Genomic DNA, 55511 nt, shown 5'->3' on the forward strand with positions numbered 1-55511 from the left:
GCGTGCTGAGTGACTGGATCCAGTTCTACAACTTCCGGCGCCCACATCAGGCGCTGGGCATGAAGACACCCGCTGAGGCTTATGCTTTAGCGACCTGACCTGTGCAGAAACCGCTGGGTCATTACAGGCCAGCCCACCAAGTGGAACAGTAGGTCACGCAAACGACCGTTTGAATCGTGCACGCGAACTCCATATCAATCGTGAGCGGGCCATCCGCATGATCGATAGGAGTTTCCCCCATGACCAAGAACAACCTGATTGCCACTTCCATCCTTGCCGCAGCCCTTGGCGCGCTGTCCTTCAACGCCCAGGCGGCCGAGCCGACCGGCTGGTATGCCGGCGCAGGCGTCGGCCAGTCGATGGTGGACGAGTGGTTCGTGGATGACGAAGACGTCGGCTTCCAGGTGTTTGGCGGCTACCAGTTCACGCCCTACTTCGGGCTGGAAGCGGCCTATACCAACTTCGGCGAGGTCGATGTGATCGGCGGTGTCGGCGAGCTTGATGCGGAGGCCTTCTCCCTGGTCGCCATAGGCACGATCCCCTTCACCGACCGGTTCTCCGGCTATGCCAAGGCAGGCTTCAGCCGCTGGGATGCCGATTTGGGCGCGCCGGGTATTGGCCGTGCCAGCGACGATGGCACTGATCCCACCTACGGCTTGGGCTTGCAGTACCGCTTCACCGATACCGTTGCCCTGCGCGGCGAATACAGCCGCTTTGAGATGGACGACGTTGATGTGGACCTGGCGCAGGTGCAGGTACGCTTCGACTTCTGACACTTCACCTGAAGCGACATACGAACGGGGCCGGCATTGCTGGCCCCGTTTGCGTTACAGGACGGCGCAGCAGGTCGTCGGGACATGATGTTTACGACCCCGGCTGGACTATCGCTGGTCGGGCATCGGCTCGTTGAGGAGAAGACATGAGTGACAGCAATCGCATCGTAATCATCGGCGGACACGGCAAGGTGGCGCTGCTTGCCGCGCCAAAGTTGAGCGCCGCGGGATACCGCGTGGATTCCATCATCCGCAACCCTGACCACACCGACAGCGTCCGCGCAGCGGGCGGCCACCCGGTGGTGCTCGATATCGAATCGGCCGATGTGGACGCAATGGCCGATGTATTCGAAGGCGCTTTGGCGATCGTGTTCTCCGCGGGCGCAGGCGGCGGCAATCCGCAGCGCACCCGCGCCGTCGACTATGAAGCGGCAACGCGCGCCATGCAGGCGGCCGAACAGGCCGGAGTGAAGCGGTTCGTGATGGTGTCCTATGCAGGCGCCGGCAAGGCCGTGCACCAGCTGGATCCGACGGATTCGTTCTACCCGTATGCAAAGGCCAAGCACGACGCGGACGCCAAGCTGCGCGAGAGCGCGCTGGACTGGACAATCCTGGGCCCTGCGCTGCTGACGCTGGAGCCGGCAACCGGCAAGATCCAGCGCGCTGATACAGCGGGCGCCGACTGGTCCGAGGACAAGCAGGTCACCTCACGCGACAACGTGGCCGAGGTGATCACCCATGTCATCAGCACCGGTGTTGCGAGCCGCCAGACGGTGGACTTCTACGACGGCGACACGCCGATCGCCGAAGCTATTACCTGAACCCCGCCCGTAGCGCCCGTAGGAGCACGCCGCGCGCGCGAAGCCGCGTGAATCACGGCGGCGCCGGGCAGCTTCGGTCACGTCGCCGGTACCGACGCCTTGTTCGACGCTATGTGTCACGCGGCTTCGCGCGTATGACGCGCTCCTACAATGGGGTCAGGCGGCGCGGCGGCTGCGTTCCAGGTGGACGAGGAGCAACGACACGGCCGCAGGCGTGATGCCGGAGATGCGCCGCGCCTGGCCGATGGTTTCCGGGCGCACGCGCTCCAGCTTCTGCTGCACTTCAGCCGACAGGCCGCGCACCTGGGCGTAGTCGAAGCTGGCCGGAATCGGGGTGGTTTCATGACGCTGCTGGCGCGCGATCTCGTCGCGCTGTCGCTGCAGGTAGCCGGCGTATTTGGTTTCAATCTCGACCTGCTCGGCGACATCGTCAGCCACCGCGGCATCTGCGGCAAAGGCCGGCAGCGACACCAGCTTCGCGTAATCCAGCTCCGGGCGGCGCAGCAGGTCCAGCGCGCTGTTCTCGCGGGTCAGCTCAATACCAAGCGTCTGCGCAGCCTCCCGGCCGGCTGCATTGTTGGGCGACGCCCACAGCCCACCCAGCCGTCCGGTCTCGCGCTCGACCGCCTCGCGCTTGGTTTCAAAGCGCGCCCAGCGCGCGTCATCCACCAGCCCGAGCTCGCGGCCAATGGCCGTCAGGCGCAGATCGGCGTTGTCCTCGCGCAGCTGCAGGCGGTATTCGGCCCGACTGGTGAACATGCGGTAGGGCTCGTTGGTGCCGTGGGTGATCAGGTCATCCACCAGCACGCCGATATAGGCCTGGTCACGACGCGGCGACCACGCCGCTTCATCGCGCACCAGGCGCACGGCATTCACACCGGCAAGCAGACCCTGCGCGGCCGCCTCTTCATAACCGGTGGTGCCGTTGATCTGGCCGGCGAAAAACAGCCCCGCGACGGCCTTGGTCTCAAGGGAAGCCTTCAGCCCGCGCGGGTCGAAATAGTCGTACTCGATCGCGTAGCCGGGACGGGTGATATGCGCGTTCTCGAACCCGATCACGCTGCGCACCAGCTCAAGCTGCACGTCGAACGGCAGCGAGGTGGAAATGCCGTTGGGATAGATCTCGGCCACGTCCAGGCCTTCCGGCTCCACGAACACCTGGTGGCTGTCCTTTTCCGCGAAGCGCACCACCTTGTCTTCGATCGACGGGCAGTAGCGCGGGCCGATGCCTTCGATCTGCCCCGAGTACATCGGCGAGCGGTGCAGCGCGCCGCGGATGATTTCGTGGGTCCGTTCGGTGGTCTGGGTGATCCAGCACTCCACCTGGCGCGGCTGGTCGGCGTGGCTGCCCAGGAATGAGAACACTGGGCGCGGAACGTCCCCGGGCTGCGCGGTCATGCGCGAATAGTCCAGGCTGCGCCCATCCAGACGCGGCGGCGTGCCGGTCTTGAGCCGGTCAACCGCGAACGGCCGCTCGCGCAGGCGCTGGGCCAGGGTGGTGGCCGGCGGATCACCGGCACGCCCGGCCGAATACTGCGCCTCACCCACGTGCACGCGACCGGCGAGGAACGTGCCGACGGTCAGCACCACGGCGGGCGCATTGAAGCGCTGCCCGCCCTGGGTGATCACCCCGCGCACGGCATCACCTTCGATGACCAGATCGTCAACGGCCGACTGGAACACCGTCAGCCCGGGCTGGCTCTCCACCGCCTGACGGATGAAAGCCCGGTACAGGGAGCGGTCTGCCTGGCAGCGGGTGGCGCGCACCGCAGGGCCTTTCGAGGCGTTCAAACGCCGCCACTGGATGCCGGCCGCGTCGGCAGCCTTCGCCATCACGCCACCCAGCGCATCGATCTCCTTGACCAGATGCCCCTTGCCGATCCCGCCGATAGCCGGGTTGCAGCTCATCGCGCCAATGGTTTCGATGCTGTGGGTCAGCAGCAGGGTGCGGGCGCCCGCACGCGCAGCCGCCAGCGCGGCCTCGGTGCCCGCATGGCCCCCGCCGACCACGATCACGTCATGGCTGAAAAAATCGGTACCCATCTGCTTGTCTGTCTGTGTCAAAGCGCGGTCGGATGCCGGCGTCGGGACATTATCGCCGCTCGCCCCCATTCATGCAGTTAAGGGGGATTGGCACGCATTCTGCGTACGTATCCACTGCACCCGGGGCGGCAAGCGCCCAGGAGGCGCGGCTGGACTGAACAGGGGCTGGCCAAGCGCAACCCGGGGAAGCGAAGGGGCCGGATGTCGGGGGACATCCGGCCCCGTTTTTTTTGCGGATCGGCCTTGTGGCCTCTTGATTGGGTTGCCAACACCCGGCGGGAGCGGAACAGGGGGGATCCGGAAGTCTCCCGCCGGGGGTCGGCATAGACGGCTTGCTTGCGTCGCAATACGACGCTGGCTGTCACATGGCGCTAGCTTGCGCCCTCGTACAGCCCAGCGCAAGAGGCTCTAACGCTCCTGAATGGGACTGCGGTCACCATCTCGCGATCGCGGAGCCGGCGCTGGACGTCGCACCGGCCGTGGGGACGGATTCTGACGTGCCGGAGTCACAGACTGACGCGTAGCGGCAGGCGTGGGCCGAGTGCGGCTTGGCTGCGAACTGCGCTGCTGGGACGGACCTGCCCGCCACGGCGAGCTGCTGCTCGACTGGCCGATGGATGGCCGGGTGGAAGGATTGGACTCCTGGATGCGCTCGCGGCGCTGGCTCTGCGGACGCGGCCCGGTGTTATTGCTGCCGTTGATGCGCTGCGCGCGCTCACGGTGCTCAACCCGGGTGACCCCTTGCAGGTCGCGCCAGGGGGAATTGGGACGGCTCTCGCGGGGCGGCCGGTTGTTGTCAGGACGCGGACGCACGACGATCGGGCGACCGTAGTAGGGCCGCGAGTAGTAGCCATAGCCCGGATAGCCATAGGACCTGGGCGCGTAGCGCGGACCGTAGTAGCTGGAATAGCCCGGGTAGCCGTAGCCCACGCTGCCGTAGACCCCGTAGTGGCTGCCGTACCCCACGCTGCCATACGGCGCGCCGTAGTAGCCGGTGGAAGAGCGGTCGTAATAGTAATCACCGCTGCCGGCACTGCCGCCACGGTAGCCGTAGGTAGCGCAGCCGCCAAGCAGCAACGCGGCAAGCCCGACGGTGACGAGATAGCGGATTTTCATTGGATCGCCCCTCTGTGACTGGAGTCCAGCATCGGCCCAAGCCATTGAATCATCGCTTAATTCAGCTGAATCTGCGTTGTGATAGCTGAACGGACCCGGCTTCGGCTACGCTTTGGCCGATGGCAATTCCGCTCCCTGCCCCCGGCTTTCTGCCCCACCCCCATGCCGATGTCGCGTAACCGGCGGCCTGGAATGTTCCGACGGGTGCTGGGCGGCCTGTTCAAGCTGGGCGTGCTGGCCCTGCTGTGGCTGGGCGGGGTGGCGGCGTACATCGCCTGGGTTGGCGCCCGCGACCAGGCGGCGCCAGCCGACGCGATCATCGTGCTGGGCGCCGCGGCCTATGACGCCCGGCCTTCGCCGGTGTTCGAGCAGCGCATCGCCCACGGCATCAACCTGCACGAAGAAGGGCTGGCCGAATGGCTCATCTTCACCGGCGGCTTCGGCGGCGAAGGCGCGCGCTTCGCCGAATCGGAAGTGGCCAGGCGCTATGCGATCGAGCACGGCGTGCCGGAAGAGCGGATCCTGATCGAAACGGTGTCGCGCACCACCCGGCAGAATCTGGAACAGGCGGCGCTGCTGATGCACGAGCGCGACATGCGCAACGCCATCGTGGTCAGTGACCCGCTGCACATGGCGCGGGCGCTGCGGCTGGCCCGGGGGCAGCAGATCGAAGCGCTGGGGTCAGCCACCCCGACGACGCGCTTTCGCAGCCTGGAATCGCGCTGGCAGTTCCTGCTGCGCGAGGTGTACTTCTTCCACCGCGACCGCTGGATGGAGCTGACCAGCGACCGCTGAGCGGCTACGGCTGGGCGGCTAGAGCTCGCGGCCGTAGCGGGTCATGCCTTCCAGCAGAAGGTAGCGGGTGGCCGCGGCGCGTTCGGCCAGCTCGAAATCCTGCAGCACGCCCACCAGCTGGCGGAATGAGCGACAGCGGGCTTCGCGGCTGCGCTGGTCATCACCGGTGGCCACCATGCCCGCGGTGAACCCGTCATGCACCAGCATGGCCGTCGCGCCCGCGCGCCTGAGCACCTGGCTGGCATGGTCCTGATCGTAGGACTGCAGCGGGTTCTGCATGCCCGCCACGGCAATGGCAACCGCCGCGTCGGCAAAACGAATCCTGCTTTCCGGGCCCAGCCCATTGGCCACGCGCTGCAGCCCGACCAGGCTGCGATCGGCCGAGGGTTCGAAAAGCGTACACAGCAGCTGCGCCTCCTCCTCGGAGCCGGCCGCATGCAGCACGGCCTGGTAAACACCGTCCATGTCGCGATCCGATGCGCGGAGCATCACGTCTTCGGCACCGGCCAGCACCATGGCCGCATCGACCCCGGACAGGTCGATCTCATAGGTGCGCTGCTGCGCGGCGGCAGACAGCGACAGGCAGCTCAGGGACAGGGCAAGCAGCAGTGCGCGCATGGCGGGAACAGTTGGGGAAACGACGCCGCCGAGTGTAGGCAGCGGCGCCTGAATCGCTCCGGTGTGGCCGCCGCGACCGGGCTATTTGCGCCGCCGGACCGGGATGCGGTTGGCGGGAAAAGTGATCACCTCTTCACCGCCCAGACGGATCGGCGCGCCCGGCTCCGGGGCCCAGGCCATGCCGGTGATCACCTCCCAGCTGGCCGGCAGCTTGCCGTTTCCGCGCAGCGGCTCGTAGGCTTCCGCGGCGCGGGCGAAGCGGGCGCGCCCGGTCAGGGTACGGCGCCGGCTGGCGAGCGCATTGGTCGCCCCCATTGCCCGCAGCTCGCGCATCAGAGCAGGCAGATCGTCATAGCCGCGCACCATCATTTCACGGTCGATCACCGGGTCGCGGAAGCCCGACTGCATCAGCGCATCGCCGAAATCGCTGATGGTCACGAACGGACTGACGTGCGGCGCCTCGTCGGCGGCTGCAAATGCCCCGCGCAGTTCGTGCAGGGTGTCGTGGCCGAAGGTGGACAGCAGCAGCAATCCGCCCGGCCGCAGCACCCGGCGGAATCCCGCCAGCGCGGCCGGCAGGTCTTCCACCCACTGCAGGCACAGATTGGAAAACAGCACATCCACGCTGCCATCGGCCAGCGGCAGGGCCGCGGCGTCGGCGCAGACCCGGTCGATGCCCCGGCGCAGGCCCAGGCCTGCCGCCAGCCCGCCACCGGCGCGGCGATCGATCTGCTGCAGCATCGGCAACGCAAGGTCCATCGCCACGACGCGCGCCTTGGGCCAGCGCTTGCGCATGGCGAGCGAGGCGTTGCCCGGCCCGGCACCCAGGTCCAGCACCGTCGCCGGCAGGGTGTCTTCCAGATACATCAGCGATTCGAGCAGCCAGCTCTCGACTTCGGCCTGCAGCCCGGCGGCGGCGGAATAGCCATCGGCGGCGCGGCCGAAAGCGTGGCGGATATGGCGGGAATCAAACATCTACGGATCCAGTGAGGCTTCAAACCGGCGCAGCGCATCGGCGACCACATCGGCGTGGGTGAGAAAAGGTGCGTGGCCCGCGTGCTCGACCTGCGCGAACTGCGATCGCGGAGCCAACGCCGCGGCTTCACGCATGGCGCGCGGATCAACCACGCGGTCGCGGCGTCCGGCCAGCCACAGACTGGGCACCGGCAAGCCCGGCAGTGCCGGGCGCAGATCGGTTTCCTGCAGCAGGCGCAGGCCATCGGCGAGCACTCCTGCCGCCGGCTCGCCGCGCGCAAACAATCCGTCGCGCAGCGTGCGCAGTTCTTCCTTCGCATGGTCGGAGCCGAACGCCTCCAGCGCAATGAACCGCTCCAGCGTGCCGCGCCAGTCCTGGCGCAGGCCGGCGGCAAAATCCTGGAAGATCTCCGCCGACATGCCGTAGCGCCAGTTACCCTCCCCAGCGGCATCACGCACGAAGCGCGGGCTGGAACACAGCAGCGCCACCCCGCGCACGGCCTGCGTGCGGGTCAATGCTGCCTGCAGGGCAAACAGCCCGCCGAGCGACCAGCCCAGCCACAGCGCGCGCGGCAGCCGCGCCACCAGCTCGTCCACCACTGGCCCCGGCGCCAGCGGCAGCGCGGCCGCGGCGCTGTGCCCGTGCCCGGGCAGGTCCACCAGATGCAGGGTGTAATCCGCCGCCAGGCGCTCGAGCAGCGGCGCGAAGACGCCCCCGTGCATCGCCCAGCCGTGCAGCAGCACCACATCCGGACCGCTGCCGCTGGTCTCCACATGCAAGGTGTCCATCAGCCGATCATCCTCCCTTGTCCGTACGCAGCGCCTGCACGGCCCTGGCGCGACCGGCTGCGGGCCGCGCCGCCACCCATGCAAACACCACGATCCCGGCGATCACCACCAGCGCGCCGGTGGTGGACAGCAGCCCCGGCCACGACTCACCCAGCAGCAGGACGCCGAGCAGCATCGCAAACAGCACTTCCGAAGCCTGCATGGCCTCCACGCCACCCAGCGCCAACGGCTGGTTGCGCACCATGCCCGTGGCCTGGAAGAACAGGATGGTGGCGATCACCCCGGAAGCCAGGGCCACGGCTGCGGCCATCCAGACCTGCGAAACCGGCGGCGCGCCCGAGCGCAGACCGGCATACACGGCCAGCAGGATCCACAGCGGCTGGCTGGCCAGGGTCATGCCGAACACCCGCTGGGTAGCGTTGAAATCCTCGCCGGTGCGCTCCAGGTGCAACAGCAACAGGCGGTTTCCGAGTGGAAACGCGAACGCGGCCACCAGCACGCAGGCCAGCGCCAGCCAGGCGGCACCGTCCAGCGGCCAGCTGGCATAGCCGACCTGCATCAGCAGCACGCCGAACAGGATCACCACCGCCACCACCAGCCCGGCGCGCGGGATCCGGCGGCGCTCGTCGGTGTAGAGAAACGGCGCGCACAGCATGCCGGTCACCACGGCCACCAGGAAAGTGCCGGCCACCAGCCAGGCCGGGCCGCTGGCCGCGGCAAAGCACAGCATGCTGTAGAACAGCACGAAGCCGATCGCCCCACAGCGGATCCACGCCCAGGGATGCGCGGCAATCGCCCGCAGCACCGGCCGCGCGCCGCCCTGCCACCACACCAGCGGCAGCATCAGCGGCAGCGTGATCAGATAGCGCAGCGAGGCCATCCACGCCCAGTACCCGCCGTCCAGCGCGTTGGCGCGGTTGAGCACGTAGGTCAGGCTGAAAAACAGCGAGCCCAACAGGGACACGCCGATGGCAACCAGGGCAATGCGCCCCGGCGATGTCTCCACGCCCATTGCCCCGGAATTCATTACGGCGCGTCCGTCTCGAGCCCGTCGCGCGCCCGCGCCAGAGCCTCCACCAGGCCGTCCACATGGGCTTCCTCGTGGGCCGCCGACAGGGTGATGCGCAGCCGGGCGCGGCCTTCCGGCACGGTGGGCGGGCGGATCGCCGCCACCCAGTAGCCCTGTTCCTCCAAAGCCCGCGAGAGCCCCAGCGCGTGGGCATCCGCGCCGCACAGCAGCGGCTGGATGGCGGTGTCGGAAGGCATCAGTTCGAAGCCGTGCGCCCCGAGGCCACGCCGCAGCCGGTGCACCAGCGCGGCAAGCTTGCCGCGCCGCCAGTGCTCGTTGCGGGCCAGTTTCACTGCCGCCAGCGAGGCCGTGGCCAGCGCCGGCGGCAGGGCGGTGGTGTAGATGTAGGGCCGCGCGGTCCCGGCCAGGTGTTCGATCAGGTCCGCCTCGCCCACCACCGCCGCGCCATAGCCGCCGAGCGCCTTGCCCAGGGTGACCAGCTGCAGCGGCACCTGCTCCACGCCCAGGCGTGCGGCGGCAACGCTGCCGCGCCCTTCCGGACCCAGCACGCCGACACCGTGGGCGTCATCCACATACATCAGCGCCTGCTGAGAATCGGCCGCCACAGCCAGTTCGCGCAGCGGGGCCACATCGCCATCCATGCTGAACACCCCATCGGTAGCCAGCATGGCCGCGCCGCCGGGCGTGGCCCGCAGCTGGCGCAGGGCGCCGCCGGCATCGCCGTGCGGATAGCGGCGCAGGTGGCAGCCGGACAGCAGCGCGGCGTCGATCAGGCTGGCGTGGTTGAGCCGGTCCTGCACGCACACATCGCCCTCGCCCAGCAGCGTTTGCAGTACGGCCAGGTTGGCCATGTAGCCGTTGCCCAGCAGCAGCGCGCGCGGCGCCTGCAGCCAGTCGGCCAGCTCGCGCTCAAGCAGTTCATGTTCCTGCGAATGGCCGCAGACCAGGTGCGACGCCGCGCCGCCCGCGCCGGTGCGCATGGCGCCGTCGGCCAGCGCATTGGCCACCGCGAACTGCTGGGCCAGGCCCAGGTAATCGTTGCCGCAGAAATTCACCAGCCAGCGGCTGCCGCCTTCCGCCGCCAGCTCGCAGCGCACGCCATCGCGACGCAGCACGGTGCGGCGAACGCGCAGCCGGTCATGGGCAATGCGCCCGGCCCGCTGCCCCGCGATGCGCGCCCGCAGGTCTTCGCGCTCAGACAAGCTGGCGCACCCACACCGCGATTGCGCCCATGGCGATCGCCGGCAGCGTGGCCAGCCCACCCAGCGCGGTGGTCAGGCGTTCAGCGGCAGGAATCGGCGATTCGCGCATCTGCTGCGCCTGGGCCATGGAATGCTGCGCCAGCACCAGCGCCGACAGCAGCAGCGCACCCATGAACAGCAGGCCCGCGCCTGCGCCCCGATAGAACAGCACCACGCCCAGCATCACCACGGCCATGGCCGCCACCCAGCCCAGCGCCGCGGCCAGCCGCTTGCCGGCGCGCAGGCGCGCACGGAACCCGGCCAGCCCGATCCACGCCAGCAATACCAGGTACGCCCAGGCGTACCAGGGCATCACGCCGCGCAGGTCCGCGCGCCGGCCACGATATCCGCGTGCACGGTGCCGCCGTGGTCATGATCGGCGGCATCCACCTCCACGTGCATTGGGCGCAGGCCCAGGCGTTCGAACAGGGCCAGGTCGCGCTCGGTGTCCGGGTTGCCGGTGGTCAGCAGTTTCTCGCCGTAGAAGATCGAGTTGGCCCCGGCGAGGAAGCACAGCGCCTGCAGCTCGTCGCTCATTTCCTCGCGCCCTGCCGACAGCCGCACCATCGAGCGCGGCATGAGGATGCGGGCGACGGCAATCGTGCGCACGAATTCGAACGGATCCAGCTCCGCCGCGGTGTTCTTGTCTGCCAGCGGGGTGCCGGCCACCTGCACCAGGCGGTTGATCGGCACCGAATCCGGATGCGCCGGCAGGGTGGCCAGGGCAAACAGCAGGCCGGCACGCTGGGCGCGCGATTCGCCCATGCCCACGATGCCGCCGCAGCAGGTCTTCAGCCCCGCGTCGCGTACGTGGCCCAGGGTATCCAGCCGATCCTGGAAATCGCGGGTGCCTACGATCTCGTCGTAGAACTCGGGATCGGTATCGATGTTGTGGTTGTAGTAATCCAGTCCGGCGACCTTGAGCGCGGCGGCCTGATCGCCCGACAGCATGCCCAGCGTGGCGCAGGTTTCCAGGCCCAGGGCCTTCACCTCGCGGATCATCTCGGCGACCTTGGGGATATCGCGATCCTTGGGCGAACGCCACGCGGCGCCCATGCAGAAGCGACTGGCGCCGGCGGCCTTGGCCTGGCGGGCCTTTTCCAACACCTCGTCGGTGGCCATCAGCTTGGTCGCATCCACCCCGGTGTGATAGCGCTGGGCCTGCGGGCAGTAGGCGCAATCCTCCGGGCAGCCGCCGGTCTTGACCGACAGCAGGGTGCTGACCTGGACCTCGGCCGGATCAAAGTGCGCCCGGTGCACGGTGGCGGCATGGTGCAGCAGCTCAGGGAAAGGCAGGTCGAACAGCGCTTCGATCTCGGCGCGTGACCAGTCGTTGCGCAGGTCGCGGGTTTCACTGACGGCAGGCATGGCGTTTTTCCGATGCAATGGACGGGACAAGCCGGCCAGTCTGGAAAGCATGGCAGCGACTGTCAACCAAACCGGCCGCGAAAAAGTTGACGGGCTGCGCCGCCGGATCGGCTTCTGGCTGAGCAACGATGCCACCCGCCTGCTGTGGCCGGGCCGCTGCCTGTCGTGCGGCGAGGGCGGCACCGAGGCCATCGACCTGTGTATTGCCTGCCAGTCCAGCCTGCCGTGGCTCGGCCCCGCCTGCCCGCGCTGTGCGCTGCCGCTGCACGCCGTGGGCGCGGGTACGGGCGCGGGCGAGGCCGCCCCATGCAGCACCTGCCAGGCCAAGCCGCCACCGCTGACCGAAGTGCACGCCCCGTGCCTGTATGCCGCGCCCATCGACCGCCTGCTGCCGCGGTTCAAATTCCATCACGACCTGGCCGCCGGCCGCCTGCTGTCCCAGCTGATGGCCGAACACTGCTTCGCCTTGCCGCGACCGGACGCGCTGGTACCGGTGCCACTGCACCGCGCGCGGCTGCGTCAGCGCGGCTACGACCAGGCTCTGGAACTGGCCCGGCCCTTGGCCAGCGCGCTCGGAATTCCCATACGCACCGACCTGCTCCGACGAGTGCGCGCCACCGCCCAGCAGACCCGCCTGGATGCCGCCGAACGGGCACGCAATCTGCATCGCGCATTCCAGGCCAACACCGCGGTGGCGCTGCCGGCCCACGTGGTGCTGATTGACGACGTCATGACCACCGGCGCCACGCTGCACGCCGCCGCCCATGCCCTGCGCCAGGCCGGCGCGGGCCGTGTGGATGCGTGGATCTGCGCCCGCGCGCCTTGACTGCGCGCCGTGGGCGGCGTATGCGGACGGTTGTCTTTTACGTGGAGTTCGGCAATGGGATCGCGTTTCCAGTCGGGGCTGCGCCGCAGCTGGTGGGTCTTCCTCATCTACGGCCTGCTGGCCATCGTGTTCGGCGTGGGCCTGCTGCTGTGGCCCACGTACTCGGTGATGGCGCTGGTGATGGCCTTCGGCGTGCTGTCTCTGGCCGACGGGCTGGTGAGCCTGCTCAGCGCGATCCGCCACGATCTGGCCCTGCCACGCTGGCTGCTGGCCGCCTACGCGCTGGTGTCGATCGGCTTCGGCGTCATCGCGCTCATGTGGCCGGTGCACCTGGCCACCGCCATGCTGTGGGTGATCGCGCTGTGGCTGATTCTGGCCGGCGTCGCCCGCATCGTGTTCGCGATCCAGGTGCGCAAACTGATCCGTGGCGAATGGCTGCTGGCGCTCAGTGGCGTGCTGGCGCTGGCCCTGGGCGTGCTGTTCCTGGCCCGCCCGGATATCGGCCTGGTAGCGATTTCGGTATGGGTCGGGATTGGCGCGCTGCTCTACGGTGCGCTGCAGATTCTGGTGGGCGTGCGGATGCGTTCACGCACCCGGCTGAGCCTCTGACCCTGGACTACGCGCGGGCTCAGCCCAGCGCGTAGTCCAGCGCGATTCCGGCGAACACCGCCATCCCCACCCAGTGGTTGTGCAGGAACGCGCGGAAGCAGGCTTCGCGGTCGCGATAGCGGGCCAGCAGGAACTCCCACGCCACCAGCGCCAGGGCAAGCGCCAGTCCGGCCCAGTACAGCGTGCCCAGCCCCATCTGCCGACCGACCAGCACCAGGGCCAGGAAGAACAGGCTGTACAGCACGCCCTGGGCAACCAGATCGAGATCGCCGAACAGGATCGCGGTGGACTTGCTGTTGACCTTGATGTCGTCGTCGCGGTCCACCATCGCGTACCAGGTGTCGTAGGCGGTGGTCCAGAAGATATTGCCCACGTACAGCACCCAGGCCACCGCCGGCACCTCACCCTGCACGGCCGCGAACGCCATCGGGATCGCCCAGCCGAACGCCAGGCCCAGGTACACCTGCGGCAGGTGGGTGTGGCGCTTGAGGTAGGGATAGGTGGCGGCCAGCACCAGACCGATGAAGCTCATCAGGATGGTCAGCCGGTTCATGGTGAGCACCAGCGCAAACGCCGCCACCATCAGCACCGCGAACAACGCCAGCGCCTCGCGCCCCGACACCGCCCCGGTGGCCAGCGGCCGGTCGCGGGTGCGCTTCACATGCGGATCCAGCCAGCGGTCGGCGTAATCGTTGATCACGCAGCCGGCCGAACGGGTCAGCCACACCCCGGCGGAAAACACGAACAGGATCCACGGCGGCGGGAATCCATCCGCGGCCAGCCACAGCGCCCACCAGGTCGGCCACAGCAGCAGCAGCCAGCCGATCGGCCGGTCGGCACGCATCAGTTTCCAGTACAGCGCCAGCCGCGAGGGCGCAGAAGGAGGCGGGGGCGCGGCGTATCGTTCGTATTCCACCGCGAAAGCGTAGCAAGAAGGAGCGCGTTCGCCCCTGCCTTCCAGACAACGGTGCGTGCCGGCGCGCCCGCGTTACGACGTCCGGGTCGAGTCGCCCGCCGGCTCGGTCAGCGATTGCGACCCGGAGGCGGGCTCGGTGTGCAGGGGTATGGTGTGGCGCTCGATCATCCGCCGGACCCGCGGCCCGCCGGGCCCACGATGCAGCGTGCGCAGCTGCTCCGGGATGGTCGCGTCGTCGTGGGTGAGGCGGCTGTTGTGGCGCAGGTAGTCCAGCCAGGTCGGCGTCTCGTAGCGCTCGATCCAGACCTCGGGATCGGCGAGGTCACGCAGCACCCGCCAGTTGCGTGCCCCGTCGCGGCGGCGGATGCGGCGCCGCTCCGCCATCGCGCCGAGGAACTCCAGCACGTCCTCTTCGCCGATCCTGTACTCGACCGTGACCACCACGGGTCCGGTCCGCGGCTGCACCTGGACCGCGGTGGCGGGCTCCTTGAAGCGGCTGAGCGGATCGAGATTGAGCTCGGTCAGCCTCGCCAGCGGTGCAAGCAGGCCAATCAGCGCGCAGACGACCATGACCGCCGCCGCGGCGAGGAGCGCCATGCGGACGTCGGCGAGGTTGGCAAGGAAACCCCACAGCCAGCTTCCCAGCGCCATGCCGCCGAACGCGGCCATCTGGTACAGCGACAGCGAGCGTGCCACCACCCAGCGCGGCGTGGACAGCTGCACCGTCACGTTGAAGGTCGACATCGCCAGCACCCATGCAGCCCCCGCGAGCAGCAGCGCGGCCATCGTCAGCACCAGCAGGCTGCTCATGGCGGCAATGGCCACGGCGGCCGCGAATGCGATGCAGGCGCCGCGCACCAGGCCCTCCGTCGACAGCGCCTCGCGCAGGCGGGTGCTGCCCATCGCGCCGGACACGGCGCCCACCCCGAACGCGCCGAGCAGCAGGCCGAAGGTCAGCGGACCGCCCCCGACGAGGTCCTGGGCCACCAGCGGCATGAGCGCCATCACCGCGCTCGCGCCGACCCCGAAGAACGCGGCCCGCCCCAGCACCGTGCGTACCGCGGGAGACATCGCCACGTAGCGCACGCCCGTCATCATCGCGCTGCCGAGTGCTTCGCGCGGCAGCAGTCGCGGACTCCGCTCGGGACGCCAGCGCGCCAGCACCACCACCAGGGCGAGGTAGCTGACGGCATTGATCGCGAACGCGGCGGCGGCACCCGCGGCGGCGACGATGGCACCGCCAATCGCCGGCCCGACGCTGCGGGCCAGGTTGAAGCCCATGCTGTTGAGCGCGACGGCGCCAGGCAGTTCACCGCGCGGCACCATGTCGCCCACCGACGCATGCCACGCCGGCGAGTTGAATGCCGCCCCGCTGCCGATCAGGAAGGTGAAAAGCAGCAGCAGCCACGGCGTGATGACGCCCGACCACGCGCAGATCGCCAGCGCGACCGACACGACCAGCATGAACACCTGCGCCCCCAGCATCATCCTGCGGCGGTCGAAGTTGTCCGCCATCGCCCCGGCCACCAGGGAAAACAGCATCACCGGCAGCGCCACCGAGGCCTGTACCAGCGCCACCATGTCGGCCGACTGCGCGATCGAGAGCATCAGCCAGGACGCACCGACCGACTGGATCATGCCGCCGAAGTGCGAAGAGATGCTGGCGAACCAGACCCTGCGGAAGATCGGGTAGCGCATCGCCGAGAGCGTCGTCGCGCGCTGCACTGGATCAGGTGGTTTGGGGGCGTTCTGCGCCATCAGGGGCCTGGCTCAAGGGAACGGCAGCAATGGTACGGTGCCACCCGCCCAACCGCACTTCAGCCCGCGACTGCAGGCCGGTGGCGGAAGCGCTCGCAACATTTGGCCGAATAGTGGAAAATGGCGGTCTGCGCGCCTGTAGCTCAGCTGGATAGAGTAGTGGCTTCCGAAGCCATTGGTCGGGGGTTCGAATCCCTCCAGGCGCGCCATTCAGTAGCGGACGCTTCCGACGGCCGGGCTTACCGGCCCGGGCGAATGGTTCGAACTCGCGCCCGCGTGTTCTATACTTGTCCGTCAGCTGTGGCCGGGTGGCCACGCGCCAGAATGGTGTCCCGTGCGCAATTACGACCTCGACTTCCTGAAGAAATTCTCTCTGGTGATCCTGTTCCTGGCAGTGGTAACCGGGGGACTGATCTGGCTGGCCGCGATGCTGCACCGTTCGGTGCCACCGCAGCCGTCCGAGACCGCGAACCTGACCCGGCTGGAGCGCATTGCCCCGGTAGGCTCGGTGTATGCCGGCTCCACCGGCGCGGCGGCACAGGCCGCGGCAGCTGCGGCGGCGCAGGCCTCGGCGGCATCGCAGGTGGCCTACGGCGGCACCCTGGACGGCGGCGAGATCTACAGCAACCTCTGCGCTGGCTGCCACACCAGCGGCGCCGGCGGCTCGCCCACCCTTATCCAGGCTGAGTGGGGTCCGCGTATTGCCCAGGGCCGCGACACCCTGATCCAGCACGCGATCGAAGGCTTCACCGGCAACACCGGCTTCATGCCGGCGCGCGGCGGCAACCCCGCGCTGAGCGACGAGCAGGTGATCGCCTCGGTGGACTGGATGCTGGACAACATCCAGTAATCCGCGCCAACGTACCGCTGAAAACGCCGCCTCCGGGCGGCGTTTTCGTGCCCGGACATTCTTTTCACCGCCACAAATCCTCGACGGCTACCCACCATGACCATGCAAGCACCCTCCGCGCTGATATCCGTCGCCCTGGCCTGCCTGCTGGCAAGCGCCTGTGCCCAGCCCGCCGCCGATCCCGGCACCGATGCCGTCACCCCCGTCGGTACGGTCCAGGGCGATGGCGAGCGCAGCCCGCTGGAAGGCGAAGAGGTGACGGTGGAAGGCGTGGTGACCGGCAACTTCGGCAAGCACCTGGGCGGCTGGTTCCTGCAGGGCGAAGCTGACGGCGATCCGGCCACGTCCGACGCGCTGTTCGTGCTCAGCGATGGCGACTCCCCGGTCCGGCGCGGCGACCGGCTGCGGATCCGCGGCCGGGTGCTGGAGCACGGCGAGGGCGACGCCACCCTGACCGCCCTGCAGCCCATGGAACAGGAGGTGCTTGAAGCGGATGCCGCCGTTGAACCCCTGGTTCTGCACGAGCCGCCGCAGGACTGGGAGCGGCTGGAAGGCATGCACGTGTGGATCCAGGCGCCGCTGACCATCAGCGGGCACCGCGACCTGGCCCGGGAAGGCGTGCTGGTCGCCAGTTTCAACGGACGCCTGCCCGCGCCCACCGAAATCGCCCGGCCCGGCGCGGATGCCCGCGCCCTGGCTGCTGACAACGCCCGTCGCAGCGTGCTGATCGACGACGCCATGCCGCACCGGAATCCACGCAACATCTGGTACCTGCCGGAGGGCCACCAGGCCCCGCGCACCGGCAGCGTGCTGACCGGCGTCCAGGCCGTGGTTGACCAGCGCGACGGCCAGTACCGGCTGCAGCTGATCGATCGGCCAGTGCTGCGCCCGGCCCCGCGCCCGCAACCGCCGGAGGTGGAAGGCGACCTGCGCCTGGCGGTGTTCAATCTGGAGAACCTGTTCAACGGTGACGGCCAAGGTGGTGATTTCCCCACCGCGCGGGGGGCACGCAGCGCCGATGAGTACGCCCGCCAGCTGGCACGCCTGCAAGCTGGCCTGCAAATGCTGGCGCCCGACATCGCTGCGGTGATGGAGCTTGAAAACGATGGCTACGGCCCGGACTCGAGCATCGCCCAGCTCGCCCTGGCCCTGGGCCCGGACTGGCGTTACGTGGATGCCGGCGAAGGCCCCGGCGATGACGCCATCCGCGTCGGCCTGCTATACCGCGCCTCGGTGGTTGAGGCCGTCGGCGCCCCCGTCACGCTGCAGGGCGGCCCCTTCAACACCCGCAGCCGCGTGCCGCTGGCGCAGGCATTCCGGGCCGGCAGCGGGCCGGCATTCACCGTGGTGGCCAACCACTTCAAGTCCAAGGGCTGCGGTGAAGCCGTCGGCCTCAACCGCGACCAGGACGATGGCCAGGGCTGCTGGAACGCGCTGCGCACGGATTCCGCGCGGCGTCTGGTGGCGTGGCTGGCCACGGACCCGACCGGGTCGGGCACCGGACTGGCGGCGATCGTGGGTGACCTGAACTCGTACGGCATGGAGGACCCGATCCGCCTGCTGCGCGATTCCGGCTGGCACGACGTGTATGCGGGCCGCGAATCCTACAGCTATGTGTTCCAGGCCCAGGCCGGCCGGCTGACCCACGCCTTCCTCAGCCCGGATTTCGCGCAGCGCCTGCGCGGGGCGGCCACCTGGCACAGCAACGCCGATGAGCCAACCAACGTCGGCTATCGTGCCGCCAACGGCTCGCAATCACTCGAGTCGCCGTGGCGCAGTTCGGATCACGATCCGGTCCTTATCGGCGTAGATGTACACCAGCCTTGAGTCCGTCCTCCCTGTCGCCACCAGTACAGCAGGCCCCTAGGGTCATCCCCACCTGTTCCGTTCCCGCACATCTCCTGACAATCAGTGCACCCAATACCATCTCCATGGAGTTGCACTGCCATGACCGAAATCCAGCAGAAGGCGTCCGAGATCCTCGATACCGGGGTCAGGTTTTGGATCATCAAGGACGATTACGAGCAGCGCATGGACGTGTTTGCCCAAGAACTGGAGCGCTTGCCAGCCGACCAGCGCGATGACCTGTTCGCGGAAATTCTCGACCAGGACTCCGGGGCACTGCATTCCTGGCTCACGGTAGACCGTCTCAACACTCTGGTCTCGGAGGGCACCATCACACAACGCGAGCGCGATGCGATCTTCGATGCCTTCGGCGAGGCCTACGTCAATGGGTCGGTCAGTTTTGAACAGGCGCGCGACTTTGTGAATGTGATGGGGGACGCGGTTGGACCGCTTGCCTCCGACGAGAACATCAATGCCCTGCTTGCCACCCTCACCGGTGCCAATGGCCCCGGTTCGACGGCCTTCATCGAAAAGTTCGCCGCCGACTTCCTCACCCATCATGTACTGGTCGAGAACATGCCCGAACCGCATACGCGGGCGGCCTGGGCCGGTATGCTCCTCAACGCGCTGGAGCAATCCGGCGGCTCCCAGTCGGTGCATGCCATGCTCTCCGGCTTGAGTGCGGAGCAGCGCAGCCACCTGCGTGACACCGTTTCCCAGCACGGCATGTCCTACGACACCGGAAACGACGGTCTGGGCAACGTGCGCGACCCAATGGCGATCCTTATCGAAGCCACCTCCTCGCACGGCACTACCGATGAAGTCATCGAACTGGTCCATTACATCAACGACCACTCGACCGACAATGGCCCCGGGAACCACTACTACACATACGAAAATCGCCCCTGGGGCGATCGCGCCGAAGCAGTGGCCGACCTGTTCCTGAACCATTCGGACGAAATTCTCGACCGCCTGACGGTCCCCAACCCCACCCAGACCACCGGCTCCACCAATGAGGGAAGCACCCCGGTGGGCGAGAACCTGTCCGCGCTGTCCAACCTGGTGCGGATGACCGCACTGAACCCGGACAACCCGCTCGCGGCGCAGGCGATGGACCGGATTGGCGAATTCACCAGTGAAAACATCCGGCTCGGCAACATGTCCGACAGCATGGACGTGAACGGTGACGGCGTGGTCGACGGTAACGACAAGAGTGCCGTTGATGCCGGCGAAGGCCGCACCGCAATGATCGGCGCGGTGATGCAAGACGCCGTGTCATCGGGCTACGTCGACCTGCGCACTGATATCGCCGCCCGCGATGCCTTCATCGGCTTCCTGCTCGACACTGCCATTTCCGTTATCCCGGTAGGCGGCAAGTTTGCTTCCGGCCCGATATCGGAACTGGTTTCCGATGCACTCGGCGGGCTCTCCGAAGAGGTTCGCGACGCCATCGCCGACAAATTGGCCGAGCTTGGCAGCGGTGCGCTGACGGACGCACAGGGCCGCCTGACCAACGAGGCCAAGACCGCGATCATGGAGGCACTGCCCGAGGATTACAGCTATCTGGAAGGCATCAAGACCGAGTCCAACGGCTTCATCCAGGATGTGATCCTCAGTGCATCGAACTTCAGCTACGGGTTCACTGCGCAGATGAACGCGTACGGCGACTATATCGACGCCGCAAAGAACCCCCCTTCCTGAGCCCCTCCTTCAACCGGCCAGGCGCAGCCCCTCTCCGGGCGGCGCTCGGCCTGCAGCCGTGGGGCTGACTCGATCCAGGTGGTTTCCGGGGCCAACCACCTCCTTGCAACACCGGATCGCCTATCATTTCCGCCATGACCAACCCCACTTTCCCCATCCAATCCGGCACGTTGACGCTGCCCGGGCCCTCCGGCGCACTGGAAGTGGCCGTCGACTTTCCCGACGAAGATGTAGCGGCCCTGCCGCTCACCGTGATCGTCTGCCACCCGCTGCCCACCGAGGGCGGCACCATGCACAACAAGGTCGTGACCATGACCGGGCGCTCGCTGCGCGAGCTGGGCGCCACCACGGTGCGCTTCAACTTCCGCGGCACGGGTGAGTCGGAAGGCACGTTTGACGAAGGCCGCGGCGAAGTCGATGACCTGCGCGCAGTGGCCGCCTGGGTACGCGCGCAGCGTCCGGGCCAGCGCCTGTGGCTGGCCGGTTTCAGCTTCGGCGCCTACGTCAGCCTGGCCGCCGCGGCACAGATCGAGCCGGGCATGCTGATCTCCATCGCGCCGCCCGCCGGACGCTGGGATTTTGATTCCATCCAGCTGCCCACCTGCCCGTGGCTGGTGATCCAGGGCGAAGAAGACGAGATCGTTGATCCGCAGGCCGTGTACGACTGGCTGGACGAAACCGACGCCTCCGCCGAGCTGGTACGTATTCCCGACAGCGGGCACTTTTTCCACCGCAAGCTGATGGACCTGCGCGGCGCGGTCAAGAACGGAGTGCGCCAGCACCTGCCGGCCGCCGAGGCGTGACCCGCTGCCGGCAATGATCCCTTCGCAGGCCTACGACGCCGGCGTTGCCGCAGGCAGCTGGCAGGACGACCCCGCCCAGCGCGCGGTGCTGGTTGAACTTGATCGCATCCACGCGGCCGTTTCGCGCCCGCCGGCGCGGCGCGGCCTGCTGGACCGGCTGCGCGGCGCCAGCGCCGACGAGCCCATCGAGGGCCTGTACCTGTGGGGCGGCGTTGGCCGCGGCAAGACTTTCCTGGTCGATCTGCTGCACGCCGGCCTGCCGCTGCCCGACCTCAAGGGCGCGGATCTGGCCGCTGCCGGCGCCAGCGACGAAGGCCGCGCCACGCCCGTGGGCAGCGCGGGCAAATACCGCACCCACTTCCACCGCTTCATGCGTCAGGTCCACGACCAGCTGCAGGCACACGGCGGCGAGCGCGACCGCCTCGCGCTGATCGTGCAGGGCTGGCGTCGGGCCGGCCTGCGGGTGCTGGTGCTGGACGAGTTCTTTGTCGGCGACATCGGCGACGCCATGATCCTGGCGCGCCTGCTGGAGCGCATGTTCGCCGAAGGCATCGTGCTGGTGACCACCTCCAACGTGGCCCCACCCGACCTGTACCGCGACGGCCTGCAGCGCGCGCGCTTTCTGCCGGCGATCGCGCTGATCCAGGCGCACTGCCGCGAGCTGTATATCGAAAGCGAAACCGACTACCGCCTGCGCGCATTGACCCGCTCGCCGGTCTATCGCACTCCGCTGGATGAAGGTGCCGACGCCTGGCTGCGGACCCGCTGGCATGAACTGGGCGGCAACGATGCGCACCGCGACAGCGGTATCGAGCTGGAAGGGCGCCGGATCCCGGTACGCGCGCGCTGCCCGGGCATGGCCTGGTTTGATTTCAACGCCCTGTGCGAAGGGCCGCGCGGATCGAACGACTACATCGAGATCAGCCGCGAATTCCACACCCTGCTGCTGGGTGGCATCCCGGTATTCGATGGCCTGCGCGACGATTCCGCACGCCGCTTCGTGAATCTGGTGGACGAACTCTACGACCGCCAGGTCAAGCTGGTGTGCACCGCTGCCGACGAGCCGCCGGCCCTGTATGCGGGCGAACGCCTGGCCGGCGCGTTCGAGCGCACCGCCTCGCGCCTGATTGAAATGCGCAGCGCCGAATACCTCGCCACGCCGCATCGCTCCTGAAAGCCGCCCGGCTGGCGGACCACAACATTTTGCGTTGACAAATTCGCAGGCCACGATATGTTGTGCCGGTCGGTTCCGGCGGTGGCTATCCGCCGGATGAAAAGGGAAGCCGGTGACGCCTGTCCATGTGGAGCGTATTCCACCCGGACCGGCCATTCCGGCGCTGCCCCGCAGCGGTAATTGGGAACGACCCCGCCACACAGCACTGGGACCCCGGGTCCTGGGAAGCGGCGGGCAAGGTGGAGGCGACGCGCCTCCGTGCCCATGAGTCCGAAGACCTGCCGACAGCCGCGCGCAAGCACGTCGCGCGGTGCCGGCTGCGGATTCTCCGGGGGGAGATGGCTGGCGAAGCATGCGATATGCGCGACCGCCTGATTCCCCGGCTGTCGCCGTCCATGCGACGCCGCTTTCCCATCCTGTGACGAAACCGCCTGCCCGAGGGGGCAAGGCCGCGACGACGCCTGCGTCGGCGCGCGCCCGTGCCCTTCACCGCCTGTCGGGAACAGGCGGATGTGCGCAACCGATCCGGGAGACAGCCATGACCATCGACAGCTCCACCGCCACCGCCAGCCCGGAGATTCCCGCGCAGGCCGCCGACGCTCCCGACACCGGAGCGACCACTTGGATCACCAAGGAAGCCGGCAACCGGCGCATGCCCTACGATCGCGCCCGCCTGGAGCGCGCCATCGACCGGGTCCACGCCGGTTTCCCGCAGCTGGACGTCGCCGACTACAAGGCCAGCGTGTTCGGCTTCGTCGAGCGCAAACAGTCGGTCAACGCCGACGACCTGGTGGATCACCTGATCCGGGAAGCCGAGGCCCGCGTGGACGTGGCCGCGCCGGAGTGGGAATTCTTCGCCGCGCGCCTGTACCTGCACCGGCTGTACAAGCGCGCCGGTCGCAACCGCTTCTACGACGTGGGCGAAAAGTACGGCTCCTACGTGGGCCTGCAGGAGAGCCTGGCGGACCGCAACATCTATTCCAACGACATCCTGCGCGCCTACACCAAGCAGGAGCTGGAGCAGGCCGGGCGCATGATCGATCCGGACCGCGACCTGCTGTTCACCTACAACGGCCTGTACCTGCTGGCCACCCGCTATCTGGCCACCGACACCGCCCGCAGCGTGTACGAGCTGCCGCAGGAGCGCTGGCTGACCATCGCCCTGTACCTGATGCAGGACGAGGGCGGCCCCACCCCGGCCCAGCGCGAACGGCGCATGCAGCTGGTGGGCGAGGCGTACTGGGCGCTGTCGAACCTGTACATGACCGTGGCCACGCCCACCCTGCAGAACGCCGGCAAGGTGGGCGGGCAGCTGTCGAGCTGCTTCATCGACACGGTGGAGGACTCGCTGCAGGGCATCTACGACTCCAACACCGACATTGCCCGCGTGTCCAAGGGCGGCGGCGGCGTAGGCGCCTACATGGGCTACGTGCGTGCATCGGGTTCGGCGATCCGCGGCGTGCCGAACTCCTCCGGCGGCGTGGTGCCGTGGATCAAGCAGCTCAACAACACCGCGGTGTCGGTGGACCAGCTCGGCCAGCGCAAAGGTGCGGTGGCGGTGTACCTGGACGTGTGGCACCGCGACATCGAGGCGTTCCTGGACCTGCGGCTCAACAACGGCGACCAGCGCCTGCGCGCGCACGACGTGTTCACCGCGGTGTGCATCCCGGACCTGTTCATGGAGGCGGTGGAGCGGCGCGGCGACTGGTACCTGTTCGATCCGCACGAGGTGCATCGGATCAAGGGCTGGTACCTGCAGGACTTCTTCGACGAGAAGAAGGGCGAGGGATCGTTCCGCGACAGGTACGCCGAGGTGGTGGCCGACGAGCGCATCAGTCGGCGCACGATGAAGGCCATCGACATCTTCAAGCGGATCATGCTGAGCCAGCTGGAGACCGGCAACCCGTTCATGTTCTACCGCGACGAGGTCAACCGGAAGAACCCGAACAAGCATGCCGGCATGGTGTATTCGTCCAACCTGTGCACAGAGATCCTGCAGAACATGAGCCCGACCACGCTCATGCAGGAAATCATCTCCGGCAACCAGATCGTGACTACCCGACAGGCCGGCGACTTCGTGGTCTGCAACCTGTCATCGATCAACCTGGGCCGGGCGCTGGTGCTGCAGGACGGGCAAGGTGATCTGATCACCAACGTGCTGGAGCGGCTGATTCCGATCCAGGTACGCATGCTCGACAACGTGATCGATCTCAATCAGCTGCCGGTGCCGCAGGCCACCATCACCAACCGCAAGTACCGGGCGATCGGCCTGGGCACGTTTGGCTGGCACCACCTGCTGGCGCTCAAGGGCCTCCACTGGGACACACCCGAGGCCGAGGAGTTCAGCGACACCCTGTACGAGCGCATCAACCGGCTCACCATCCAGGCCAGCATGCAGCTGGCGAAGGAGAAGGGTGCCTACCCGACCTTCCCCGGCAGCGACTGGCACAGCGGCGTCTATTTCCGCGACCGCGGCTACAACAGCCCGCAGTGGCTGGACCTGGCCGCGCAGGTGGCGGTGAACGGCCTGCGCAACGGCTGGCTGATGGCGGTGGCACCGAACATGTCCACGGCCCAGATCGCCGGCTCCACCGCCTCCATCGACCCGATCTATTCCGCGTTCTACTACGAGGAAAAGAAGGATTACCGGCGGCCGGTAGTGGCGCCGGGACTGTCGCTGGAAACCTGGCCGTATTACGAAAAGGGCGGCTACCGGCTCGACCAGTTCGCCTCGGTACGCCAGAACGCGCGCCGCCAGCGCCACATCGACCAGTCGGTGAGCTTCAACTTCTACGTGCCCAGCACCATCCGCGCCAGCACCCTGCTGGAGCTGCACATGACCGCCTGGCGTGAGGGGCTGAAGACCACCTATTACGTGCGCTCGAACGATATCGATATCGCCGAATGCGAGTGGTGCACGTAACGCCAACATCGCATTTGTAGGAGCGCGCCATGCGCGCGAAGCCGCGTGATCCATGGCAGACGCATATTTTCCGAATATCCAGGTGTCGGGGACGTAGCCCCGACCTACAAGAGACCGAACACCATGTCCGCAACTGCACCCACCACCTCCACGCCGCTTGAGCGCATCCGCATCCTCGAGCCGCGCCATCCCAACCGTTCGACCGGGATCATCAACGGCCGCACCAGCGGCATCCTCAACTGGAACGACATCCCGTACCCGTCGTTCTACCGCGCCTACAAGGAGCTCTCGACCAATTTCTGGATTCCGGACGAGGTCGACATGAAGGCCGATGCGCGCGAGTACGGCGATCTGTCGGCGCGCGAGAAAAACGCCTACGACTCGATCATCGGGCTGCTGGCCACGCTGGATTCTCCGCAGACCCGCTTCATCTACAACGTGGCCGAATACATCACCGATCCTGCGGCGCATGCCAACGCGGCGATCATTGGCCAGCAGGAAGTGATCCACAACGAGAGCTACAGCTACGTGCTGTCCTCGATCACCGATCTGGAAAACCAGAAGCGGATCTTCGAAATCGCCCGCACCCACCCCACTATCATCAGGCGCAACGCGCCGATCATGGGCTCGTACGACGACTTCATGCGCGAGAAGACCGCCGAAACCCTGCTGCGCTCGCTGATCCAGTCGTCGATTCTGGAAGGCATCAACTTCTATTCCGGCTTCGCCTATTTCTACAACCTGGTGCGCCAGAACCGCATGGCCGGCACCGGCAAGATCATCAGCTTCATCAACCGCGACGAGTTGGCCCATACCAAGTTCATCAGCGAGGTGATCCGCGCGATCGTGGGCGAGAACCCTGAGCTGCAGACCGATGAACTGACCGACTACGTACACGGCGCGTTCCGCCACGCGGTAGACCTGGAAATGCAGTGGACCGGCGAAGTGCTGGACGGTATCGACGGGATCAACGTGGACGAGATGATCCGCTACGTGCAGTACCGCGCGAACAAGATGGCCGGGATGCTGGGCATCGAGAGCCTGTACCCGGACTCGACCGACAACGTGATGCCCTGGATTCGCGCGTACGCCGACAACTTCACCGAAACCAAGACCGACTTCTTCGAGATGCGCAACGCCAGCTACAAGAAGACGAACGTCGATAACGGCTTCGACGACCTGTGACCTACGGACGACCGGTCACCACCCGACCGATCCGTGGCCGCCCGGGCGACCTATTCCACCCGGACGACCTGTCACTACCTGTAGGTCGGGGCTACGACCCCGACACCCCGGAACCCCAATCGTCGGGGGCGTAGCCCCGACCTACGTGATCCCATGCGTATCCTGATTGCCTACACCTCCCTGAGCGGAAACACCCGCGATCTGGCCCGCCTGGTGCAGGCGCGCTGCGAGGCGCTGGGCCACGCGGTGACCTGGATCGAGACCGACATGCAGGGCCTGGCCGCCGCCGGCCCGGACCCGCACCACGACCTGTACCTGCTCGGCGCCTGGAGCGACAACGGCGGCCGCACCCCGCCGGAAATGAAGCGCTTCATCGCCGAGCTGGTGAAAGCGGTCGGCAAGCCGCGGCAGCTGGCGGTGTTCGGCACTGGCGAGACCCAGTGGGGCGAGGAGTACTACTGCGGCGCGGTACGGCGCATGGCCGCATTTTTCGACACCGGCTACCCGCGCCTTGAGATTGAACAGATGCCACACGGCCAGCGCGATACATTGAAGATCGAACGCTGGACCGACCACGTGCTGGCGATTGCCGGCGACCCCGGCGCCACCCACACCACCATCCACAAGGCCACGCTCCATGCAGACCCTGCACGCCACATCGGCTGACGATTACCACGCCGCTTTCGCCGCCCATCCGCGGCTGCTGGTGGCTTACAGCAAGGACCATTGCCCCGGCTGCCGGATGCTGGAGCTGTCGCTGCAACAGTTCGCGGCAACCGCGGATGCCGAAGACCTTGCGCTGCTGAAGGTGAAGCTGGAAACCGTTGGCGAAGACTTCTTCCGCAGCCTGGGTCTGCGCCAGACACCCACCCTGTCGCTGTTCTGCGACGGCACGGAAGTCGCGCGCCTGCCGGGATTCCAGTCACCGCAGCAGATCACCCGGGCGGTCCGCGCCCACTTCGACCAGGTGCCGGCATGAGCGCGCCCGACGCCGCCATGCCCACCGAAGCACGCCTGCTGGAGATCGTGTTCCCCGACCACACCAACCACCTGGGCACGCTGTTTGGCGGCCAGGCGCTGGCGTGGATGGACAAGGCCGCCTTCATCGCCGCCTCGCGCTACGCCCGCCGCACGGTGGTCACCGCGCGCTCGGACCAGGTCGATTTCAAGCTGCCCATCCGCCAGGGCCAGCTGGTGGAAACCATCGCCCGGGTGGTGGAGGTGGGGCGCACCTCCATGCAGGTACAGGTGGAGCTGGTGGCCGAAGACCTGCTGAGCGGCAAGCGCGAAGTCTGTACCCGCGGCCGCTTCGTGATGATCGCCCTCGACGAATCCGGACAGCCCACCCCAATCGCGTAAACGCGCGCCACGCGCACGAAAAAGGCCGGCGTTTCTGGCGCCGGCCTTCTGGGGTACAGGTAAAGCGTATGAATCAGGCGATCGAGGCGCGGTAGATCGACTCGATCGACTCGTCCAGCGCGCGGTTGAACTCGTCGTCGCTGTGCTGGGCGGTCAGGCCTTCGGTCAGGGCGCGGCTGAAGCTCGCGATCACGCCCGGGTTCTTCGCCAGCTTGTCGTTGGCGTCGGCGCGGCTGTAGCCGCCCGAAAGCGCCACCACCTTCAGCACCGCCGGGTGATCAACGATCTCCTGGAAGAAGCCGTCCACGCTCGGCAGGGTCAGCTTGAAGATCACCGGGTTGTCGGCGCTGTAGCGCGACAGGCGCTCGAGGATGCCCTTCTTCATCTCGACTTCGATCGCTTCCTTGTCGGCGGCCTTGATATCCACTTCCGGCTCAAGAATCGGCACCAGGCCGGCGTCCAGCACCTGCTGGCCCAGGTCGAACTGCTGGTCCAGCACCGCGGCGATGCCTTCGGCGTTGTTGGACTTGATCACCGAGCGCTCCTTGGTGCCGAACACGCCCTTGGCCTTGGCCTTGGCCAGCAGCTCTTCCAGCCCCGGGATCGGCTTCAACAGCTGCACGCCGTTGGCCTCGTCTTCCAGGCCCTTGTCGATCTTCAGGAACGGCACCACGCCCTTGACCTGCCACAGGTAGGTGGCGGCGTCCTGGCCCTCGAAGCTGTCATCCAGGGTGCGCTCGAACAGGATCGCACCCACCACGCGGTCGGCGTTGAAGGCCGGGCTGGCGACGATGCGGGTGCGCATCTGGTGCACCAGATCAAACATTTCATCGTCGCTGGACCAGGCCGACGGCTCGATGCCGTAGAGGCCAAGCGCCCGGGGGGTGCTGCCGCCGCTCTGGTCGAGGGCCGCGATGAAACCCTTGCCGGAACCGATCCGGTCACGCTGCTGCTGATTGATTGCCACGTCGATATCCTGTCGTCTGGTGGAGGGGGAAGGCGGTCACACTCCGCAACCACCAATGATACCCCGCCGCCACAATCCCGGCCGGCCGCCGTCCCGCAACCACGCCGTTTCGCCTCGCACCCATGCCACCGGCCACCAGATAGGCCCGGCTCATGCATGACAGGTAAAATGGCGATCTTTTGGCCGCTGATGTGATGCAACTCCCGGTTTCCGCGCCCGGCGCGCCAACCTTCCTCCGCCTGCTTGCCCAGGCTTCCGGCACCCCGGCCAAGGCGCCGGCGCTGCCGCTCGCGCGCCAGCTGGGTGAATGGATCGACTGGACGCGGGCGGTCACCCTGTCGCGGGCGCTGGATGGCGAGGTGCAGCCTGCGGAATCCGGCGCCACGCCCGATCAGGACACCCTGCTGGAGGACTGCGCGCGGATCCGGGCCGAGCTCGAAGAATCCATCAACAAGGGTCCGGCGCCCGCTCGCGCCAGCGCCGGTTTCACCCCCTGGCAGCAGCACATCGTGGCGATGCAGCGCGCGATGCAGACCGCCACCGGCTACCTGCGCGGTGATCTGCGCGAGCTGCTGGCCGCCGGCTCGCCCGCCCAGGCCCGCCTGGCCGAGGTAGACGCCGCCATGGAAGCCGCCCTGAGCCCGCGCGAGCATGCGCTGCTGCAGCCGGTGACGGCAGCGCTGGGCACGCGCTTCGAACTGCTGGAAAAAAATGCCGCGGCGGGCCCGGCCCCCGATGCCGCACTGCCCGCACCTGATTCCGAAGCCGAACCACCCGCCTGGGTGACGGCCTTCCGCCACGAACTGCGCGACCTGCTGCTGGCCGAGCTGGACCTGCGCTTCCAACCCGTCGAAGGCCTGCTCGCGGCCCTTCGCAGCGCCTGATCAAGGACAACATGAACACCAAACACCTGGGCGTTTCCGTATTCGTGCTCGGCCTGGCCGCAGTGGCCTGGGTCGGGCTGGGCTATCTGGGCAGCAACCTGCCGGCCCTACTGGTGACCCTGCTGATCGCGGCGCTGTATCTGGTCGGCGCGCTGGAGCTGTATCGCTACCACCAGGCCACCGCCACGCTGGACAGTGCACTCGGTGCGCTCGACGGAGAAACGCCTCTGCTCGAATCGTGGCTGCAGGGCCTGCATCCGTCCCTGCGCAGCCCGGTGCAGCTGCGGATTGAAGGCGGGGGCAGCGGCCTGCCCATCCCCGCGCTCACGCCCTACCTGGTCGGCATGCTGGTGCTGCTGGGCATGCTCGGCACCCTGCTGGGCATGGTGCTGACCCTACGCGGCACCGGCATGGCGCTGCAGACCGCCACCGACCTGCAGGCGGTGCGCGATTCGCTGGCCGCGCCGGTCAGCGGCCTGGGGGTGGCGTTTGGCGCCTCGATTGCCGGTGTGGCCAGTTCCGCTGCGCTGGGCCTGATGTCGGCACTGGTGCGGCGTGAGCGCATCCAGGTGGTCGAACGGCTGGATGCCCACATCGCCACCACCCTGCGCACCCATTCCAGCGCCCACGCCAGCGCCCACCAGCGCGGACAGGCGCTGGAACTGCTGCAGGCCCAGACGGCCACCATGCCCGCGCTGGTGGAGCGGCTGGAATCGATGATGGCCGCGCTGGAACAGCAGTCGCAGGCCGCGCACGAGCAACAGGCCCGGCAGCAGGAAGCCTTCCACGCGAGCACCCGCAGCGCCTACGAACAGCTGGCCGGCTCGGTCGGCCAGTCCCTCAAAGACAATGCCGCCGAAGGCGCTCGGCTGGCCGGGCAGGCGCTGGTACCGGTGATGGAATCGGCGATGGCGGAGCTTTCCCGCCAGGCCGGCACCGTGCACGAACAGGTCACCGCCAGCGCCCGGACCCACCTGGAGGCCGTCTCCGCCGAAGCGGCCGGCATCACCCGCCAGGCCGCCGCCATGCAGGAGCAGACCGCCGCCAGCGCCCGTGAGCACCTTGCTGCAGTCAGCGCCGAGCTCGCCGACAGCACCGCCCGCATCACCGCAAGCTGGCAACAGGCCCTCAGCGGACAGGCCGATGCCAGCCAGGCCCAGGCGGCGGCTCTGCGCGAGGCGCTGCAGGCCTTTGAAACCGGCTACAGCCAGCGCGCCGAGACGCTGCTGGAGCGTATCGGCCAGCGCATGCAGGCGATCAGCGACGGCACCGCCGCCGGTTGGGAGCAGGCGCTCGCCACGCAGCAGGCAGGCCATGAGGCGCTGATGACCCGCCAGCAACAGGCGCTGGACAGCACCGTGGAAGGTTTCACCAGCCAGGCCGGCGCACTGCTTGCCGGCGTCGGCGAAACGCACGAAAGACTGCAGCAGACCCTGGCCGAGCGCGACGAGGAACGTCTGGCCGCCTGGCGCGACAGCCTGGCCGGCATCAGCGAGCAGCTCGGGGCGCAGTGGGCCGGCATCAGTGAAGAGCTGCGCGGCCAGTGGACGGCACTCACCGAGCAGAACCGCACCCACGCCAGCGACACCGTGGCCGAGATCTCGCGCCTGATGGAAGCCGCCGCCGAAGGCCCACGCGCCGCCGCCGAAACCATTGCCGAGCTGCGCCAGACCCTGTCCGACAGCATGGAGCGCGATGCCGCCATGCTGGAGGAGCGCACCCGCATGCTGGAAACGCTCGACACCCTGCTCACGGCGGTCAACAGCGCTTCCGGCGAACAGCGCGCGGCCATCGACGCCCTGGTCACCACTTCTTCCGACCTGCTGGAACGGGTTGGCAGCCGATTCGGCGACCAGATTGAGGCTGGCGAGAACCGGCTCGAGGAAGCCTCCACCCGGCTGGCCGAGGGCGTGGAGCAGGTGGCCGGGCTTGGCACGTCACTCGGCGACGCCGTGCAGGCGTTCTCCGACAGCAGCACCGGACTGGTCGAACGCCTGCAGGCCATCGAAGGCGCGCTGGAACGCTCGCTGGAACGCAGCGACGAACAGCTGGCTTACTACGTGGCCCAGGCCCGCGAGGTGGTGGATCTGAGCGTGCTCAGCCAGCGCCAGATCATCGAGAATCTGCAGCAGCTGGCTGCGCAGGACGAAAGGCCCGCGCCTGTGGAATCCACCGGAGCCGACCGCGCATGAGCGGCGCGCTGCAGGGCGGCGACGATTCCGCCACGCCGATCTGGGCCGCCTTCGGCGACCTGATGGCGGTGCTGCTGGGGGCATTCGTACTGATCCTGGTCGGCGTGATCGGGGTGCAGCTGCATCTGGAAATCCAGCTGCAGGAGGAAGTGGCCCAGCGCGAGGTCGAACAGCAGCGCCGCCAGACCCTGGAGCAGGCGCTGGCCGCGCCGCTGGCTGCCGGCCGCATCACCCTGGCCGACGGGCGCATCGGCATCAGCGGCAGCCTGCTGTTCGCCCACAACTCCGACCAGCTGCAGGGCGAAGGCGCCGACCTGCTCGACGACCTGGCCGGCCCGCTGGGCGAGTACCTGGCCGGGCGCGAGGAGATCCTGATGGTCAGCGGCTTCACCGATGACCGCCCGGTGCACGCCACCAACCTGCGCTTTGACGACAACTGGGACCTCTCGGCCCAGCGCGCGCTCACCGTGACCCGGGCGCTGGTGGATCGCGGCGTGCTGGCGTCATCGGTCTTCGCCGCCGCCTTTGGCGACCGCCACCCGGTGGCCTCCAACGACGACGCCGATGGCCGCGCACGCAACCGCCGGGTGGAAATTGCCCCGGTGCCGCGCCAGGGCCCGGCCCCCGCCAATGGCTGAGCAGGGCAGCTCCCTCACCGGCCTGGTCGCACAGATGGGCGAACACGCCCGCCAGCGCAACGACGCCCTTGCCGCGCTGGGGCTACCGGTGGGCGAGTATCCGGCGCTCCCCGCCGTCGAGGATTTCCGCCGCCTGTGGGCCACCCAGCGCCAGCAGGCCCAGCTGCGCGCGTCGATGCAGCCACCGCCCGCCGACGCCGGCCCACTCAACTCCGCCAGCCTCGCCCACCGTGCCCTGGCCGCCATGCACGACAGCTCACCCGGCTACCTGCAGCACTTCATGACCTGGCTGGACGCCCTGGCCTGGTTGGACCGGCTGCAGGCCTCCGGTGGCCTGACTCCGGCAGGCGACAAGCCTGCCAGGCACGCCGCCAAGCCCCCTACCCGTAAGCGCAAAGGGAGTCGCGCTTGAAGGCAGCCAGTCTGGAAGCAGGTGGTGTCTCCACACCTTGATGTGGCTGGTCACAGCCCGGGGTGAAACCACGTGAACGCCACCAACCGGACACCTCCCCCGGTTTGCGAGACGAGTCCCAACCGGCCGACCCCACCGTGGAGTGAGGGAAAATATGAAATCCCCTGCACCGCAAAATCGGTCCTCATTTCTTCCACCACCGGACTGAACGTGCCATCGGGCAAACGGGTAAAGCTGCCCAGGACTGCTCCCTCCGATGTAGCCCACAGCCCGATCAACGTCTCTGTCACCTGGCCCTCGACACGGCGTCCGCCGATCCGTTCGGCCATCAGGAACCGGCCGCCTGCCAACTCGGGATGCGGGTCCGTGGGTTCGAGCGTATGCATGCGGAACGGAAGGTCTACCGGCACGATCCGGCCCTCGGCCGTGATTTTTCCCACCGTAGACGGCTGGACATACACCAGCTCCATGACGAAGCGTGCGATCCGCTCTGCGCATGGACCGTCCACCCGGTGCGAGATCGTTGGACTGAAGGTTCCGCGACCATCCGGTATGGAGATGCCCTGCAGCGCTTCGCTTGTCGACAGGGGCAGCGCCTGGAGATCCGCGAACACCGCCTCTGCCCTGTCACAGGGTGCGGATGCTGCAGTCTCAGGCATGCGCTCAAATCTGGCGCAACCGCCTGTGAGCGCTGCCAGCATCAAGGCAGGAACGAATGCTGCTCGCCATCCAATCATTCGAGTGTCATCCCCATCCCATCAATCCATCACATGTAATAGCAGGCTGCACGTGGCCTTGCGAGCGTTGATGGTGGGATGGTCCAGCAGGAAAGGCCGACCGCTAGAATCCCTTGCGAACCGCTCCTCCACAGGGACCACCCCCATTGATGACTGCCCGGATGCCACGATGCTGGCGCGTGACATGGCGCGCGGCCTCCCGCCTGGGAATACTGCTGATCGGCGCCTGGGGCGCGCTGGCGCTGTGGTTCCAGGCGCCCGGCCCGGTGCCGCGGCTGGTTCTTGGGGCGTGGTGCGCGCTCACTGTGCTGGCACTGGCAGCACCATGGCTGCCGCGCGGGCGCCGTGCTGCTCACCTGCTGGCGGCGGCCGGCCTGGCGCTGCTGCTGGCCTGGTGGACCACGCTGCAGCCTTCCCATGAGCGGGTATGGGCCGACGATGTCGCCCGCCTGCTTGAATCGGAAGTGGAGGGCAGCCGCGTGGTGCTGCGCAACGTGCGCAATTTCGACTGGCGTACGGAAACCGATTACAGCGCCCGCTGGGAAACCCGCGAATACAACCTGGACCAGCTGGCCACGGCCGATCTGATCCTGTCGTACTGGATGGGCCCGCATATCGCCCATACGCTGGTGTCGTTCGGATTCGACGATGGCCGCCAGCTGGTGTTCTCGCTGGAGATCCGCAAGGAGCAGCACGAAGCGTTCTCCGCCATCGGCGGGTTCTTCCGCCAGTTCGAGACCGTGCTGGTGGCCGCCGATGAGAACGACATCGTGCGCACCCGCACCAATGCCCGCGGCGAGGACGTGTACCTGTACCGGCTGGATGTCGAGCGCGACGCGCTGCACCGACTGTTCCTGGGCTATCTGGACGAGGCGGAATCCATCCGCCGCGCACCGCGCTTCTACAACACCCTGACCAGCAACTGCACCACCATCATCTACCAGCTGGCGCGCGGCATTGCCCCCGCGCTGCCACTGGACTACCGGCTGCTGCTGTCGGGCTATTTCGCCGAATACGTCCATGATGTCGGCGCACTGGTGCCTGGCCACGACTACGCCCAGCTGCAGGCCGCCGGCCGCATCAGCGACCGTGCCAGGGCCTTCACCGGCCCACCCGAAGACTTCCCCGAAGCCATCCGCGCCGGCGTGCCCGGCATCAAGGAACCCGCGCGCCCATGACCCTCCTGCAACGTGTGCTCGCCGCAAGCCTGCTTGTCTCCGCGCTGAGCAGCTGCGCGATCCTGCGCGAGTTCCAGCCGGCCGTGGCGCTGGAAGCGATGACGCCCGGCGAGTACATCGCCCTGCAGCGCGGTGACATCCTCACCAGTGGCCAGCTCAGTTCGTCCACCGCGCAGACGATCCGGGTGACCGGCCTGGACCAGAGCGACTGCACCGCCCCATCGGCCGGGTGCATCGACGCGATGTCCAACGCCACCGGCCTGGGTGACGAGCGCCAGCTGTCGACCCTGGCCGAGCTGTGGCTGCAGCACGCGATCTCACTGGAGGAGGGCGTTCCGGATACGCGCCTGCAGGCCTGGATGGAGGCCGTCCGCCACGCCTACGCCTACCTGTTTTTCACCGGTCGCGCGCCGGGCGAGCGGGCGTTCGAGGACCGCCAGACCCAGGTGCGCGACTGGTACAACTACGCCGTCCAGGAGGCTTCCACCCTGCTGTTCGAGGAAAACATGGTCCAGCAGGCGGCCGATGCGGATGCAGGCCTGTCGCATGACAGCGACATGCAGCGCGCCGGCTGGACGTTCCATCTTGACCTGACCAGCGTGCGCCTGCCGCAAAGTGACGGCCCGCCGCGGGAACTGCTGCCGGCAGCGTCGCTGGGCTTCACCGGCCTGCGCAGCATCTGGCGCCGCGACGGCTTCGGCGCCGAGCTGGTGGCGGTCATGGACAGCGCGTCGACGACGACTCCCGGACGCAGTCCGGATCCGCCCGCGTGGAGCGAAATGCCCTCGCCGGGCATCACCGTGCTGTTCCGCTTCGACAACGCGGACCTGGCCACGGTGCTGGCGGCAGACGAGGTGCGGGTTGAAGTGCACGATCCGTACGCCAGCGACAGCATCGTGGTGAACGGTCAGCGGGTACCGCTGGCGGCCAACTTCACTGCCGGCTACGGTTTGTGGCTGGCCCGCTCGGGCTTCAACCTGGAATCGCTGCGCACGCTGTTCGGCCGCGAGGACGGCATCAGCCGCCCGCACCTGTACCTGATGCAGCCCTACGATCCGGACCGGCGCATCATCCTGATGCTGCACGGCCTGGCCAGCAGCCCGGAGGCGTGGGTCAACCTGGCCAACGAGATCCAGGGCGACGAGGAGCTGCGGCAGAACTTCCAGATCTGGCAGATCTACTACCCCACCAACGTGCCCGTGGTGCTCAACCACGCCGCCATCCGCGGCCTGCTGGCCGACGCGCTGGAACATTTCGATCCGGGCCGCACCGCAGCCGCGTCGCAGGACGTCGTACTGATCGGCCACAGCATGGGCGGGCTGATTTCCCGGCTGCTGGTTTCCAGCGCCGACACCCAGCTGTGGGAATGGTTCCAGACCGGACGCGACATCGACCCGGCGCGCCTGGAGCGCATCCGGCCACGGCTCGATCCGATGCTCCGGTTCGAACCCTTCCCCGGCATCTCGCGCGCGGTCTTCATCGCCACGCCACACCGGGGCACCGACGTGGCCGGCAACACCTTGGGTCGCTGGATTTCACGCCTGGTACGCCTTCCGCTGACCCTGGTCGAAGAGCTGGGCGATGCCCTGCAGGTGTCGAGTGCCCACGCCGCCGACGGCTCCGCAGACGACCCAGGGCGCCTGTCCACCAGTATCGACAACCTCGATCGCAACGACCCGTTCGTACGCGCCGCCGCAGACCTGTCGATCTCCCCCACGCTGCCCTACCACTCGATCATCGCCCGCACCGATCCCACGGTGCCGCTGGAGCAGTCCGACGACGGCCTGGTGCCCTACCGCAGCGCGCACCTGCCGGAAGCGCTGTCGGAGGAAGTCATCACCTCCGGGCACAGCGTGCAGCAGACCGCGCTGGCGATCCTGGAAATCAGGCGCATCCTGCAGCTGGATCTGGACCAGCGGCAGCGCCGCTGAACCGGAAGCCCGGAAATAAGAATGCCCGGAGGGGAGGTCCGGGCATTCCGTGCAGACAGATGGGAGAGAGGACATCGGCGCTGCAGGTGCCATTCTCCGGACCCTGCGTTACAGCGTGATGTCGGTCCCGTTATGTTGTCGTCAGCCTTCCGCCTGCGGCGCCGCTGCGGTGCCACCGCTCTGGCGCTTGCGCAGCCAGTACATCGCGGTCAGCACCAGCAGCCACACCGGGATCAGCAGGGTCGCCGTGCGGATTCCCGGGGTGAACCACATCACCGCCAGGATCCCGGTCAGGAACACCAGGCACAGCACGTTGGTCACCGGCGCGCCGGGGCTGCGGAACGCCGGGGTGCGGCCCTCGGCCAGCATCCGGCGGCGGAACATCAGGTGGGTGATGGAAATCATCGCCCAGTTGATCACCAGCGCCGCCACCACCAGCAGCATCAGCATGCCGAACGCGCCTTCAGGCATGAAGAAGTTGATCAGCACCACCGCCGCGGTCGCCGCTGCCGACACCGCCAGCGCCGCCACCGGCACCCCGCGCCTGTTCACCCGCCCCAGCGCCTTGGGTGCGTTGCCCTGCAGGGCCAGGCCGTAGAGCATCCGGCTGTTGCAGTACACGCAGCTGTTGTAGACCGACAGCGCAGCGGTCAGCACCACCACGTTGAGCACCGTCGCCACCGCGGTCGCGTCCAGCGAATGGAAAATCATCACGAACGGGCTGCTGCCCTCTTCCACCAGATCCCACGGGTACAGCGCCAGCAGCACGCCCAGCGCGCCGATGTAGAAGATCAGGATGCGGTAGATGATCTGGTTGGTGGCCTTGGGGATGGTCTTGCCCGGGTTGTCGGCCTCGGCCGCGGTAATCCCCACCAACTCCAGCCCGCCGAAGGAGAACATGATCACCGCCATCGCCATCAGCAGCCCGCTCACCCCGTTGGGGAAGAATCCGCCCCGGTCCCACAGGTTGCTGATCGACGCTTCCGGCCCGCCGCTGCCGCTGGCCAGCAGCCACGCGCCAAAGCCGATCATGGCGACGATCGCCGCGACCTTGATGATCGACAGCCAGAATTCCATCTCCCCGAACAGGCGCACGTGCAGCAGGTTGATACCGTTGACGAACACGAAGAACGCCAGCGCAGATGCCCACACCGGGATCTCCGGCCACCAGTACTGCACGTAGATGCCGATCGCGGTCAGCTCGGCCATGCTTACCAGCACGTACAGCGCCCAGTAGTTCCAACCCGACAGGAAGCCGGCGAACTCGCTCCAGTAACGGTTGGCGAAGTGGCTGAACGAGCCGGCCACCGGCTCCTCGACCACCATCTCGCCCAGCTGGCGCATGATCAGGAAGGCGACGATGCCGGCCACCGCGTAGCCCAGCAGCATCGACGGCCCGGCCAGGCTGATCGCGGTCGAGGTGCCCAAAAACAGGCCGGTACCGATCGCGCCGCCCAGGGCGATGAGCTGGATGTGCCGGTTCTTCAGCCCGCGCGAGAGGGTGTTGTCTTCTGCTGCCTCGTTCATGCTGCCTGTGGCGTGCCCGGAAAGGATCGAAGGATACGCCAACGCGTGCGCCGGCACCCGGGCCCTTCCACCTATACTCGACCGCGGGTCGGTTCACAGGACGAGAGCTGGATGAGCATGCTGCGCAGGATCATTCGAGGCTTCGCTGCGGCTGCAACCGCAGCTGCCATTTTCCCCACATCCGTTTGCGCCGGGACGGCCGTGCCGGGACTTCAGTTCTCCCACCACGATTGGGAGCTGGCGTGCGACAACACCGGCACCTGCCGTGCGGTGGGGTATCCGAAAGATAGCGACGCATATGGCGCCGCGCTGCTGCTCACGCGCCCGGCAGGTCCGCAGGCCGCAGTAAGCGGCCGGCTGATGCCAAAACACTATGACCTGGAGGAAGTCCCGGCGCAGTTGCGGCTGACCATCGATGGCACCGATCTGGGCGAAGTGGTGGTGGGCCAACAGGACGACGCCGAACTCACCGGCGACCAGGTCCTGGCGCTGCTGCGTGCTCTGCTGCGGGACACCGAGATCGTCGCCATCGACGTGGCGCTGGGGCTCCGCATGCCGGTATCGGATGCCGGCGCGACGGCGGTGCTGCTGAAGATGGATGAGGTACAGGGACGGCTTGGCACGCCGGGCGCACTGGTGCGGCGCGGCGATCGCAATGAAGACGAAGTTCCGGCGGCACATCCGATCCCGATCGTGCGGATCCCGGCACTGCCGGCGCCGCGGCCCGGGGACGCGGCCGTGGGTGAGGATCCGGCCTTGCGCACTGCGCTGGCCCGCACCAGGGGTGAGCACTGCGACCGCATCAACGACGAGGAAGCCCTCGACACGCCGATCATGATCGAACGCCTGGACGACACCCACCTGCTGGCATCGGGCCTGTGCTGGCGCGCAGCGTACAACGAGGGTTACGGCTACTGGGTGGTCAGCGACAGCGCGCCCTACGCGGCGCAGCTGGTCACCGATTCGGGTAGCGATCACGCGGATGGCGTGGTCCATGCCAGCCACAAGGGGCGCGGCCTCGGGGACTGCTGGTCATCCGAGGCCTGGGCCTGGGACGGCAGCGGGTTCGTGGCCGTGGCCCAGTCAACCACCGGGATGTGTCGGCTCATGGCCCCCGGTGGTGCCTGGCGCCTGCCCACCCTGGTCACTGATCTGCATCCGGCCACGCCCTGACCAGGCAAATCCCGACCACCAGGCATCCCGCATGCTTTCGCGGGCAAACTCAATCCAGCGGAAGACGCCGCAGCACTCCGCGACTCAGGCCAGAAAATCCGCCAGTGCAGCGCTGAAGGCCTCGGCCGATTCGATGTTGACGATGTGCCGGCCGGGCAGCGACACATGCTGGCCGTCGGCCACGCCATCGGCGATCGCCTGCAGGTCGTCCGGGGTGCAGACCGGGTCGTCATCGCCGGAAATCGCCAGCACCGGCACGCCGATGCGGTTGATCTGCGCGCGCAGGTCGGCGCCAGCCAGCGCGGCGCAGCAGCCGGCGTAGCCCTCGGCGGAGACTGCGGCAAAGCGCGCCAGGATGTCTTCCACCACATCCGGGTTGGCGGCAATGAAGTCAGGGGTAAACCAGCGGTCGTCAGTCGCATCGAGCAGCGGCGCCAGGCCCTTGTCCTGCACCAGCGCAATGCGCTGGTTCCAGCTTTTGGCAGTGCCGATCTTCGCAGCGGTGGCGCACACCACCAGCCGTTCGATCCGCTCGGGCGCATGGATGCCGAGCCACTGGCCCACCAGTCCGCCGATCGACAGCCCGCAGAAGTGGGCGCGCTCGATCTCCAGCGCGTCCATCAGCGCCAGTACGTCGCCACCCAGATCGGCCAGCGTGTACGGACCCGTCGCGGCGGTGGACTGGCCGTGGCCGCGGCGGTCGTAACGCAGCACCCGGAAGCGCGTGGACAGCGCCTCGACCTGCGCGTCCCACATGTGCAGGTCCGTGCCCAGCGAGTTGCAGAACACCACCCACGGGCCGGCGTCGCCGTCCACGCGGTAATGCAGCTGGTGGGTGGAAAGCTCAAGCAATGCCATACGTCCTCCTCAGACCCGCTCGACCGCAAGCGCCAGGCCCATGCCCACGCCAACGCACAAGGTGGCCAGGCCCAGACGCCCGCCGCTCTTTTCCAGCTGGTGCACCAGGGTCAGCGCCAGGCGCGCGCCGCTCATGCCCAGCGGATGGCCGAGTGCGATCGCGCCGCCGTTGGGGTTCACCTGCGGCGCGTCGTCGGCCAGGCCCAGCCCGCGCAGCACCGCCAGCGACTGGCTGGCAAACGCCTCGTTGAGTTCGATGGCGTCGAAATCGTCGATGCCCAGGCCCAGCCGCGTCATCAGCTTCTGCGTGGCCGGCACCGGGCCCACGCCCATCACCCGCGGCGCCACGCCGGCCGAGGCCATGCCCAGGATCCGTGCGCGCGGCGTGAGGCCGAAGCGTTTCACCGCCTCCTCGCTGGCCACGATCAGCGCCGCGGCGCCGTCATTGATGCCCGAGGCATTGCCCGCGGTCACCGTGCCCTCGGCAAACAGCGGCTTCAATTTGGCCAGCGCGGCGGCGTCGGTGCCCGGACGCGGGTGTTCATCGGTATCCACTTCGATGGTTTCACCGCGACGTGCGCCCGGCACCGTCACCGGGATGATCTCTTCGGCATGGAAGCCGGACGCGCTGGCCGTGGCGGTGCGCTGCTGGCTGCGCAGGGCGAAGGCGTCCTGGTCGTCACGGCTGATGCCGTGGTCGCGGGCCACGTTCTCGCCGGTCTGCGGCATCGATTCGGTGCCATGCAGGGCATCCAGCGCGGGGTTCACGAAGCGCCAGCCCATGGTGGTGTCTTCCAGCTGCTGGCCGCGACCCCAGGCGCGATCGGCCTTGCCGACCACGAACGGCGCGCGGGTCATCGATTCCACACCGCCGGCGATCGCCAGGCCCATTTCGCCGGCATGGATGGCGCGGGCCGCCTGGCCCACCGCCTCCAGCCCGGAGGCGCACAGCCGGTTCAGGGTCACGCCCGGCACGGCGGCCGGCAGGCCCGCCAGCAGCAGGCTCATGCGGGCCACGTTGCGGTTGTCCTCGCCGGCCTGGTTGGCGCAGCCGTAGAACACCTCGTCGATCGCTTCCGGGTCCAGCCCGGGGTTGCGTGCCAGCAGCGCGCGCATCGGCAGCGCGCCCAGGTCGTCGGCGCGCACCGCCGAGAGGATGCCGCCGTAGCGGCCGATCGGCGTGCGCACGGCATCACAGATGAAAGCCTGGCTCATTGTTTGCGTCCTCCCATGGTCATGCCGCCATCTCCACATCCAGCCCGGTCAGCTGGCGCACCTCGTCCAGGGTGACGCCCGGCACCAGCTCGATCATGCGCGCGCCTTCCCGTCCAACCGAGAACACGCCCACATCGGTATACACCCGCGACACGCAGCCCAGGCCGGTGAGCGGATAGGTGCACTCGGCCACCAGCTTGCTCTCGCCCTTGCGGGTCAGCAGGTCCATCAGCACGAACACCTGCTTGGCGCCAATCGCCAGGTCCATCGCCCCGCCTACCGCCGGAATCGCGCCCGGGGCGCCGGTGCTCCAGTTGGCCAGGTCGCCGTACTGCGATACCTGGAAGGCGCCCAGCACGCAGATATCCAGGTGCCCGCCGCGCATCATCGCGAACGAATCGGCGTGGTGGAAATACGCCCCGCCGGTGAGCAGGGTCACCGGCTGCTTGCCGGCATTGATCAGGTCGGGATCCTCCCGCCCGGCTTCGGGCGCGGGGCCCATGCCCAGCAGGCCGTTCTCGCTCTGCAGGAACACTTCCTTGTCGGCGGGCAGGTAGTTGGCCACGCTGGTGGGCAGGCCGATGCCCAGGTTCACGTAGGCGCCCTCGGGAATATCCCGGGCCACCCGTTCGGCCATCTGTTCTCGGCTCAGTCGGCTCATGCCGCACCTCCTGTGGCCACCACCCGCTGCACGAAGATGCCGGGAGTGACGATGTGTTCGGGATCAAGCGCGCCCAGCTCCACCACTTCGGAGACCTGGGCGATCGTGCTGGCCGCGGCGGTGGCCATGATCGGCCCGAAGTTGCGCGCCGCCTTGCGGTACACCAGGTTGCCCCAGCGGTCACCGCGGTGGGCCTTGATCAGGGCGAAGTCGGCGCGGATCGGATACTCCAGCACGTACTGGCGCCCATCGATCTCGCGGGTTTCCTTGCCTTCGGCCAGCTCGGTGCCATAGCCGGTGGGGGTGAAGATGGCCCCCAGCCCGGCACCGGCCGCCTGGATGCGCGCCGCGAGGTTGCCCTGCGGCACCAGCTCCAGCTCGATCTCGCCGGCCTGGTAGGCCTTGTCGAAGTGCCAGGAGTCGGACTGGCGCGGGAACGAGCACACCACCTTCTTCACCCGCTTGTTGGCGATCAGCGCCGCCAGTCCGGTGTCGCCGTTGCCGGCGTTGTTGTTGATGATGGTCAGCCCGCTGGCGCCGTGGTCGATGAGCGCGTCGATGAGCTCGTCGGGCATGCCGGCGGTACCGAAGCCGCCGATCATCACCGTGGCGCCGTCGGGGATATCCGCCACCGCCGAGGCCAGGGTCCAGGTTGTCTTGTCGATCATGACTGTATTTCCCTCTGTCAGCGCGGATGGCCGGGCGTCAGCCCAGGTCGCCACCCGCCACCGGCAGCACGCTGCCGGTGATGTAGGACGCCTCGTCGGAGGCCAGGAACAGGATCGGCGCCACCTGTTCGGCAACGCTGGCATAGCGGCCGAAGAAGCTCGAGCCCTTCACCTGTTCCACCGTCTCGGCCATCCAGGCCTGTTCCGCGGCGCTGTCGCCTTCCGCGTTGCGCGGCACCCGCCGCGGGCCCACGTCGGTGCCGCCAGGCGCGGTGGCCACCACGCGGATGTTGCGCCCGGCCATTTCCATCGCCAGGGACTGGGTGATCGCATTCACCCCGCCCTTGGCCGCCGAGTACGGCACCCGGTGGATGCCGCGCGTGGCGTTGGAGGACACGTTGACGATGGTGCCGCCGCCGCGCGCGTCCAGGTGCCCGAGCACCGCATGGCAACAGTACAGCGTGGGCATCAGCGAGCGGCGGATCTCGGCGTCGATCTGGGCCGGCTCGAACCGGTCGAAGGGCCGCATGCGGATCGCCCCGCCCACGTTGTTGATCAGGATGTCGATGCCGCCGAAGGTGCGGGCGGCGAAGTCCATCGCCGCCGCGGCGCCGGCGTGGGTCTCCAGGTCGGCGACGAACGCGGCGCTCTCGCCCGCAGCCTCCGCCGCCACCTCGGAAACGAACTCCGCCCGATCCACGAACACCACCCGGCCGCCCTCGGCCGAGGCCCGCAGCGCCACCTCGCGGCCGATGCCCTGGGCCGCGCCGGTCACCACCATCACCTTGCCGTCAAAGCGCCTGCCGCTCATGCAGCCTCGGCCCGCGCCGCGGCGTTCGGGGTGAACTTCTCGTAGTGGAAGCTGGCCGGCGCCACGCCGGCTTCGTCGAAGTGTTTGCGCACCGCGTCCACCATCGGCGGCGGCCCGCACAGGTACACATCCACATTGCCGCCGTGCAGCACCTCGGCCGGCATGTGCTGGGTTACCCAGCCCTTGCGCGGATGCTGGCTGGCCTCCTCGGCCACCACGGTGGTGAAGCTGAAAGCGGGCAGCCGCGCGGCGAATGCTTCCAGCCGGTCCACCAGCACCAGGTCCGCATCGCGGGTGACGCCGTAGATCATGTGCACGGGCTGGGTGCAGCCGGCGCGCGCCAGGCTTTCCAGCATCGACAGGAACGGGGCCAGCCCGGTGCCGCCGGCCAGCAGCAGCAGCGGACGCTCCACCGCACGCAGGTAGAAGCTGCCCAGCGGACCGGTCAGTTCCAGCGCCTGGCCCACCTGGGCGCCCTTGAGCCATCCGCCCATCAGGCCGTCATCGATGCACTTGATCACGAAGCCGGCGCGCTGTTCGCCCGGCGCCGAGCTGAAGCTGTAGGAACGGGTCTGGCCGCTGCCCGGCACTTCGATGTTCACGTACTGCCCGGGCAGGAACGCCGCGGCCTCTTCGGCCACCTCCAGTTCCAGCACGAAGGCGGCATCGTTGTGCTGCTCGATGCCGGTCACGGTGGCGGTCGAGGTCACCAGCCCTGTCTTGCAGGCGCTGGAGGGCACCGGCACCGACACCACGCAGTCGCTGGACGGCAGCATCTGGCAGGTCAGCACCAGGCCGGTGGCCTTCTCGTCGTCGTCCAGGGCGTCATCGATGTAGTCATCACCCAGCTCGTAGCGGCCGCTCTCGGCCTGGCACTTGCAGGTGCCGCACACGCCGTCGGAGCAATCCATCGGCAGGTTGATCCGGTTGCGGTAGGCGGCATCCAGCACCGTCTCGCCTTCCATGCACTGGATGAAACGGGTCACACCGTCTTCGAAATTCAAAGCAACGCTGTAGCTCATCTGCCTTTCTCCCGGGGGCACCGTCACAGGTGGTAGATGTCCACCACCTGGCGGATGTAGTCGTTCTTGAGCACGATCTTCTTGGCGGCCACGCGCAACGCATCGCCGGTCCCGCGCAGGGTGACGAAGGCGGTGCCGAAGTACTGGTCGGTGATCCGGTAGCGGTGGCTGAGGGTGTGGAAGTTGTAGCGCACGTCCACCTCGCCATCGCGGCGCGCGAGCACCTCCACGTTGTGCACCGCGTGGCTGGTGCGCGGCTCCGGCGTGGACGCGCTGGAGCGCTCGGTCTTGATCCGGAACACGCGGTCTTCCAGCCCCGAGCGGTCGGGATAGTAGATCAGCGAGATCTCGGACTGCGGATCTTCGGTCAGCTGGTCGTCGTCGTCCCAGGCCGGCATCCAGTAGGTGGCGTCCTCGGCGTACAGGGCCAGCCAGTCATCCCACTGGCGGTCATCGAGCAGGCGCGCTTCGCGGTACAGGAACGCGCAGATCTGCTGGCAGTCGGGGTCCCCGGCGCTCATGCCGCTTGCTCCCGCTGCTGCCTGCGCTCAAGCGCCTTGCCCAGCTCGGCGGCCCAGTACGCGTGCTGGCACACGAACAGACCTTCATCCTCGCTGCGCTCGCCCGACAGCAGCGGCGCCAGACCCATGGCCTTGGCATTCTCATCCGGTCCCTGGATCCACAGCGGCGCGCCGCGGCTCATGTCGTTCCACATGGCCGAATCGGCGGCTGCGTAGCCGGCCTGGCAGGCGCGGAATTCCTCCAGGTCATCGGCGGTGCCCATACCCGAGACGTTGAAGAAATCCTCGTACTGGCGAATCCGCGTGGCACGGTCCTCGGCGCTCTCGCCCTTGGGCGCGAAGCAGAAGATGGTGACCTCGGTCTGGTCCACGCTGATCGGCCGCACCACCCGGATCTGGGTGGAGAACTGGTCCATCAGGAACAGGTTCGGGTACAGGCACAGGTTGCGGGTCTGGTTGACGATGAAGTCGGCCCGCTCCGCGCCCACCCGCCCGGCGATCTCCTCGCGCGCCTTGTACACCGGGCGCACTTCCGGATTCATGGTGCGGGTCCACAGCAGCATGTGGCCGTTCTCGAGGCCGTACACCCCGGCGGTACTCCTGCTCCAGCTGTTGGCGTCCACCGCCTGGGTGCCTTCCTCGTGACGCCGGCTCATGGTGGCCGCGTAATTCCAGTGCACGCTGCTGACGTGGTAGCCGTCGCAGCCGTTCTCCATTTGCAGCTTCCAGTTGCCGTCGTAGATGTAGGAGGAATTGCCGCGCAGCACCTCCAGCCCCTCGGGCGACTGGTCAACAATCTGGTCGATGATCACCCGGCTCTCGCCCAGGTATTCCTCCAGCGGCGCCACGTCGGGATTGAGGCTGCCGAACAGGAAGCCGCGGTAGTTCTGGAACCGGGGCACGCGGCGCAGGTCGTGCGAGCCTTCCTTGTTGAACTGCGGCGGGTACTGGGTGGTCTTGGCGTCCTTCACCTTCAGCAGCTTGCCGCTGTTGGAGAAGCTCCAGCCGTGGAACGGACAGGTGAAGGTGCCCTTGTTGCCATGCTTGCGCCGGCACAGCAGCGCGCCCTTGTGGGCGCAGGCATTGATCACCGCATGCAGCTCGCCGGTCTTGTCGCGGGTCACGATCACCGGCTGGCGGCCGATATGGGTGGTGTAGTAGTCGTTGTTCTCGGGGATCTGGCTCTCGTGGGCCAGGTACACCCAGTTGCCCTCGAAGATGGCTTCCATCTCCAGTTCGAACAGATCCGGGTTGGTGAAGATGTCGCGGCGGCAACGGAACACGCCCGCCTGCGCATCGTCCTGGACGGCGGTGGCAAGCAGCTGGCCAAGGCTTCGTGCCTGGTCGGTCACGACGGACATTGACGCTCTCCTGGGTATTCAATCAGCGCCCGCGCTGCGGCACGGGCGGCAGGGTCGATGCACGACGCCGGTCGTGCGGGTGCGGGCGGCGCCAGCCGGCGCCGCCACGGCAGTCCCGTTCCGCTCAGGCGGAGGCGCGCACGCGCGCTTCGTTGATCTGGTTGTCCACGCCGTCGACCAGCGCGGTCAGGTGGAAATCGAAGTTGATCTCGCCGAACGGGCCGTCCATGTCGCGGGCCTTGATGGCGTCCTCTTCGGTGCGCTCCACCACGTCGCACACCAGCCCGTCGCGGGTGGCATGGGCGAAGTCGTCGTTCACCAGCGGGTCGTGGGCCAGGTTGATCTGGGTGGTCAGCTTGCGGTGACCCTCGGCGCTGAGGAAGAAGTGGATGTGCGCCGGACGCTCGCCGTGGCGGCCCAGGGCGGTGAGCAGTTTCTCGGTCGGGCTGCCCGGAGGCACGCCGTAGCCGCTGGGCACGATGCTGCGGAACGCATAGCGGCCCTGGTCATCGGCAATGATCGTGCGACGCATGTTGAACGGCGCCTGCTCGCCGGTCGGGTCGAAATGCGAATAGAAACCGCGGGTGTCGCAGTGCCACACCTCCACGCTGGCGCCGGGCAGCGGCTTGCCTTCGGCGTCGTAGACGGTGCCGCTCATGTACATCGGGTGGCCATTCTTGTCGCTGCCGTCGTCCAGGCGGGCGAAACCCTGTTCCACCGGCGCGCCGGCCACGTACAGCGGGCCCTCGATGGTGCGCGGGGTCCTGTTTTCCACACCCAGCTGCGCGTCCTTGGCGTCCAGGCGCAGGTCGATGAAGTGGTCCAGGCCCAGGCCCGGGGAGATCAGGCCGGCCTGGCCGGCAGTGCCCAGCTCGTTGAGCCAGGCAATCCCGGTCCAGTACTCGTCGGGGGTGATGTCCAGGTCGTCGATGGCCTTGAACAGGTCGCTCATCAGCCGGTGGATGATCTGCTTGGTGCGCGGATCACCTTCCTTCTGGTCCAGTCCGGCGATGTTGCTGAGGAAATCCTTGATTTCCGGCTGGTCAAAAATCTTCACGGTCATTGGGTTTACCCTCCTCAGAGTCAACGGTCGTCGTCGCGGATGGACGACGGATGGCGGCACAGCGGAATGACCTCGATGTGCATGTAGGGAAACAGCGGCAGCCCGGTCAGCAGCGCGTGCAGCTCTTCGTTGCTCTCCACGTCGAAGATGCTGTAGTTCGCGTACTCGCCCACCACGCGCCAGATGTGGCGCCACTTGCCACTGCGCTGCAGCTCCTGCGAGTACTGCTTCTCGCGGGCCTTGATGTCTTCGATCACGTCGGCCGGGATGTCGGCCGGGATATCAACGTCCATCCGTACTTGGAACAGCATGGTTCAGGCTCCCTCGGGTGTATTGGCGAGGCTGACCGTGCGTTCGGCACGATCGCGGCGGAAGAACTGCACGCGCTCCTCGTCCAGGGTGATGCCAAGCCCCGGGCCGTCCGGCACCGTCAGCTGGAAGTCGCTGTAATCCAGCGGCTCGGCAAGGATTTCCTCGGTCAGCAGCAGCGGCCCGAACAGCTCGGTGCCCCACTGCAGCTGGTCAAACGTGGCGAACACCTGGGCCGAGGCCACGGTGCCCACCGCGCCTTCGAGCATGGTGCCGCCGTAGAGCTCGATGCCCGCGGCATCGGCAATCGCCGCGACCCGCTGGGCCGCGTACAGGCCGCCGGACTGCTCGATCTTGATCGCGAACACGTCCGCGCCCGCCACCCGCGCCAGCTCGAACGCCGAGCGCGGGCCGGTCAGGGATTCATCGGCCATCAGCGCCACCGGGTAGCGACGCACCAGCCGGGCCAGCGCCGCGGCGGTGGCCACCGGCTGCTCCACCAGCTCGCAGCCGGCGTCGGCCAGGGCGGCCATGCCGCGCGCAGCCTCCAGCTCGCTCCAGGCCATGTTCACATCCACCCGCACCGCGCCGCGGTCGCCCAGCGCGCGCTTGATCGCGGCCACGTGGGCAATGTCCTCGTCCAGCGGCCGGGCGCCGATCTTGAGCTTGAACACGTTGTGCCGGCGCTGGGCCAGCATCTGCTCGGCCTCGTCGATGTCACGCGCGGTATCGCCCGAGGCCAGGGTCCAGGCCACCGGCAGGCGGGCCCGGCGGCGGCCGCCCAGCAGCTCGGATACCGGCAGGCCGGTGCGCTTGCCCTGGGCGTCGAGCAGGGCGGTTTCCACCGCGCTGCGGGCAAAGCGGTTGTCCTTGATCATCCCGTCCAGGCTGGCCATCAGCGCCGGTACCCGGGTCGGGTCGGCACCAACCAGGCGCGGAGCGAAATAGGTATCGATCGCCAGCTTCATGCCTTCGGGGCTCTCGCCGCCGTAGGCCAGACCGCCGATGGTGGTGCCTTCGCCAATCCCCACCACCCCGTCGGAGCAGTGGATGCGCACCAGCATCACGGTCTGGCCGTTCATGGTGGCCACCGACAGGCGGTGCGGGCGGATGGTGGGCAGATCGAGCAGCAGCGCTTCGACCTTCTCGATGACGGGGGCGGAACGCGACGCGGGGGAGGTGGATTGATTCATGCGGTCTTTTATCAACCCCGGAATGCGGGGAGTCCAACACCAAATACCTCTTTCCTGATACCTTTTTGATATTGTGAACAGCGAAACGGCGCTGCTGCGCGATTGATGCAGCGCAACAATGCGCCGAAGGTATAAGTCTGAATAGGGAGCCCAAATGGAGCTTCGCCAGCTGCGTTACTTCATTGCCGTGGCCCGTGCGCGCAACTTCACCCGCGCCGCGGAGCAGCTGCACATGGCCCAGCCGCCGCTCAGCCGGCAGATCCAGCTGCTGGAGCAGGAGATCGGCGTCACCCTGATTTCCCGCACCCGGCCGCTGCAGCTCACCGATGCGGGCCGGCTGTTCTACGAGCAGGCGCTGCAGATCCTCGGCCGGGTGGAGCAGATGACCGCCGCCACCCGCCGGGTGGGCAAGCAGGAGCGCAGCGTGCTGTCGATCGGCTTCGTGGCTTCCACCCTTTACGGCGGCGTTCCGCCGCTGGTGCGCAAGCTGCGCGAGCGCGCGCCGGAGCTGGATATCCAGCTGCTGGAGCTGATGTCGGTGCAGCAGATCGAGGCGCTGAAAGCCGGCCGCATCGACCTGGGCTTCGGCCGCGTGCGCACCAACGATCCGGCCGTGGAGCGCACCGTGCTGCGCGAGGAGCGACTGGTGCTGGCGGTTTCCCCGGGCTCGGCGCTGGCCCGGAGCAGCGCGCCGGTACCGATGAGCGCGCTGGCCGGCGAAGCGCTGATCGTCTATCCGAACCAGCCCCGGCCCTCGTTTGCCGACCAGGTGCTGACCCTGCTCAACGACCACGGCGCCATGCCGGCCAGCGTGCACGAAGTGCGCGAGATGCAGACCGCGCTGGGCCTGGTGGCGGCGGAAACCGGTGTCTGCGTGATCCCCTACGCCGCCAGTCGCCAGCGTACCGACCTGCACTACCGCCTGATCGACGATCCGGACGCCACCTCGCCGGTCATCCTCAGCCACCGGCGCAACGACAACTCGCGCTACGTGCTGCTGGTCAAGGAGCTGCTGCGCGATCTGTATGCCGAATCGCCGCCGTGGCTGGATGCCGCCTATAACCGGCTGCCCGGTCCGCCGTCGGGGGCGTAGCCCCGACCTACAATGATCCGCAGCCCAACCCACCGCCGCCCGCGAGCCCGCCGATGAAGCAACACCTACCGATCTGGACCCATCAATGGCTGGGCGTGGCCCTGCCGATCCTGCAGATCGTGCTGGTGGTCGTCGTGGCCTGGGGGCTGCGCACCGTGGCCCGCCGGCTGATCCACCGGCTGTCGGACCGCTGGGAGCTGCCGCCGGAAGTGCGCCTGGGCGGGCGCAGGCTCAGCACCTTCCTGATCTATTCCGCCGCGCTGCTGATCATCCTCGAGCGCTTGGGGGTTTCCGGCACCGTGCTGTGGACGGCGTTCACCGGCTTTGCCGCGGTGGCCGCGGTGGCCTTCTTCGCCGCGTGGAGCGTGCTGTCCAACATCTTCTGCGCGGTGCTGCTGCTGATCACCCGGCCGTTCCGCCTCTACGACCACATCGAGCTGCTGGATGGCAGCGACGGCCGCGGCCTGGGCGGCCAGGTGGTGGACATGAACCTGATCTCCGTGACCCTGCGCGAAACCCACGAAGACGGGCACGAATCCCACCTGCGGGTGCCCAACAGCCTGTTTTTCCAGCGCATCACCCGGCGCTGGCGCGAGGCTCCCCCGCCGCGCCCGCTCCCCGATCCCGACGCCCCGCGCAAGCGTTCGCGCCAGCAGCAGGCCGGGGGCGGGGGTGCCAGCCTGTTCTGATTGGTCTGCTCTGATTGGCCTGCCCGGGAGCCGTAGAATCGGCGCCATGAATACACCCCAGGATTCCAACCTCGGCCGCGAGGTCGCCTACCCGACCCGCTATGACCCGGGCCTGCTGTTCCCGATCCCCCGCGCCCAGGGCCGGGCCGAATTGCACCTTGCGCACGCCGCCCTGCCGTTCACCGGCCATGACCGCTGGCACGCCTACGAGCTGGCCTGGCTGGACGGACACGGCAAGCCGGTGGTCGGCACCGCCACCTTTCTGGTACCGGCCGACTCGCCGCAGCTGATCGAATCCAAATCGCTCAAGCTTTATCTGAATTCGCTCAACGCCAGCCGCTTCGACAGCGCCGAGGCGCTGCGCGAGCGCCTGGTGGAAGACCTGTCGCATACCGCGCAGGCACCGGTGCAGGTGGCTTTCGGCCTGCCGCCGGTGAGGGACGCCGACGATGCGGAATCGATCGACGGCCTGGCGATCGACATCGACACCTATGGCCCGCCGAATGCCGCCCTGCTGCAGGCCGACCCGGCCCACCCAACCACCGAAACCCTGCGCTCGGACCTGCTCAAATCCAACTGCCCGGTCACCGGCCAGCCGGACTGGGCCAGCGTGCGTATCCAATACCAGGGTCACCGGCTGGACCGGGCCGCCCTGCTGCGCTACCTGGTGTCGTTCCGCGACCACTCCGGATTCCACGAGCAGTGCGTGGAACGCATCTTCACCGACCTGCTGGCCTGCCTGCGGCCGCAGGCGCTGTCGGTGGAGGCGCGCTACACCCGCCGCGGCGGGCTGGATATCAACCCGTGGCGGGCCCTGCCCGGGGAAGCACCGCCGTCACCGGCCCGCGATCCACGCCAATAGCCCCGCCGGGCATCCGCATGCTGGCTTAACTGCCGCCGTGGGATGCTCCGGGTTCGCCGCCCCGCCGCTGGAGGACACTCCGCATGACACGCCGCATGAAATGCTCCCCCCTGACCCTCGCCTTCCTGCTTGCCGCCGGCTCCGTTCTTGTCGCCTGCGGCCAGGACACGGCTGTGAACAGCACCGCCACCCCCGCCATCGACGCGCTGGAAACCCCGCCGGCCATGGCCGAACCCGAAGCGCCCGAGGCCACCGTGCGCGTGACCGCGGTGGCGCTGGGCACCGAGGTGGCCGATGACCGTTCCATCGTCGCTCCCCAGGAGGCCTTCGCGTCCAGCGACGACACCATCCACGTGTCCATCAGCACCAGCAACGATGCCGACGGCGAAACCCTGGGCACGCTGGGCGTGCGCTGGACCTTTGATGACGGCGAAGGCAACCAGCTCGTGGACGAGCGCGCGGAGCGCTTCGCCTTCAACGGCGAGGACACCACCAGCTTCCACATCACCAACGCCGCGGGCTGGCCGATGGGCACCTACACCGTGGAAGTAAGCGTGGACGGCGAGGTGGCCGAGACCCGCCGCTTCACCATCCAGTAGCGCCTGGCAGCCGCCCTGGCGTCATCACAGCTGCCGTCACCACAGTGTTTCACCGGTCGCGCCAAAGGGCGCGCGCCGTCAACAGTAAACTGGCCGGCGCTGTCCGCTGGCGGGCAACACAACTGCTGGAACGGACGCTGCTTCCTTCCAGCCCATCACGCGATTGCACGGCGGGGCCTGTCCATACCGGCGTCCCGCTCACCTGCACGCGATCATCAGATCGGCCATGGCACCCTCTGGCCGATCCAGCCCCTGTGATTTGAGGAGAACTGGCATGGCCTACACCACCTCCGTACGGAGTGTGCATCCGATCCATCCCATCCATGCGGTCTTCGTTGCCGGCATCCTGCCGCTGTTCGCCGGCGCCGCGCTGAGTGACTTCGCCTACTTCCGCACCTTCGAGATCCAGTGGCAGAACTTCGCCTCGTGGCTGATCGTCGGTGGCCTGGTGTGGACCGGGGTGGCGCTGGTGTTTGCGCTGTTCGATCTGGTTCCGTCCCGGCGTACACGCACCCGTGTGCTGTACCTGCTGGTGCTGCTGGCAACCTTCATCGTGGGCTTCTTCAACGCCCTGCAACACGCCCGTGACGCCTGGGCCAGCATGCCCGCTGCCCTGGTGATGTCGGTGATCGTATTCGTGCTCAGCTGCGTGGCGCTCTGCCTTGCGTTCTGTGGCCCGCGCATCGGAGAAGTGAAATGAACCGCCTTACCCTGCTTGCCGTGGCCGGCTCGACGGCCGTTCTGCTGGCCGCCTGCAACCCGGCCGCGAAGCCGGAGCTGGAATACGGCACCAATCCCGACCTGCCCCAGCCCAAGCGCGGCCTGCTGCCGCAGATGGTCATTGCCAGCCCGGACGAATGGGGCGACCAGCTGCCGGTGGTGCCGGAAGGCTTTGAGGTCCGCGCCATCGCCCGTGACTTGGGCATTCCGCGCCAGACCCTTGTACTGCCCAACGGCGACATCCTGGTGGCCGAAGGCCGCGGCGGCAACGCGCCAGCGCTCAAGCCCAAGGACGTCATTGCCGGACCCATCAAGTCTGCAGGCACAACCTCGGTGAAGAGCGGCAACCGCCTCACCCTGCTGCGCGACGCCGACGGCGACGGCGAATACGAGCTGCAAACTGTATTCGCCGACAATCTCAACGCCCCCTACGGCCTGGCCCTGATCGACAACAACCTGTACGTGGCCAACCAGGACGCAGTCGTCCGCTTCGACTACCAGCCGGGCATGACCCAGGCCAATGGCGCGCCGGAAGAGCTGGCCAAGCTGCCGTCGGAGATCAACCACCACTGGACCAAGGCCATGACCGCCAGCGCGGACGGCCAGTTCCTGTACGTGGGCATCGGCTCGAACAGCAACATCACCGAGCGCGGCATGCTGGCCGAGCAGGACCGGGCACTGGTGTGGGAAATCCATGCCGAAACCGGCATGCACCGCCCGTATGCCACCGGCCTTCGCAACCCCACGGCCCTGGCCATCCAGCCCGACACGGGTGCGCTGTGGGCAGTGGTGAACGAGCGTGACGAGATCGGCCCCGACCTGGTGCCCGACTACCTCACCTCGGTGCAGGAAGGCGGTTTCTACGGTTGGCCGTGGGCCTACTGGGGCAACCACGTGGATGACCGCGTGCGTCCGGAAAATCCGGAGAAGGTCGCCGCCTCGATTACCCCTGACTACAGTCTGGGCGCCCACGTGGCCTCGCTGGGCGTCGATTTCTCCAGCGCCGTGATGGGCGCGGAATTTGCCGATGGCGCCTTTGTTGGCATGCATGGCAGCTGGAACCGTTCGGACCCGGTGGGCTACAAGGTGGTGTTCGTGCCGTTCAGCAACGGCCAGCCGGCCGGCAACCCCATCGATTTCGCCACGGGCTTCCGTGACGACGACGGCACCACGCGCGGCCGCCCCGTGGGGGTCACCGTCGACCCGCGCGGCGCGGTGATCATTGCCGATGACCTGGCCAACATCATCTGGCGTGTCTCGCGCATCGGCGGGCCGGCGCAGATGCCGCAGCAGCCGGAAGCCGTCGATCCGTCCGAAGCTCCCGATCCCGAAGCCGGGACCGAAGCGGAAGACCAGCAGCCGGAGCCTGAATCCGTTCAGTAACCCGTTGAAAATAAAGGCGCCTGAATAGGTTTTGCTTCACGGTCTTCCAACGGCCGGGGGGGGTTTATCTGGTCAAGCCGGAATGCGGCATCCCCCAACGGAGACCAGACATGACCAACCAGCCGAATCAGCCCAATCAACCGAAGAAGGGCGATCAGAACCAGGAACAGGACCAGCAGACCCGCAGTCAGAAGCAGGGGCAACCGGGTCAAGGCGAAGACCAGCATCAGAAGCAGCCAGGTCAGGACCAGGACCAGAAGCGCTGACCGGTCCATCCTTCAACAAGCACCCTTGTTTCAACAAGCACCCACGGGCGCCTCTTTCAAAGGGGCGCCTTTTCTTTGGGTGAACGCATGTCAGGCCCGGCGCAGGGTCTGCTTCGCCATCAGCGCCACGATGGCCCCCAGCACGAAGCAGGCCAGCGCCAGCCACACGATCCCCTTCACTCCCGCACCCGCCAGCCGCACCAGCAGCACGCCGCCCAACCCGGCGGCCAGCATGATGGAGAAGTTGAACACGCTGGACTGCAGCGAAGTGGCCACATCCCGGCCGCGATCCACCTGCCGCGCAATCGCGGTCTGGTACATGGCGCCCAGCGGGCCGAAGGACACGCCCCACAGGAAGAAGGTGAAGTGGGCAATGCCCGGCGTGCGGGCAAAGGCCAGGAACAGCAGCATCGACACCGCGCTGAGCACCAGCATGGACACCACCAGCGCCTGCAGCCAGCGGTCGATCACGCGGGCGGAAGCCACCACCGAGATTACCGAGCCGATGCCGAACACCAGCAGCGCCATGCCGGTACCGCCGGCCAGCTGCACCGTCTCCACCAGCAGCGCGATGTAGGTGTACACGGCGTAGTGCCCGGTCACCGAAAGGAAAGTCAGCAGAATCACCATCAGGATGGCGCGGTTTTTCAGCAGCGTCAGCGGCGAGTTGCTGCGGCTGCGCTGCTCGCCCGGCACTGCCGGCAGATACAGATGGCACAGCGCCGCGATCACCACCACGCCCAGCCCGAACACCAGAAACTCCGTGCGCCAGCCAAACTCCAGCCCCACCAGGGTCATGACCGGCAGGCCGACGCTGATGCCGAGCGTGCTGCCGGCCAGGATCACGGTGATGGCCCAGCCCTGCCGCTCCGGGGGAACCAGGCGCGTGCCATAGGCGGCGATCATCGGCCACATCACCCCGGCGCAGACTCCGCCAACAATGCGTGCGCCCACCATCACCGCGTAGGAAGAGGCCAGCCCCACCACCAGGTTGGAGATGGCAAAGCCGGCCAGCAGCACCAGCAGCAGATGCTTGCGATTGACCGTCAGCGTGGCCGTG

At 67.8% G+C, this 55511-nt stretch carries 56 protein-coding genes, 1 tRNA gene and 1 riboswitch (1 of these 58 running past the window's edge); of the genes, 31 read left to right on the plus strand and 26 right to left on the minus strand.

Translation table 11 applies throughout. From position 1 onward, the window contains the following. The first annotated feature begins 2 nt into the window (after positions 1-2). The 3 genes from WCE59_RS02350 (at position 3) to WCE59_RS02360 (ending at position 1594) form a co-directional block, all read left to right on the plus strand. The gene (locus WCE59_RS02350; RefSeq protein ID WP_343257374.1) at positions 3-98 is read left to right on the plus strand and encodes an integrase core domain-containing protein; all 96 of its coding nucleotides are present in this window, start codon (positions 3-5) and stop codon (positions 96-98) included. Between the two features lie 141 nt (positions 99-239). Next, positions 240-773: an outer membrane beta-barrel protein gene (locus tag WCE59_RS02355; RefSeq protein WP_343257108.1), complete on the plus strand. Its 534-nt coding sequence runs from the start codon at positions 240-242 to the stop codon at positions 771-773. A gap of 146 nt (positions 774-919) precedes the next feature. After that, positions 920-1594 carry an SDR family oxidoreductase gene (locus tag WCE59_RS02360; protein ID WP_343257109.1) on the plus strand — a complete coding sequence of 225 codons (675 nt, stop codon included), beginning with the start codon at positions 920-922 and terminating at the stop codon, positions 1592-1594. A gap of 156 nt (positions 1595-1750) precedes the next feature. Here the strand turns inward: WCE59_RS02360 and mnmG are convergent, their stop codons facing one another. Both mnmG and WCE59_RS02370 read right to left on the minus strand, forming a co-directional pair. Then, entirely contained in the window at positions 1751-3637 is a 1887-nt protein-coding gene (gene mnmG, locus WCE59_RS02365) for a tRNA uridine-5-carboxymethylaminomethyl(34) synthesis enzyme MnmG (protein WP_343257375.1), read from the minus strand. Between the two features lie 408 nt (positions 3638-4045). Further along, on the minus strand, positions 4046-4753 hold the full coding sequence (locus tag WCE59_RS02370; protein WP_343257110.1) for a hypothetical protein: 708 nt from the start codon (positions 4751-4753) through the stop codon (positions 4046-4048). A 168-nt stretch (positions 4754-4921) separates the two neighbouring features. Here WCE59_RS02370 and WCE59_RS02375 point away from each other — a divergent pair, with 168 nt between their 5' ends. Continuing rightward, positions 4922-5548: a YdcF family protein gene (locus WCE59_RS02375; protein WP_343257111.1), complete on the plus strand. Its 627-nt coding sequence runs from the start codon at positions 4922-4924 to the stop codon at positions 5546-5548. 18 nt (positions 5549-5566) lie between these two features. Here the strand turns inward: WCE59_RS02375 and WCE59_RS02380 are convergent, their stop codons facing one another. From WCE59_RS02380 to bioB, 7 genes are all read right to left on the minus strand, one after another. Then, positions 5567-6166 carry a hypothetical protein gene (locus tag WCE59_RS02380; RefSeq protein WP_343257112.1) on the minus strand — a complete coding sequence of 200 codons (600 nt, stop codon included), beginning with the start codon at positions 6164-6166 and terminating at the stop codon, positions 5567-5569. 81 nt (positions 6167-6247) lie between these two features. After that, a complete protein-coding gene (gene bioC / locus WCE59_RS02385) occupies positions 6248-7141 on the minus strand; it encodes a malonyl-ACP O-methyltransferase BioC (RefSeq protein WP_343257113.1) in 894 nt (297 codons plus the stop codon). Beyond that, positions 7142-7921: a pimeloyl-ACP methyl ester esterase BioH gene (gene bioH / locus WCE59_RS02390; protein WP_343257376.1), complete on the minus strand. Its 780-nt coding sequence runs from the start codon at positions 7919-7921 to the stop codon at positions 7142-7144. Between the two features lie 16 nt (positions 7922-7937). After that, on the minus strand, positions 7938-8957 hold the full coding sequence (locus WCE59_RS02395) for a multidrug resistance efflux transporter family protein (protein WP_343257114.1): 1020 nt from the start codon (positions 8955-8957) through the stop codon (positions 7938-7940). Then, positions 8957-10162: an 8-amino-7-oxononanoate synthase gene (gene bioF / locus WCE59_RS02400; RefSeq protein ID WP_343257115.1), complete on the minus strand. Its 1206-nt coding sequence runs from the start codon at positions 10160-10162 to the stop codon at positions 8957-8959. Before bioF ends, WCE59_RS02395 begins: the two co-directional genes overlap by 1 nt. After that, entirely contained in the window at positions 10155-10514 is a 360-nt protein-coding gene (locus tag WCE59_RS02405; protein ID WP_343257116.1) for a hypothetical protein, read from the minus strand. The genes bioF and WCE59_RS02405 overlap by 8 nt, the downstream gene beginning before the upstream one ends. After that, complete coding sequence (gene bioB / locus WCE59_RS02410) at positions 10514-11569, minus strand: biotin synthase BioB (RefSeq protein WP_343257117.1); 1056 nt, start codon at positions 11567-11569, stop codon at positions 10514-10516. The genes WCE59_RS02405 and bioB overlap by 1 nt, the downstream gene beginning before the upstream one ends. Before the next feature lie 49 nt (positions 11570-11618). Here bioB and WCE59_RS02415 point away from each other — a divergent pair, with 49 nt between their 5' ends. After that, complete coding sequence (locus tag WCE59_RS02415) at positions 11619-12395, plus strand: ComF family protein (protein WP_343257118.1); 777 nt, start codon at positions 11619-11621, stop codon at positions 12393-12395. Between the two features lie 54 nt (positions 12396-12449). Further along, positions 12450-13004, plus strand: coding sequence for an HdeD family acid-resistance protein (locus WCE59_RS02420; RefSeq protein ID WP_343257119.1), 555 nt, complete (start codon positions 12450-12452; stop codon positions 13002-13004). Between the two features lie 19 nt (positions 13005-13023). On the opposite strand, the gene ubiA is transcribed toward WCE59_RS02420, so the two are convergent. Further along, positions 13024-13920 (minus strand): 4-hydroxybenzoate octaprenyltransferase, encoded by an 897-nt coding sequence (gene ubiA, locus WCE59_RS02425; RefSeq protein ID WP_343257120.1) that lies wholly within the window; start codon positions 13918-13920, stop codon positions 13024-13026. 72 nt (positions 13921-13992) lie between these two features. Beyond that, entirely contained in the window at positions 13993-15678 is a 1686-nt protein-coding gene (locus WCE59_RS02430) for an MFS transporter (protein WP_343257121.1), read from the minus strand. 132 nt (positions 15679-15810) lie between these two features. Here WCE59_RS02430 and WCE59_RS02435 point away from each other — a divergent pair. The 11 genes from WCE59_RS02435 (at position 15811) to WCE59_RS02485 (ending at position 27518) form a co-directional block, all read left to right on the plus strand. Then, positions 15811-15887, plus strand: a tRNA-Arg gene (locus WCE59_RS02435). Positions 15888-16012: 125 nt separating this feature from the next. Then, the gene (locus WCE59_RS02440) at positions 16013-16528 is read left to right on the plus strand and encodes a c-type cytochrome (protein WP_343257122.1); all 516 of its coding nucleotides are present in this window, start codon (positions 16013-16015) and stop codon (positions 16526-16528) included. Positions 16529-16630: 102 nt separating this feature from the next. Then, positions 16631-18355 carry an ExeM/NucH family extracellular endonuclease gene (locus WCE59_RS02445; protein WP_343257123.1) on the plus strand — a complete coding sequence of 575 codons (1725 nt, stop codon included), beginning with the start codon at positions 16631-16633 and terminating at the stop codon, positions 18353-18355. 120 nt (positions 18356-18475) lie between these two features. Continuing rightward, positions 18476-20074 (plus strand): hypothetical protein, encoded by a 1599-nt coding sequence (locus WCE59_RS02450; protein ID WP_343257124.1) that lies wholly within the window; start codon positions 18476-18478, stop codon positions 20072-20074. A gap of 134 nt (positions 20075-20208) precedes the next feature. Further along, complete coding sequence (locus WCE59_RS02455) at positions 20209-20877, plus strand: alpha/beta hydrolase (RefSeq protein ID WP_343257125.1); 669 nt, start codon at positions 20209-20211, stop codon at positions 20875-20877. Between the two features lie 13 nt (positions 20878-20890). Beyond that, positions 20891-22051 (plus strand): cell division protein ZapE, encoded by a 1161-nt coding sequence (gene zapE / locus WCE59_RS02460; RefSeq protein ID WP_449284083.1) that lies wholly within the window; start codon positions 20891-20893, stop codon positions 22049-22051. A gap of 53 nt (positions 22052-22104) precedes the next feature. After that, positions 22105-22351, plus strand: a riboswitch (cobalamin riboswitch). A 238-nt stretch (positions 22352-22589) separates the two neighbouring features. Beyond that, positions 22590-24974 (plus strand): ribonucleoside-diphosphate reductase subunit alpha, encoded by a 2385-nt coding sequence (locus WCE59_RS02465; RefSeq protein ID WP_343257126.1) that lies wholly within the window; start codon positions 22590-22592, stop codon positions 24972-24974. A 123-nt stretch (positions 24975-25097) separates the two neighbouring features. Then, positions 25098-26159, plus strand: coding sequence for a ribonucleotide-diphosphate reductase subunit beta (locus WCE59_RS02470; RefSeq protein WP_343257127.1), 1062 nt, complete (start codon positions 25098-25100; stop codon positions 26157-26159). Between the two features lie 153 nt (positions 26160-26312). Then, on the plus strand, positions 26313-26825 hold the full coding sequence (locus tag WCE59_RS02475) for a flavodoxin (protein ID WP_343257128.1): 513 nt from the start codon (positions 26313-26315) through the stop codon (positions 26823-26825). Continuing rightward, the gene (locus WCE59_RS02480; RefSeq protein WP_343257129.1) at positions 26797-27138 is read left to right on the plus strand and encodes a thioredoxin family protein; all 342 of its coding nucleotides are present in this window, start codon (positions 26797-26799) and stop codon (positions 27136-27138) included. Before WCE59_RS02475 ends, WCE59_RS02480 begins: the two co-directional genes overlap by 29 nt. Then, positions 27135-27518, plus strand: a complete 384-nt coding sequence (locus WCE59_RS02485; protein ID WP_343257130.1) for an acyl-CoA thioesterase — start codon at positions 27135-27137, stop codon at positions 27516-27518. Before WCE59_RS02480 ends, WCE59_RS02485 begins: the two co-directional genes overlap by 4 nt. Before the next feature lie 73 nt (positions 27519-27591). Here WCE59_RS02485 and WCE59_RS02490 read toward each other — a convergent pair whose 3' ends face one another. After that, positions 27592-28485, minus strand: coding sequence for a fructose bisphosphate aldolase (locus WCE59_RS02490; RefSeq protein ID WP_449284084.1), 894 nt, complete (start codon positions 28483-28485; stop codon positions 27592-27594). A 194-nt stretch (positions 28486-28679) separates the two neighbouring features. Here WCE59_RS02490 and WCE59_RS02495 point away from each other — a divergent pair, with 194 nt between their 5' ends. The 4 genes from WCE59_RS02495 to WCE59_RS02510 are packed head-to-tail and all read left to right on the plus strand — an operon-like array spanning position 28680 to position 32611. Continuing rightward, positions 28680-29369 carry a DUF3348 family protein gene (locus WCE59_RS02495; RefSeq protein WP_343257131.1) on the plus strand — a complete coding sequence of 230 codons (690 nt, stop codon included), beginning with the start codon at positions 28680-28682 and terminating at the stop codon, positions 29367-29369. 11 nt (positions 29370-29380) lie between these two features. Next, entirely contained in the window at positions 29381-31561 is a 2181-nt protein-coding gene (locus WCE59_RS02500) for a DUF802 domain-containing protein (protein WP_343257132.1), read from the plus strand. Further along, positions 31558-32199, plus strand: a complete 642-nt coding sequence (locus WCE59_RS02505) for an OmpA family protein (protein ID WP_343257133.1) — start codon at positions 31558-31560, stop codon at positions 32197-32199. Before WCE59_RS02500 ends, WCE59_RS02505 begins: the two co-directional genes overlap by 4 nt. Continuing rightward, positions 32192-32611, plus strand: coding sequence for a DUF2894 domain-containing protein (locus WCE59_RS02510; protein ID WP_343257134.1), 420 nt, complete (start codon positions 32192-32194; stop codon positions 32609-32611). The genes WCE59_RS02505 and WCE59_RS02510 overlap by 8 nt, the downstream gene beginning before the upstream one ends. A gap of 50 nt (positions 32612-32661) precedes the next feature. On the opposite strand, the gene WCE59_RS02515 is transcribed toward WCE59_RS02510, so the two are convergent. Beyond that, a complete protein-coding gene (locus tag WCE59_RS02515; RefSeq protein WP_343257135.1) occupies positions 32662-33270 on the minus strand; it encodes a hypothetical protein in 609 nt (202 codons plus the stop codon). A 281-nt stretch (positions 33271-33551) separates the two neighbouring features. On the opposite strand from WCE59_RS02515, the gene WCE59_RS02520 reads away from it, so the two are divergent. Both WCE59_RS02520 and WCE59_RS02525 read left to right on the plus strand, forming a co-directional pair. Next, the gene (locus tag WCE59_RS02520) at positions 33552-34526 is read left to right on the plus strand and encodes an Lnb N-terminal periplasmic domain-containing protein (RefSeq protein WP_449284092.1); all 975 of its coding nucleotides are present in this window, start codon (positions 33552-33554) and stop codon (positions 34524-34526) included. Beyond that, on the plus strand, positions 34523-36457 hold the full coding sequence (locus WCE59_RS02525; protein ID WP_343257137.1) for an esterase/lipase family protein: 1935 nt from the start codon (positions 34523-34525) through the stop codon (positions 36455-36457). The genes WCE59_RS02520 and WCE59_RS02525 overlap by 4 nt, the downstream gene beginning before the upstream one ends. Positions 36458-36598: 141 nt before the next feature. Here WCE59_RS02525 and WCE59_RS02530 read toward each other — a convergent pair whose 3' ends face one another. After that, positions 36599-37984, minus strand: coding sequence for an amino acid permease (locus WCE59_RS02530; protein ID WP_343257138.1), 1386 nt, complete (start codon positions 37982-37984; stop codon positions 36599-36601). Positions 37985-38185: 201 nt separating this feature from the next. Here WCE59_RS02530 and WCE59_RS02535 point away from each other — a divergent pair, with 201 nt between their 5' ends. Beyond that, positions 38186-39157, plus strand: coding sequence for a DUF1176 domain-containing protein (locus WCE59_RS02535; protein WP_343257139.1), 972 nt, complete (start codon positions 38186-38188; stop codon positions 39155-39157). An 84-nt stretch (positions 39158-39241) separates the two neighbouring features. Here the strand turns inward: WCE59_RS02535 and pcaD are convergent, their stop codons facing one another. From pcaD to WCE59_RS02590, 11 genes are all read right to left on the minus strand, one after another. After that, complete coding sequence (gene pcaD, locus WCE59_RS02540) at positions 39242-40015, minus strand: 3-oxoadipate enol-lactonase (RefSeq protein ID WP_343257140.1); 774 nt, start codon at positions 40013-40015, stop codon at positions 39242-39244. 9 nt (positions 40016-40024) lie between these two features. Beyond that, positions 40025-41230, minus strand: a complete 1206-nt coding sequence (pcaF, locus tag WCE59_RS02545; RefSeq protein WP_343257141.1) for a 3-oxoadipyl-CoA thiolase — start codon at positions 41228-41230, stop codon at positions 40025-40027. A gap of 19 nt (positions 41231-41249) precedes the next feature. Continuing rightward, positions 41250-41891: a 3-oxoacid CoA-transferase subunit B gene (locus WCE59_RS02550; RefSeq protein WP_343257142.1), complete on the minus strand. Its 642-nt coding sequence runs from the start codon at positions 41889-41891 to the stop codon at positions 41250-41252. Next, positions 41888-42559: a 3-oxoacid CoA-transferase subunit A gene (locus tag WCE59_RS02555; RefSeq protein WP_343257143.1), complete on the minus strand. Its 672-nt coding sequence runs from the start codon at positions 42557-42559 to the stop codon at positions 41888-41890. Before WCE59_RS02555 ends, WCE59_RS02550 begins: the two co-directional genes overlap by 4 nt. A gap of 37 nt (positions 42560-42596) precedes the next feature. Continuing rightward, a complete protein-coding gene (gene benD, locus WCE59_RS02560) occupies positions 42597-43370 on the minus strand; it encodes a benzoate diol dehydrogenase BenD (RefSeq protein ID WP_343257144.1) in 774 nt (257 codons plus the stop codon). After that, positions 43367-44392 (minus strand): benzoate 1,2-dioxygenase electron transfer component BenC, encoded by a 1026-nt coding sequence (gene benC / locus WCE59_RS02565; RefSeq protein ID WP_343257145.1) that lies wholly within the window; start codon positions 44390-44392, stop codon positions 43367-43369. Before benC ends, benD begins: the two co-directional genes overlap by 4 nt. Before the next feature lie 23 nt (positions 44393-44415). Beyond that, positions 44416-44913: a benzoate 1,2-dioxygenase small subunit gene (benB, locus tag WCE59_RS02570; RefSeq protein WP_343257146.1), complete on the minus strand. Its 498-nt coding sequence runs from the start codon at positions 44911-44913 to the stop codon at positions 44416-44418. Next, positions 44910-46274, minus strand: a complete 1365-nt coding sequence (locus tag WCE59_RS02575; RefSeq protein ID WP_343257147.1) for a Rieske 2Fe-2S domain-containing protein — start codon at positions 46272-46274, stop codon at positions 44910-44912. Before WCE59_RS02575 ends, benB begins: the two co-directional genes overlap by 4 nt. 124 nt (positions 46275-46398) lie before the next feature. Further along, positions 46399-47337: a catechol 1,2-dioxygenase gene (gene catA, locus WCE59_RS02580; protein ID WP_343257148.1), complete on the minus strand. Its 939-nt coding sequence runs from the start codon at positions 47335-47337 to the stop codon at positions 46399-46401. Positions 47338-47357: 20 nt separating this feature from the next. Beyond that, the gene (gene catC / locus WCE59_RS02585; RefSeq protein WP_343257149.1) at positions 47358-47648 is read right to left on the minus strand and encodes a muconolactone Delta-isomerase; all 291 of its coding nucleotides are present in this window, start codon (positions 47646-47648) and stop codon (positions 47358-47360) included. Positions 47649-47651: 3 nt separating this feature from the next. Beyond that, complete coding sequence (locus WCE59_RS02590) at positions 47652-48839, minus strand: muconate/chloromuconate family cycloisomerase (protein ID WP_343257150.1); 1188 nt, start codon at positions 48837-48839, stop codon at positions 47652-47654. Between the two features lie 154 nt (positions 48840-48993). Between WCE59_RS02590 and WCE59_RS02595 the strand changes: the two genes are divergently transcribed. From WCE59_RS02595 to WCE59_RS02625, 7 genes are all read left to right on the plus strand, one after another. After that, positions 48994-49932: a LysR family transcriptional regulator gene (locus WCE59_RS02595; RefSeq protein ID WP_343257151.1), complete on the plus strand. Its 939-nt coding sequence runs from the start codon at positions 48994-48996 to the stop codon at positions 49930-49932. A gap of 53 nt (positions 49933-49985) precedes the next feature. Then, positions 49986-50621 (plus strand): mechanosensitive ion channel family protein, encoded by a 636-nt coding sequence (locus WCE59_RS02600; protein ID WP_343257152.1) that lies wholly within the window; start codon positions 49986-49988, stop codon positions 50619-50621. A 46-nt stretch (positions 50622-50667) separates the two neighbouring features. Further along, the gene (gene queF / locus WCE59_RS02605) at positions 50668-51483 is read left to right on the plus strand and encodes an NADPH-dependent 7-cyano-7-deazaguanine reductase QueF (RefSeq protein ID WP_343257153.1); all 816 of its coding nucleotides are present in this window, start codon (positions 50668-50670) and stop codon (positions 51481-51483) included. 95 nt (positions 51484-51578) lie between these two features. Further along, positions 51579-52082, plus strand: a complete 504-nt coding sequence (locus WCE59_RS02610) for a hypothetical protein (RefSeq protein ID WP_343257154.1) — start codon at positions 51579-51581, stop codon at positions 52080-52082. Positions 52083-52356: 274 nt separating this feature from the next. Continuing rightward, a complete protein-coding gene (locus tag WCE59_RS02615) occupies positions 52357-52782 on the plus strand; it encodes a DUF2231 domain-containing protein (protein WP_343257155.1) in 426 nt (141 codons plus the stop codon). Next, complete coding sequence (locus WCE59_RS02620; RefSeq protein ID WP_343257156.1) at positions 52779-54185, plus strand: PQQ-dependent sugar dehydrogenase; 1407 nt, start codon at positions 52779-52781, stop codon at positions 54183-54185. Before WCE59_RS02615 ends, WCE59_RS02620 begins: the two co-directional genes overlap by 4 nt. Positions 54186-54295: 110 nt before the next feature. Next, positions 54296-54451 (plus strand): hypothetical protein, encoded by a 156-nt coding sequence (locus WCE59_RS02625; protein WP_343257157.1) that lies wholly within the window; start codon positions 54296-54298, stop codon positions 54449-54451. Positions 54452-54541: 90 nt separating this feature from the next. Here the strand turns inward: WCE59_RS02625 and WCE59_RS02630 are convergent, their stop codons facing one another. Continuing rightward, on the minus strand, positions 54542-55511 hold the 3' portion of the coding sequence (locus tag WCE59_RS02630) for an MFS transporter (protein WP_343257158.1). Its footprint extends 215 nt past the window's final position; only the last 970 of its 1185 coding nucleotides appear in the window; the start codon falls outside the window, past its right edge; the stop codon is at positions 54542-54544.

The sequence above is a fragment of the Luteimonas qiangzhengi genome, from assembly GCF_039548515.1.
GTDB lineage: Bacteria > Pseudomonadota > Gammaproteobacteria > Xanthomonadales > Xanthomonadaceae > Luteimonas.

Excerpts from the sequence above, each read along its gene's own strand:
- WCE59_RS02355 (WP_343257108.1), top strand. The coding sequence starts at position 240 with ATGACCAAGAACAACCTGATTGCCACTTCCATCCTTGCCGCAGCCCTT.
- WCE59_RS02360 (WP_343257109.1), top strand. The coding sequence starts at position 920 with ATGAGTGACAGCAATCGCATCGTAATCATCGGCGGACACGGCAAGGTG.
- mnmG (WP_343257375.1), bottom strand. The coding sequence starts at position 3,637 with ATGGGTACCGATTTTTTCAGCCATGACGTGATCGTGGTCGGCGGGGGC.
- WCE59_RS02370 (WP_343257110.1), bottom strand. The coding sequence starts at position 4,753 with ATGAAAATCCGCTATCTCGTCACCGTCGGGCTTGCCGCGTTGCTGCTT.
- WCE59_RS02375 (WP_343257111.1), top strand. The coding sequence starts at position 4,922 with ATGTCGCGTAACCGGCGGCCTGGAATGTTCCGACGGGTGCTGGGCGGC.
- WCE59_RS02380 (WP_343257112.1), bottom strand. The coding sequence starts at position 6,166 with ATGCGCGCACTGCTGCTTGCCCTGTCCCTGAGCTGCCTGTCGCTGTCT.
- bioC (WP_343257113.1), bottom strand. The coding sequence starts at position 7,141 with ATGTTTGATTCCCGCCATATCCGCCACGCTTTCGGCCGCGCCGCCGAT.
- WCE59_RS02395 (WP_343257114.1), bottom strand. The coding sequence starts at position 8,957 with ATGAATTCCGGGGCAATGGGCGTGGAGACATCGCCGGGGCGCATTGCC.
- WCE59_RS02405 (WP_343257116.1), bottom strand. The coding sequence starts at position 10,514 with ATGCCCTGGTACGCCTGGGCGTACCTGGTATTGCTGGCGTGGATCGGG.
- bioB (WP_343257117.1), bottom strand. The coding sequence starts at position 11,569 with ATGCCTGCCGTCAGTGAAACCCGCGACCTGCGCAACGACTGGTCACGC.
- WCE59_RS02415 (WP_343257118.1), top strand. The coding sequence starts at position 11,619 with ATGGCAGCGACTGTCAACCAAACCGGCCGCGAAAAAGTTGACGGGCTG.
- WCE59_RS02420 (WP_343257119.1), top strand. The coding sequence starts at position 12,450 with ATGGGATCGCGTTTCCAGTCGGGGCTGCGCCGCAGCTGGTGGGTCTTC.
- WCE59_RS02430 (WP_343257121.1), bottom strand. The coding sequence starts at position 15,678 with ATGGCGCAGAACGCCCCCAAACCACCTGATCCAGTGCAGCGCGCGACG.
- WCE59_RS02445 (WP_343257123.1), top strand. The coding sequence starts at position 16,631 with ATGCAAGCACCCTCCGCGCTGATATCCGTCGCCCTGGCCTGCCTGCTG.
- WCE59_RS02450 (WP_343257124.1), top strand. The coding sequence starts at position 18,476 with ATGACCGAAATCCAGCAGAAGGCGTCCGAGATCCTCGATACCGGGGTC.
- WCE59_RS02455 (WP_343257125.1), top strand. The coding sequence starts at position 20,209 with ATGACCAACCCCACTTTCCCCATCCAATCCGGCACGTTGACGCTGCCC.
- zapE (WP_449284083.1), top strand. The coding sequence starts at position 20,891 with ATGATCCCTTCGCAGGCCTACGACGCCGGCGTTGCCGCAGGCAGCTGG.
- WCE59_RS02465 (WP_343257126.1), top strand. The coding sequence starts at position 22,590 with ATGACCATCGACAGCTCCACCGCCACCGCCAGCCCGGAGATTCCCGCG.
- WCE59_RS02470 (WP_343257127.1), top strand. The coding sequence starts at position 25,098 with ATGTCCGCAACTGCACCCACCACCTCCACGCCGCTTGAGCGCATCCGC.
- WCE59_RS02475 (WP_343257128.1), top strand. The coding sequence starts at position 26,313 with ATGCGTATCCTGATTGCCTACACCTCCCTGAGCGGAAACACCCGCGAT.
- WCE59_RS02480 (WP_343257129.1), top strand. The coding sequence starts at position 26,797 with ATGCAGACCCTGCACGCCACATCGGCTGACGATTACCACGCCGCTTTC.
- WCE59_RS02485 (WP_343257130.1), top strand. The coding sequence starts at position 27,135 with ATGAGCGCGCCCGACGCCGCCATGCCCACCGAAGCACGCCTGCTGGAG.
- WCE59_RS02495 (WP_343257131.1), top strand. The coding sequence starts at position 28,680 with ATGCAACTCCCGGTTTCCGCGCCCGGCGCGCCAACCTTCCTCCGCCTG.
- WCE59_RS02500 (WP_343257132.1), top strand. The coding sequence starts at position 29,381 with ATGAACACCAAACACCTGGGCGTTTCCGTATTCGTGCTCGGCCTGGCC.
- WCE59_RS02505 (WP_343257133.1), top strand. The coding sequence starts at position 31,558 with ATGAGCGGCGCGCTGCAGGGCGGCGACGATTCCGCCACGCCGATCTGG.
- WCE59_RS02510 (WP_343257134.1), top strand. The coding sequence starts at position 32,192 with ATGGCTGAGCAGGGCAGCTCCCTCACCGGCCTGGTCGCACAGATGGGC.
- WCE59_RS02515 (WP_343257135.1), bottom strand. The coding sequence starts at position 33,270 with ATGCCTGAGACTGCAGCATCCGCACCCTGTGACAGGGCAGAGGCGGTG.
- WCE59_RS02525 (WP_343257137.1), top strand. The coding sequence starts at position 34,523 with ATGACCCTCCTGCAACGTGTGCTCGCCGCAAGCCTGCTTGTCTCCGCG.
- WCE59_RS02530 (WP_343257138.1), bottom strand. The coding sequence starts at position 37,984 with ATGAACGAGGCAGCAGAAGACAACACCCTCTCGCGCGGGCTGAAGAAC.
- pcaD (WP_343257140.1), bottom strand. The coding sequence starts at position 40,015 with ATGGCATTGCTTGAGCTTTCCACCCACCAGCTGCATTACCGCGTGGAC.
- pcaF (WP_343257141.1), bottom strand. The coding sequence starts at position 41,230 with ATGAGCCAGGCTTTCATCTGTGATGCCGTGCGCACGCCGATCGGCCGC.
- WCE59_RS02550 (WP_343257142.1), bottom strand. The coding sequence starts at position 41,891 with ATGAGCCGACTGAGCCGAGAACAGATGGCCGAACGGGTGGCCCGGGAT.
- WCE59_RS02555 (WP_343257143.1), bottom strand. The coding sequence starts at position 42,559 with ATGATCGACAAGACAACCTGGACCCTGGCCTCGGCGGTGGCGGATATC.
- benD (WP_343257144.1), bottom strand. The coding sequence starts at position 43,370 with ATGAGCGGCAGGCGCTTTGACGGCAAGGTGATGGTGGTGACCGGCGCG.
- benC (WP_343257145.1), bottom strand. The coding sequence starts at position 44,392 with ATGAGCTACAGCGTTGCTTTGAATTTCGAAGACGGTGTGACCCGTTTC.
- benB (WP_343257146.1), bottom strand. The coding sequence starts at position 44,913 with ATGAGCGCCGGGGACCCCGACTGCCAGCAGATCTGCGCGTTCCTGTAC.
- WCE59_RS02575 (WP_343257147.1), bottom strand. The coding sequence starts at position 46,274 with ATGTCCGTCGTGACCGACCAGGCACGAAGCCTTGGCCAGCTGCTTGCC.
- catA (WP_343257148.1), bottom strand. The coding sequence starts at position 47,337 with ATGACCGTGAAGATTTTTGACCAGCCGGAAATCAAGGATTTCCTCAGC.
- catC (WP_343257149.1), bottom strand. The coding sequence starts at position 47,648 with ATGCTGTTCCAAGTACGGATGGACGTTGATATCCCGGCCGACATCCCG.
- WCE59_RS02590 (WP_343257150.1), bottom strand. The coding sequence starts at position 48,839 with ATGAATCAATCCACCTCCCCCGCGTCGCGTTCCGCCCCCGTCATCGAG.
- WCE59_RS02595 (WP_343257151.1), top strand. The coding sequence starts at position 48,994 with ATGGAGCTTCGCCAGCTGCGTTACTTCATTGCCGTGGCCCGTGCGCGC.
- WCE59_RS02600 (WP_343257152.1), top strand. The coding sequence starts at position 49,986 with ATGAAGCAACACCTACCGATCTGGACCCATCAATGGCTGGGCGTGGCC.
- queF (WP_343257153.1), top strand. The coding sequence starts at position 50,668 with ATGAATACACCCCAGGATTCCAACCTCGGCCGCGAGGTCGCCTACCCG.
- WCE59_RS02610 (WP_343257154.1), top strand. The coding sequence starts at position 51,579 with ATGAAATGCTCCCCCCTGACCCTCGCCTTCCTGCTTGCCGCCGGCTCC.
- WCE59_RS02615 (WP_343257155.1), top strand. The coding sequence starts at position 52,357 with ATGGCCTACACCACCTCCGTACGGAGTGTGCATCCGATCCATCCCATC.
- WCE59_RS02620 (WP_343257156.1), top strand. The coding sequence starts at position 52,779 with ATGAACCGCCTTACCCTGCTTGCCGTGGCCGGCTCGACGGCCGTTCTG.
- WCE59_RS02625 (WP_343257157.1), top strand. The coding sequence starts at position 54,296 with ATGACCAACCAGCCGAATCAGCCCAATCAACCGAAGAAGGGCGATCAG.